The 55,395-nt window shown below is 73.2% G+C and carries 48 protein-coding genes, 1 tRNA gene and 3 pseudogenes (2 of these 52 running past the window's edge); 27 read left to right on the top strand and 25 right to left on the bottom strand.

The annotated features are described in order from the left end of the window. A protein-coding gene (locus ACGFML_RS30925) for a methylated-DNA--[protein]-cysteine S-methyltransferase (RefSeq protein ID WP_393548925.1) crosses the window boundary here: on the bottom strand, positions 1 to 316 show its 5' portion. Its footprint begins 191 nt before the window's first position; only the first 316 of its 507 coding nucleotides appear in the window; the start codon lies at positions 314 to 316; the stop codon falls past the left edge of the window. Between the two features lie 136 nt (positions 317 to 452). Then, positions 453 to 1,961, bottom strand: coding sequence for an AlkA N-terminal domain-containing protein (locus ACGFML_RS30920; RefSeq protein WP_393548924.1), 1,509 nt, complete (start codon positions 1,959 to 1,961; stop codon positions 453 to 455). A 92-nt stretch (positions 1,962 to 2,053) separates the two neighbouring features. Between ACGFML_RS30920 and ACGFML_RS30915 the strand changes: the two genes are divergently transcribed. Continuing rightward, the gene (locus tag ACGFML_RS30915) at positions 2,054 to 2,941 is read left to right on the top strand and encodes a class I SAM-dependent methyltransferase (protein WP_393548923.1); all 888 of its coding nucleotides are present in this window, start codon (positions 2,054 to 2,056) and stop codon (positions 2,939 to 2,941) included. 9 nt (positions 2,942 to 2,950) lie between these two features. Here the strand turns inward: ACGFML_RS30915 and ACGFML_RS30910 are convergent, their stop codons facing one another. Further along, positions 2,951 to 3,433: a DUF6314 family protein gene (locus ACGFML_RS30910; protein ID WP_393548922.1), complete on the bottom strand. Its 483-nt coding sequence runs from the start codon at positions 3,431 to 3,433 to the stop codon at positions 2,951 to 2,953. Positions 3,434 to 3,564: 131 nt separating this feature from the next. Here ACGFML_RS30910 and ACGFML_RS30905 point away from each other — a divergent pair, with 131 nt between their 5' ends. From ACGFML_RS30905 to ACGFML_RS30875, 7 genes and pseudogenes are all read left to right on the top strand, one after another. Further along, on the top strand, positions 3,565 to 5,034 hold the full coding sequence (locus ACGFML_RS30905; RefSeq protein ID WP_393548921.1) for an aldehyde dehydrogenase family protein: 1,470 nt from the start codon (positions 3,565 to 3,567) through the stop codon (positions 5,032 to 5,034). Further along, complete coding sequence (locus ACGFML_RS30900) at positions 5,031 to 6,608, top strand: APC family permease (protein WP_393548920.1); 1,578 nt, start codon at positions 5,031 to 5,033, stop codon at positions 6,606 to 6,608. The genes ACGFML_RS30905 and ACGFML_RS30900 overlap by 4 nt, the downstream gene beginning before the upstream one ends. Before the next feature lie 136 nt (positions 6,609 to 6,744). Then, complete coding sequence (locus ACGFML_RS30895; protein WP_393548919.1) at positions 6,745 to 7,242, top strand: winged helix-turn-helix transcriptional regulator; 498 nt, start codon at positions 6,745 to 6,747, stop codon at positions 7,240 to 7,242. Between the two features lie 206 nt (positions 7,243 to 7,448). Beyond that, positions 7,449 to 7,973 (top strand): SRPBCC family protein, encoded by a 525-nt coding sequence (locus ACGFML_RS30890; protein WP_393548918.1) that lies wholly within the window; start codon positions 7,449 to 7,451, stop codon positions 7,971 to 7,973. Then, positions 7,973 to 9,016: an LLM class flavin-dependent oxidoreductase gene (locus ACGFML_RS30885; RefSeq protein WP_393548917.1), complete on the top strand. Its 1,044-nt coding sequence runs from the start codon at positions 7,973 to 7,975 to the stop codon at positions 9,014 to 9,016. Before ACGFML_RS30890 ends, ACGFML_RS30885 begins: the two co-directional genes overlap by 1 nt. Before the next feature lie 181 nt (positions 9,017 to 9,197). Further along, positions 9,198 to 9,395: pseudogene (locus ACGFML_RS30880) on the top strand (hypothetical protein); the annotation flags it as partial. Between the two features lie 107 nt (positions 9,396 to 9,502). Next, positions 9,503 to 9,778: a hypothetical protein gene (locus ACGFML_RS30875; RefSeq protein ID WP_393548916.1), complete on the top strand. Its 276-nt coding sequence runs from the start codon at positions 9,503 to 9,505 to the stop codon at positions 9,776 to 9,778. A 287-nt stretch (positions 9,779 to 10,065) separates the two neighbouring features. Here ACGFML_RS30875 and ACGFML_RS30870 read toward each other — a convergent pair. Further along, positions 10,066 to 10,150, bottom strand: a tRNA-Leu gene (locus ACGFML_RS30870). Positions 10,151 to 10,255: 105 nt separating this feature from the next. Between ACGFML_RS30870 and ACGFML_RS30865 the strand changes: the two genes are divergently transcribed. Next, the gene (locus ACGFML_RS30865) at positions 10,256 to 11,581 is read left to right on the top strand and encodes a DUF2254 domain-containing protein (RefSeq protein WP_393548915.1); all 1,326 of its coding nucleotides are present in this window, start codon (positions 10,256 to 10,258) and stop codon (positions 11,579 to 11,581) included. 19 nt (positions 11,582 to 11,600) lie between these two features. Here the strand turns inward: ACGFML_RS30865 and ACGFML_RS30860 are convergent, their stop codons facing one another. Both ACGFML_RS30860 and ACGFML_RS30855 read right to left on the bottom strand, forming a co-directional pair. Continuing rightward, on the bottom strand, positions 11,601 to 13,151 hold the full coding sequence (locus ACGFML_RS30860; protein WP_393548914.1) for an aldehyde dehydrogenase family protein: 1,551 nt from the start codon (positions 13,149 to 13,151) through the stop codon (positions 11,601 to 11,603). Between the two features lie 296 nt (positions 13,152 to 13,447). Then, positions 13,448 to 13,816, bottom strand: coding sequence for a chorismate mutase (locus ACGFML_RS30855; protein ID WP_393548913.1), 369 nt, complete (start codon positions 13,814 to 13,816; stop codon positions 13,448 to 13,450). Positions 13,817 to 14,181: 365 nt separating this feature from the next. On the opposite strand from ACGFML_RS30855, the gene ACGFML_RS30850 reads away from it, so the two are divergent. Next, positions 14,182 to 15,450 carry an FAD-dependent monooxygenase gene (locus ACGFML_RS30850; RefSeq protein ID WP_393548912.1) on the top strand — a complete coding sequence of 423 codons (1,269 nt, stop codon included), beginning with the start codon at positions 14,182 to 14,184 and terminating at the stop codon, positions 15,448 to 15,450. A 163-nt stretch (positions 15,451 to 15,613) separates the two neighbouring features. Further along, positions 15,614 to 16,498 carry a formate dehydrogenase accessory sulfurtransferase FdhD gene (gene fdhD, locus ACGFML_RS30845; protein WP_393548911.1) on the top strand — a complete coding sequence of 295 codons (885 nt, stop codon included), beginning with the start codon at positions 15,614 to 15,616 and terminating at the stop codon, positions 16,496 to 16,498. A gap of 21 nt (positions 16,499 to 16,519) precedes the next feature. On the opposite strand, the gene ACGFML_RS30840 is transcribed toward fdhD, so the two are convergent. Then, positions 16,520 to 16,981 carry a MarR family winged helix-turn-helix transcriptional regulator gene (locus tag ACGFML_RS30840; RefSeq protein ID WP_393548910.1) on the bottom strand — a complete coding sequence of 154 codons (462 nt, stop codon included), beginning with the start codon at positions 16,979 to 16,981 and terminating at the stop codon, positions 16,520 to 16,522. 146 nt (positions 16,982 to 17,127) lie between these two features. Between ACGFML_RS30840 and ACGFML_RS30835 the strand changes: the two genes are divergently transcribed. Continuing rightward, the gene (locus tag ACGFML_RS30835; protein ID WP_393548909.1) at positions 17,128 to 18,069 is read left to right on the top strand and encodes a zinc-binding alcohol dehydrogenase family protein; all 942 of its coding nucleotides are present in this window, start codon (positions 17,128 to 17,130) and stop codon (positions 18,067 to 18,069) included. Between the two features lie 339 nt (positions 18,070 to 18,408). Further along, the gene (locus ACGFML_RS30830) at positions 18,409 to 20,397 is read left to right on the top strand and encodes an exo-alpha-sialidase (RefSeq protein ID WP_393548908.1); all 1,989 of its coding nucleotides are present in this window, start codon (positions 18,409 to 18,411) and stop codon (positions 20,395 to 20,397) included. 91 nt (positions 20,398 to 20,488) lie between these two features. Here ACGFML_RS30830 and ACGFML_RS30825 read toward each other — a convergent pair whose 3' ends face one another. Continuing rightward, positions 20,489 to 21,586: a bile acid:sodium symporter family protein gene (locus ACGFML_RS30825; protein WP_393548907.1), complete on the bottom strand. Its 1,098-nt coding sequence runs from the start codon at positions 21,584 to 21,586 to the stop codon at positions 20,489 to 20,491. Between the two features lie 224 nt (positions 21,587 to 21,810). Here ACGFML_RS30825 and ACGFML_RS30820 point away from each other — a divergent pair, with 224 nt between their 5' ends. The 4 genes from ACGFML_RS30820 to ACGFML_RS30805 all read left to right on the top strand — a co-directional run bounded on the left by ACGFML_RS30820 (position 21,811) and on the right by ACGFML_RS30805 (position 26,850). After that, positions 21,811 to 22,674, top strand: a complete 864-nt coding sequence (locus ACGFML_RS30820) for a LysR substrate-binding domain-containing protein (protein ID WP_393548906.1) — start codon at positions 21,811 to 21,813, stop codon at positions 22,672 to 22,674. Positions 22,675 to 22,929: 255 nt separating this feature from the next. After that, positions 22,930 to 24,756 (top strand): AMP-dependent synthetase/ligase, encoded by a 1,827-nt coding sequence (locus ACGFML_RS30815; RefSeq protein WP_393548905.1) that lies wholly within the window; start codon positions 22,930 to 22,932, stop codon positions 24,754 to 24,756. Positions 24,757 to 24,928: 172 nt separating this feature from the next. Further along, positions 24,929 to 25,762, top strand: a complete 834-nt coding sequence (locus tag ACGFML_RS30810; RefSeq protein ID WP_393548904.1) for an aldo/keto reductase — start codon at positions 24,929 to 24,931, stop codon at positions 25,760 to 25,762. A gap of 296 nt (positions 25,763 to 26,058) precedes the next feature. Next, positions 26,059 to 26,850: a VOC family protein gene (locus tag ACGFML_RS30805; RefSeq protein WP_393549001.1), complete on the top strand. Its 792-nt coding sequence runs from the start codon at positions 26,059 to 26,061 to the stop codon at positions 26,848 to 26,850. A gap of 102 nt (positions 26,851 to 26,952) precedes the next feature. Here the strand turns inward: ACGFML_RS30805 and ACGFML_RS30800 are convergent, their stop codons facing one another. Next, positions 26,953 to 27,888 (bottom strand): class I SAM-dependent methyltransferase, encoded by a 936-nt coding sequence (locus tag ACGFML_RS30800; protein WP_393548903.1) that lies wholly within the window; start codon positions 27,886 to 27,888, stop codon positions 26,953 to 26,955. Between the two features lie 102 nt (positions 27,889 to 27,990). Here ACGFML_RS30800 and ACGFML_RS30795 point away from each other — a divergent pair, with 102 nt between their 5' ends. Continuing rightward, the gene (locus ACGFML_RS30795) at positions 27,991 to 29,130 is read left to right on the top strand and encodes a DUF1266 domain-containing protein (RefSeq protein ID WP_393548902.1); all 1,140 of its coding nucleotides are present in this window, start codon (positions 27,991 to 27,993) and stop codon (positions 29,128 to 29,130) included. A gap of 335 nt (positions 29,131 to 29,465) precedes the next feature. Beyond that, entirely contained in the window at positions 29,466 to 30,389 is a 924-nt protein-coding gene (locus tag ACGFML_RS30790; RefSeq protein ID WP_393548901.1) for a YihY/virulence factor BrkB family protein, read from the top strand. Positions 30,390 to 30,404: 15 nt separating this feature from the next. Here the strand turns inward: ACGFML_RS30790 and ACGFML_RS30785 are convergent, their stop codons facing one another. Next, positions 30,405 to 30,716 (bottom strand): 4a-hydroxytetrahydrobiopterin dehydratase, encoded by a 312-nt coding sequence (locus ACGFML_RS30785; protein WP_393548900.1) that lies wholly within the window; start codon positions 30,714 to 30,716, stop codon positions 30,405 to 30,407. Between the two features lie 179 nt (positions 30,717 to 30,895). Here ACGFML_RS30785 and ACGFML_RS30780 point away from each other — a divergent pair, with 179 nt between their 5' ends. Together ACGFML_RS30780 and ACGFML_RS30775 are read left to right on the top strand one after the other, a co-directional pair. After that, complete coding sequence (locus ACGFML_RS30780) at positions 30,896 to 31,708, top strand: helix-turn-helix domain-containing protein (RefSeq protein WP_393548899.1); 813 nt, start codon at positions 30,896 to 30,898, stop codon at positions 31,706 to 31,708. A gap of 302 nt (positions 31,709 to 32,010) precedes the next feature. Then, a complete protein-coding gene (locus ACGFML_RS30775; protein WP_393548898.1) occupies positions 32,011 to 33,102 on the top strand; it encodes a fatty acid desaturase family protein in 1,092 nt (363 codons plus the stop codon). Positions 33,103 to 33,191: 89 nt separating this feature from the next. Here the strand turns inward: ACGFML_RS30775 and ACGFML_RS30770 are convergent, their stop codons facing one another. The 7 genes from ACGFML_RS30770 to ACGFML_RS30740 form a co-directional block, all read right to left on the bottom strand. Then, complete coding sequence (locus ACGFML_RS30770) at positions 33,192 to 34,571, bottom strand: amino acid permease (protein ID WP_393548897.1); 1,380 nt, start codon at positions 34,569 to 34,571, stop codon at positions 33,192 to 33,194. 416 nt (positions 34,572 to 34,987) lie between these two features. Continuing rightward, entirely contained in the window at positions 34,988 to 35,215 is a 228-nt protein-coding gene (locus tag ACGFML_RS30765) for a hypothetical protein (protein WP_393548896.1), read from the bottom strand. 265 nt (positions 35,216 to 35,480) lie between these two features. Then, positions 35,481 to 36,572, bottom strand: coding sequence for an MBL fold metallo-hydrolase (locus tag ACGFML_RS30760; protein WP_393548895.1), 1,092 nt, complete (start codon positions 36,570 to 36,572; stop codon positions 35,481 to 35,483). A 72-nt stretch (positions 36,573 to 36,644) separates the two neighbouring features. Continuing rightward, positions 36,645 to 37,847 (bottom strand): aminotransferase class I/II-fold pyridoxal phosphate-dependent enzyme, encoded by a 1,203-nt coding sequence (locus ACGFML_RS30755; RefSeq protein WP_393548894.1) that lies wholly within the window; start codon positions 37,845 to 37,847, stop codon positions 36,645 to 36,647. Positions 37,848 to 38,096: 249 nt separating this feature from the next. Next, positions 38,097 to 39,161, bottom strand: coding sequence for a type III polyketide synthase (locus ACGFML_RS30750; RefSeq protein WP_393548893.1), 1,065 nt, complete (start codon positions 39,159 to 39,161; stop codon positions 38,097 to 38,099). 267 nt (positions 39,162 to 39,428) lie between these two features. Beyond that, positions 39,429 to 40,634, bottom strand: a complete 1,206-nt coding sequence (locus tag ACGFML_RS30745; protein ID WP_393548892.1) for a cytochrome P450 — start codon at positions 40,632 to 40,634, stop codon at positions 39,429 to 39,431. 328 nt (positions 40,635 to 40,962) lie between these two features. Then, positions 40,963 to 41,415, bottom strand: a complete 453-nt coding sequence (locus ACGFML_RS30740; protein WP_393548891.1) for a GNAT family N-acetyltransferase — start codon at positions 41,413 to 41,415, stop codon at positions 40,963 to 40,965. 80 nt (positions 41,416 to 41,495) lie between these two features. Between ACGFML_RS30740 and ACGFML_RS30735 the strand changes: the two genes are divergently transcribed. The 3 genes from ACGFML_RS30735 to ACGFML_RS30725 all read left to right on the top strand — a co-directional run bounded on the left by ACGFML_RS30735 (position 41,496) and on the right by ACGFML_RS30725 (position 44,310). Further along, the gene (locus ACGFML_RS30735) at positions 41,496 to 42,980 is read left to right on the top strand and encodes a bifunctional phosphatase PAP2/diacylglycerol kinase family protein (protein WP_393548890.1); all 1,485 of its coding nucleotides are present in this window, start codon (positions 41,496 to 41,498) and stop codon (positions 42,978 to 42,980) included. A gap of 106 nt (positions 42,981 to 43,086) precedes the next feature. Beyond that, positions 43,087 to 43,902, top strand: coding sequence for a class I SAM-dependent methyltransferase (locus ACGFML_RS30730; RefSeq protein ID WP_393548889.1), 816 nt, complete (start codon positions 43,087 to 43,089; stop codon positions 43,900 to 43,902). Between the two features lie 42 nt (positions 43,903 to 43,944). Then, positions 43,945 to 44,310 carry a VOC family protein gene (locus ACGFML_RS30725; protein ID WP_393548888.1) on the top strand — a complete coding sequence of 122 codons (366 nt, stop codon included), beginning with the start codon at positions 43,945 to 43,947 and terminating at the stop codon, positions 44,308 to 44,310. 99 nt (positions 44,311 to 44,409) lie between these two features. Here ACGFML_RS30725 and ACGFML_RS30720 read toward each other — a convergent pair whose 3' ends face one another. Next, entirely contained in the window at positions 44,410 to 45,336 is a 927-nt protein-coding gene (locus tag ACGFML_RS30720) for an NADP-dependent oxidoreductase (protein WP_393548887.1), read from the bottom strand. A gap of 103 nt (positions 45,337 to 45,439) precedes the next feature. Next, on the bottom strand, positions 45,440 to 46,126 hold the full coding sequence (locus ACGFML_RS30715) for a TetR/AcrR family transcriptional regulator (protein WP_393548886.1): 687 nt from the start codon (positions 46,124 to 46,126) through the stop codon (positions 45,440 to 45,442). A 64-nt stretch (positions 46,127 to 46,190) separates the two neighbouring features. Between ACGFML_RS30715 and ACGFML_RS30710 the strand changes: the two genes are divergently transcribed. After that, positions 46,191 to 47,522, top strand: coding sequence for an aldehyde dehydrogenase family protein (locus tag ACGFML_RS30710; RefSeq protein ID WP_393548885.1), 1,332 nt, complete (start codon positions 46,191 to 46,193; stop codon positions 47,520 to 47,522). Positions 47,523 to 47,590: 68 nt separating this feature from the next. On the opposite strand, the gene ACGFML_RS30705 is transcribed toward ACGFML_RS30710, so the two are convergent. The 5 genes and pseudogenes from ACGFML_RS30705 to ACGFML_RS30685 form a co-directional block, all read right to left on the bottom strand. Beyond that, on the bottom strand, positions 47,591 to 49,642 hold the full coding sequence (locus ACGFML_RS30705; protein WP_393548884.1) for a DUF5107 domain-containing protein: 2,052 nt from the start codon (positions 49,640 to 49,642) through the stop codon (positions 47,591 to 47,593). A 107-nt stretch (positions 49,643 to 49,749) separates the two neighbouring features. After that, positions 49,750 to 50,559 carry an arginase family protein gene (locus ACGFML_RS30700; RefSeq protein ID WP_393549000.1) on the bottom strand — a complete coding sequence of 270 codons (810 nt, stop codon included), beginning with the start codon at positions 50,557 to 50,559 and terminating at the stop codon, positions 49,750 to 49,752. A 78-nt stretch (positions 50,560 to 50,637) separates the two neighbouring features. Beyond that, a complete protein-coding gene (locus ACGFML_RS30695) occupies positions 50,638 to 51,015 on the bottom strand; it encodes a glyoxalase superfamily protein (protein WP_393548999.1) in 378 nt (125 codons plus the stop codon). Between the two features lie 33 nt (positions 51,016 to 51,048). Continuing rightward, positions 51,049 to 51,573, bottom strand: a pseudogene (locus ACGFML_RS30690) (GNAT family N-acetyltransferase); the annotation flags it as partial. Positions 51,574 to 51,619: 46 nt separating this feature from the next. Next, a complete protein-coding gene (locus ACGFML_RS30685) occupies positions 51,620 to 53,068 on the bottom strand; it encodes a CoA transferase (RefSeq protein WP_393548883.1) in 1,449 nt (482 codons plus the stop codon). 306 nt (positions 53,069 to 53,374) lie between these two features. On the opposite strand from ACGFML_RS30685, the pseudogene ACGFML_RS30680 reads away from it, so the two are divergent. Both ACGFML_RS30680 and ACGFML_RS30675 read left to right on the top strand, forming a co-directional pair. After that, a pseudogene (locus tag ACGFML_RS30680) lies at positions 53,375 to 53,635 on the top strand (cytochrome P450); the annotation flags it as partial. Positions 53,636 to 53,688: 53 nt separating this feature from the next. Continuing rightward, a complete protein-coding gene (locus ACGFML_RS30675) occupies positions 53,689 to 53,883 on the top strand; it encodes a ferredoxin (RefSeq protein ID WP_393548998.1) in 195 nt (64 codons plus the stop codon). A gap of 87 nt (positions 53,884 to 53,970) precedes the next feature. Here ACGFML_RS30675 and ACGFML_RS30670 read toward each other — a convergent pair whose 3' ends face one another. Beyond that, a protein-coding gene (locus ACGFML_RS30670) for a CocE/NonD family hydrolase (protein ID WP_393548882.1) crosses the window boundary here: on the bottom strand, positions 53,971 to 55,395 show its 3' portion. 402 nt of this gene lie beyond the right edge of the window; the window shows 1,425 of its 1,827 coding nt (coding positions 403–1,827); its start codon lies off the right edge, out of view; the stop codon is at positions 53,971 to 53,973.

Genomic DNA, 55,395 nt, shown 5'->3' with positions numbered 1-55,395 from the left:
TCTCGCCGTAGCTGAAGGTCTTGCCGTACGGGATGCCGTCCAGGGCGGTCCAGACCCGGCGCTGGAAGTCGGAGCCGCTGGTGACGTATTCGAGGTCGAACCGGGTGCGCTTGCCCGCGAAGTACGCCGTGAGCTGGGCGACGATCTCCGCGAAGGCCGCCGCGTCCTCGGTCCAGCCCTCCTGGACGGCGGCGCCGCCCTTCTGGCCGGGCAGGGACAGCGAGGCGAGTGCCGTGCCGCCGGTGGCGGTGTCGGAGTGCTCGCCGACCAGCAGCAGTTGGCCCAGCGGGCTGTCGATGGTGGTGTAGACCGTCATCGGTCCGTTCCTCTCTCGTTCGGTCCGGTCGGTGTCGACCAGGTCCTGTCGGTGTCGATCGGGTTCGCGTCGACAACCCCATCCTGCTGCGTCACCGAGTGCATTGCTGGCGGAATTCGGACGTCGCATTTCCGCTTCAGGCGGTCGCCGGGGAGGGCTTGGCCGCGGCGTTCCAGAAGTGGTGCATCGCGTAGGACCGCCAGGGCCGCCAGGCGTCGGAATCGGCCATCGTCACACCGGAGTTGCGCATGCCGGCGAGCACCGCGACATCGCCCTCCAGGAGCACGTCCGGGTCGCCCAGGGCGCGCATCCGGATGTAGCCGGCCGTCCAGGGCCCGATGCCGCGCAGATTCAGCAGCTCCTTCTCGGCCTGGTCGCGGTCGGCTCCGGCATCCAGCGGCACGGTGCCGGCGGCCAGCGCGGCGGCCAGCGTCCGCAGCGTGGCCCGGCGGGAGTCCGGCATGCCGAGCGCCGCCAGGGACGCCTCGGCGAGGTCTCCGATGGCGGGGAAGAGGTGGGTGAGGCCGCCGCTGGGCTCGGCGAGCGGTTCGCCGTACGCGGCGACCGCGGCGTTGCCGAGCTTGCGGCCCGCGGGAACCGACACCTGCTGGCCGAGCACGGCACGCACGGCGAGCTCGTGGCCGTCGCAGGTGCCCGGGGAGCGCAGTCCGCTGCGGCGCGCCACGAGGGTGGCGAGCAGCGGGTCCTGGCCGAGGTGGTCGGCGATGGCGTACGGGTCGGCGTCCAGGTCCAGCAGGCGGCGCATCCGCTGGGTGGCGGTGGTCAGATCGCGCAGTTCGCTCAGGTGCAGCCGGCAGTCCAGCCAGCCGCCGCCGGTCCCGGGCAGCGATGCGCCGCTGCCCGGACGTTCGTCGACCTCGGCGATGCCGGAGCCGTTGGGCAGCCGCAGGGTGCGGCGGTACGTGCGGCTGCCGCGCTCGCCCAGGACCTCCTCGATGCCGGTCAGCGCGCGCCGTTCGAGGTAGTCGAAGACCTCGGCCGCGGCGTACGGCCCGCGGAAGGCGAGGCGCAGCGGTATGCCGCCGGCGCCGGCCTGCTGCGCCACCGGCCCGAACCGGGCGGTCTTGCCGGGCCGGGCGGCGCGCAGCTCGGTGGGCGTGAGGGCGTAGATCTCCCGGATGGTGTCGTTGAACTGCCGCACGCTGGCGAACCCGGCCGCGAAGGCGATCTCGGCGACCGGCAGCGGGGTGGTCTGGAGCAGTATCCGCGCGGTGTGCGAGCGTTGGGCGCGGGCCAGCGCCACCGGGCCCGCGCCCAGCTCGGCGTTCAGCTGGCGCTGCACCTGGCGGGCGCTGTAGCCCAACCGCTGGGCGAGCCCGGCGACGCCCTCGCGATCGACGACGCCGTCGCCGATCAGCCGCATCGCACGACCGACCATGTCGGCCCGGACGTTCCACGCGGCGGAGCCGGGGACCGCGTCCGGGCGGCAGCGGCGGCAGGCCCGGAAGCCGGATCCCTGGGCCGCCGCGGCGGTCGGGAAGAAGCGGACGTTCTTCTGCTTGGGGGTGGTGGCCGGGCAGCTGGGCCGGCAGTAGATCCCGGTCGTGGCGACGGCGAAGAAGAAGTCTCCGTCGAACCGCGCGTCGCGGCTGCACACCGCCTCGTACTTGCTGCCATCGCTCATCACCCTTCCACTGTGCGGTAGGCCGTCAAGCCGCGCTGGCGGAAATCGGACGGTGCGTTCGGGTCGTGTTCGCCGGTGGGTAGGAGGCGTGGATGACCACAGAGAAGAGCGGGCCGGCGCACGGGGCGACGACGACGGCGGAAGGGGTGCCACCGACCGTGGCGGAGATGGTGCGGGCCAACCGGGCGAACTGGGACGCCCGCACCCCCGTCCATGTGGCCAGTGAGTTCTACGGCCTGGACGGTTCCCGGACCGCGGACGACTGGTTCGCACCGTTCGAATGGACGGATCTCGGCGATCTGGCGGGGCGCGACGTGCTGCATCTGCAGTGCCACCTGGGCACCGAGACGGCCGCCTTCGCCGAGCGCGGCGCGGCGCACACGGTGGGGTTGGACTTCTCCGCGGCGTCCGTGGCCGCGGCGCGACGCCTTGCGCGCCAGGCGGGCCGGGACGTGGAATTCGTCGAGTCCGACGTCCGACACGCCGTACGGGCGCTCGACGGCCGCCGCTTCGACGTGATCTACACGGGCAAGGGAGCGCTGTGCTATCTGCCGGACCTGACGGCATGGGCCGAGACCGTCGCCTCCCTGCTGCGGCCCGGCGGCACCTTCTACCTCGTGGAGTTCCATCCGCTGCTGAACGCCCTGGGCCCGACCCCGGGTCCGGACGGCGAGGAGCTCCTGCTGCGCCACGACTACCTGGCGGGCCGCGGGCCGCTCCGGAGCGACACCCCGCACACCTACACCGACGGCCCGCCCGTAGAGGGCGCGACCACCAGTTACGAGTGGCGGCACGGCCTCGGTGAAGTCATCTCGGCCGTCGTGGCGGCCGGTCTGCGGATCGAGTCGGTGCGGGAGACCGAGCTGCTCCCCTGGCAGCGGTTCGCGGCCATGGTGCCGGCCGAGAACGGCTGGTGGCGGCTGCCGGACCCGGAGCCGCGGGTGCCGCTGCTGTTCGCCGTGCGGGCGGTCAAGGAGTGAGGCGCGAGCTCACCGGGCGGCCCGGCGCCGGTAGACCGACCGCAGCAGTTGGTCCTTCGCCGGGCCGCCGACCCGCCATGCCAGGTGCCATTCGTCGGCCGCGACGACGGTGAAGGTGCCCTCGTAGCGGTCCGCGGCACAGGGGTGGACGGCGATCCAGCGGCCGGAGCGCAGATCCAGGGCGTGGAAGGGGCGGCCGTCGGCGAAGTGGACCTCGGCGGTGCCGTCCGGCAGCGGCCGCAGGCGCAGCGTCCGGCTCGCCGGGTGCACCGTCTCGCCCCAGGTCAGCTCGCCCTCCTCGTGGTGCAGCAGCCCGTCCCCGGCCGCATCGGGCCCGAAGTGTGCGATGCCGCGGAAGCTGCCCAGGGCGCCGGACCGCAGATCGGCCACGGACCGCTCGATGCGCCAGCCGCCGGCCAGATAGGCCGCGGCGTCGGGGACCGGGTACGGGACGGCGCCGGCGCGGCGGGGCTGGGGCTCCTGGTCGGGCATGGCCCGATTGTCCCCCGCCCGGGTACGGTCCCACGCCCGCGGCCCCTCGCACCGTGCGGACCCGGAGCGCCCGTCCTACGCTCGGTGCTGAGATCGTCACCGCGGGATCGTCACCGACCGGAGGCAGGACCATGCCGGAGCTGTTCATCGGAGGTCAGTGGACCGCAGCGGCCGACGGGCAGGTGCGGGAGATCCGCTGTCCGGCGGACGGCAAGCTGGTCGCCACCGTCGACGAGGGCGGGCCCAAGGACGCCGCCGCGGCCGTCGCGGCCGCCCGGACGGCCTTCGACGACGGGCCCTGGCCGAGGACTCCGGCCGCCGAGCGGGGCCGGCTCGTCCTGCGCGTCGCCGAGCTGCTGGAACGCGACAAGGACGCCCTGGCCAGGGCGGAGTCCCTGGACACCGGGAAGCGGCTGGTCGAGAGCGCCTACGACATGGACGACATCGCCAACTGCTTCCGCTACTTCGGCAATCTGGGCGCGGCGGGCGGCACGGACCGGGTCGTGGACACCGGCGTGCCGGAGACGGACAGCAGCGTGCGCCATGAGCCGGTCGGCGTCTGCGCGCTGATCACCCCGTGGAACTATCCACTGCTGCAGACGGCCTGGAAGGTCGCTCCGGCCCTGGTCACCGGCAATACCTTCGTGCTGAAGCCGAGCGAACTGACCCCGCACACCGCCATGCACCTGATGCGGCTGCTGGCCGAGGCGGGGCTGCCGGCCGGCGTCGCCAACCTGGTGCTGGGCACCGGTCCGCTGGTGGGGGCGCCGCTGACCGAGGACCCGCGGGTGGACATGGTCTCGTTCACCGGCGGGCTGGTCACCGGGCGCCGCATCATGGCCGCCGCCGCACCCACCGTGAAGAAGATCGCGCTGGAGCTCGGTGGCAAGAACCCGAACATCGTCTTCGCGGACGCCGATTTCGACACCGCCGTCGACTACGCGCTGATGGCCGTCTTCCTGCACTCGGGCCAGGTCTGCTCGGCGGGCGCCCGACTGCTCGTCCAGGACTCGCTGCACGACGCGTTCGTCGACGAGTTGGTCTCCCGCGCGCAGCGGATCCGGCTCGGCGGACCGTTCGACGAGGCGGCCCGGTCCGGCCCACTGATTTCCGCGGCGCATCGCGCGAAGGTCGAGGCATATGTGGCGGCGGGGCTGGAGGAGGGGGCCGTCCTGCTCTGCGGCGGCTCGGCACCGGACGATCCGGCGCTGGTGGACGGCTTCTACTACCTGCCGACGGTGCTGGACGAATGCACCCCGGACATGACCGTCGTCCGCGACGAGTCGTTCGGCCCGGTGCTGACCGTGGAGCGGTTCCGCGACGAGGACGAGGCGGTCTCGCTCGCCAACGACACCGTGTACGGCCTGGCCGGGGCGGTCTGGACGCAGGACGGCGAGCGCGCCCACCGGGTGGCGGCCCGGATGCGCGCCGGCACCGTCTGGATCAACGACTTCCATCCGTACGTACCGCAGGCGGAGTGGGGCGGGATGAAACAGTCCGGAGTGGGGCGCGAGCTGGGGCCGGCGGGGCTGTCCGAGTACCAGGAGGCCAAACACATCTGGCGCAACACGGCGCCGCGACCGCAGAGGTGGTTCGAGTGAGCGGCCCGGGCGCGGAGCAGGGCGGCGAGCCGGTACGGCCCGGCACGCGGGACGACGGTTCGCACGACGACGATTCGCTCGCCGAGCTCGGATACAAACCCGAGCTGAAGCGCACCCTGGGCAACTTCCACACCTTTGCCGCGGGCATCAGCTACATCTCCATCCTCACCGGCACCTTCCAGCTGTTCTACTTCGGCATCAGCCACGGCGGGCCGGCGTACTGGTGGTCGTGGCCGATGGTCTTCCTCGGTCAGCTGATGGTGGCGCTCTGCTTCTGCGAGCTCGCCGCCCGCTACCCGGTGGCGGGGTCGATCTACAACTGGGCGAAGCAGCTCGGCGGTCCCCATGTCGGGTGGCTGGGCGGCTGGATGATGCTGACGGCCAGCATGGTCTCACTGGCCGCCGTCGCCCTGGCCTACCAGGTGACGCTGCCGCAGATCTCGTCGTGGTTCCAGTTCATCGGAGACGGCACCGGGAAGACCGACGCGGCGGCCAACGCCGTGCTGCTCGGCACCGTGCTGATCGCCTTCACCACCGTGGTCAACGCCTTCGGCGTCAAGCTGATGGCACGGATCAACTCCGCGGGGGTGGCGATCGAGCTGATCGCCGCGATCGTGCTGATCATCCTGCTGGCCGCGCACGTCACCCGCGGCCCCAGCGCCCTGACAGAGACGTTCGGTCTGGGCGCCGGCGAGGACTGGGGCTACTTCGGCGCGTTCCTGACCGCCTCGCTGGCCTCGGCGTATGTCATGTACGGCTTCGATACGGCCTCGTCGCTCGGCGAGGAGTCCAAGGATCCGGGCCGCAACGCACCCCGCGCCATCCTTCGCGCCCTGATCGCGTCCTTCCTCATCGGCGGGCTGATCCTGCTCTTCGCCCTGCTGGCCGTGCCCGATCTGCACTCCAAGGAGTTGTCGGTCGACGGCCTGCAGTTCGTCGTGCTGTCCACACTGGGTTCGACCGTGGGGCAGATCGTGCTGTGGTGTGTGGTCATCGCGATCACGGTGTGCGAGCTGGCGGTGCACACCGCCAGCATCCGGCTGGCGTACGCGATGGCCCGGGACAACAACCTGCCCGCCTCGTCGCTGCTCGCCAAGGTCAGTCCGCGCTTCCAGACGCCGGTGGCGCCGGCCGTCATCATCGGCCTGGTGGGGATCGGCATCCTGCTGATCAACATCAACCAGCCGCAGATCTTCTCGGTGATCACCAGTATCGCGATCATCATGATCTACCTGGCGTATCTGCTGGTCACCCTGCCGATGCTGATCCAGCGGCTGCGCGGCAGATGGCAGCCGGCCAAGGGAAAGTTCTCGCTGGGGAAGTTCGGCCTCCCGGTGAACATCCTCGCCGTCCTCTGGGGCGCCGCGATGTCCATCAACCTCGCCTGGCCGCGCGCCACGGTCTACAACGCGACCGGCCCGCAGCACTGGTATCTGCGCTGGGGCGCCTTCGTGTTCATCGGCGTCGTGGCGGTCGGCGGCTTCGCCTACTACTGGTTCGTCCAGCGCAAGCGCACCGGAGTCCTGGCCAGCCATGCCGTCCAGGCGCCGGACTCCACCACCCCGCGGCCCTGATCCGAAGACGGCGTCGTGCCCCACCGGCGAGGAGGGGTGTGCGACCCGATGCGCGGCGTCCCGGCCCCCTGACAGGCCGCTCACGACCCGGGTCTCACCCTGAGACCGTGCAGGTGGGCCGCCGTATGCTGACGGTATGAGGCGGACCTCCTTTGCGCACTGGCCCTGCTCGATCGCGCGCACGATGGACCTGCTGGGCGACTGGTGGACGCCACTGGTGCTGCGCGAGGCGTTCTACGGCATCCGGCGGTTCGACGGGTTCCAGGAGTCCTTGGGGATCGCCCGCAACACCCTCACCGACCGCCTGCGGCGCCTGGTGGACGAGGGCCTGCTGGAGAAGCGGCCGTACCAGAGCGAGCCGGTGCGCCACGACTACGTCCTCACGGACAAGGGGCGCGACTTCTACTCCGTCCTGCTCGCGATGAACAGCTGGGGCGACCGCTGGCTGAGCGGCGAGGCAGGTCCCCCGGTGGTCTTCCACCACGACTCCTGCGGACGGCAGAGCCGCGCCGAGGTGGTCTGCGGCCACTGCGGCGGCCCGATGACGCCCGACAACACCCACCCCCGGATGGGCCCCGGCTATCCGCCGGGACTGGCCGAGCGCCCGGACGTGCGGGAGCGCTTCGCGGACTGAGCCGCCCCCGGGCACTGCCCTTGCCGCCCCGGACACCGTCTCCGTCCCGAATTCCGTTCCCCCGTCCCGGCCCCGTTGTGGCATCAGGCACCACCGTCGGCACCACCGTCGCTCCGGATACGGACACACCGTTGACAAGTGAGTCCATCTACGCAACTTTGGAGGTCAGAAGCGTTTTCCCACGGGGCGACAAGGAGACTGCGGACATGGAGTGGACGGGCGCGCGGTACGCGGACACCCCGACGGCGGAAGTGGAGACGCCTGTCTCCGCGCCACCGGAACGGGTCTGGGAGCTGGTGTCCGACATCGGCCTGATGCCCCGGACCAGTGCCGAACTGCAGTCGACGCACTGGCTGGACGGCGCGACCGCCCCCACCGTCGGAGCCCGCTTCACCGGCCGCAGCCGGCACGCGGCGCTCGGCGAGTGGACGACCACCTCGCACATCGTGGAATGCGAACGGCCGACGATGTTCGCCTGGGCGGTCGAGGACCCCCAACGCCCCAGTGCCACCTGGCGGTTCACTCTCACTCCGCACAACGGCGGCACCCTGCTGCGGCACTGGGTGCGGATCGGTCCCGGCCCCTCCGGCCTCTCGTACGCCATCGACCGGATGCCCGACAAGGAGCAGAAGATCGTCTTCGTGCGCCTGCAGGAGTTCGAGAGCGCCATGACCGCCACCCTCCAAGGGATCAAGAACCTGGCCGAGGGCACCGACGGGGCGGGGGCGTGATGCGGACCGCCACCACCGTCGAGGCATCCGCCGGGCCGTGGTCGGAGACCGTCGACTTCGTCACCGAGGCCGAGAAACTGGGGCTGGACATCTGCTGGGTGGCCGAGGCGTGGGGCTCCGAGGCCCCGTCACCGCTCGGCTATCTCGCCGCCCGGACCCGGCGCATCCTGCTCGGCTCCGGGATCATCCAGCTCGGCACCCGTACCCCGATGGCCATCGCGCGGGCGGCGATCACCCTCTCGCAGATCTCCGAGGGCCGTTTCCTGCTGGGCCTCGGCCCCTCGGGCCCCCAGGTGATCGAGGGGCTGCACGGCGTTCCCTTCGACCGTCCGCTGAGGCGTATGCGGGAGACCGTCGAGATCGTCCGCCAGGCCGCCACCGGAGAGAAGATCTCCTACTCGGGGCGGGAGTTCGCGCTGCCCCTCCCCGGCAGCGAGGCCAGACCCATGCGCCTGTCGATGCGCGCCGAGCACCCCATACCCGTCCACCTCGCCACGCTCTCCCCCAGAATGCTGCGCCTGACGGGCGAGATCGCCGACGGCTGGTTGGGCACCAGCTTCGTCCCCGAGGGTGCCCAGAGCGCCTACTTCGACCATCTGGACGCGGGCCTGGCCGCCGCCGGGCGCACTCGCGGCGACCTCGACGTCTGCCAGGGCGCCGAGGTCGCCTTCGCCGAGGACGAGGACGCGCTGCGCGCGATGACCGCCGGGCGGAAGAAGGAACTGGCCTTCAGCCTGGGCGGGATGGGCTCCGCCACCACCAACTACTACAACAGCGCCTACAGCCGCCAGGGCTGGGCGACGGCCGCTGCCGAGATCCGGCAGCGCTGGCAGTCCGGGGACCGAGAGGGCGCGGCGGGTCTGGTCACCGACGAAATGGTCCTGGGCACCACCCTCATCGGTACCGAGGACATGGTCCGGCACCGGCTGAGGGTCTGGCGGGACGCGGGAGTGGACACCGTGCGCCTCTATCCCGCGGGCGACACGCTGGACGCCCGGCTGACCACCCTGGGCCGGGCCCTCGACCTCGTACGCGAGCTCTGACGAAACCCGGCCGGGCCCTGCGGAGGCCCGCCGCGAGCGCTGCGCAGAACCCGCCCCCTACCCGTAGTACTTCAGAGCTACCCACGATGAGCACCCTCCGGCGGGACGCCGACCACCAGGTCCGCTCCATAAAGTCCGTACCGCATCCAGGAAGACATCCGGTACGGAAGGACCACCCGCCATGGCGTCCCGCCCGCGCAGCACTCGCCTGCGCCGCACCCTGCTCGCCGCGCTCGTCACCGCATCGGTGGCGGTCCCGGTCTCGGGTGCGGCCGGCCCGGCGGCCGTCCCGGCCCCCGCCCCGGCCACCCTCGGTCCGTTGCGGGCCGCGACCCCCGCCGCCCTCGACGCGCGCTACGCCGCCGAACGCACCGGCATCCCCCGACCCCGCCCCCGCACCTCCGCTGGTGGCACCCCGGAGGTCGGGCGGGCAGGCAGGCACCCGAGAACTCGGCACGCACCGGCCAGGAAAGGACGTCGTCGCCGATGATCGACGACCAGACCTGGCAAGAGGCAAAGCGACAACTCCCCTTCGGCGCACGCACGCAGGGATCCGTCGTTCGGCACGCCGGATACGGCCTCTTCGTGCGACTTCCCCAATTCCCCGATCTCTTCGCCGTGGTGGACGCAGGCTCCTACCTCCCCCACGGACACATGGTGTCCCGCGCGAATTGGCCGGGGAGGGGAGAAGTGATCGAAAGGCTCGTCGTGGACCACATCGAACATCATCATGCAATCAAACTCCGCGTGGAGCCCGGATAACACTCGACAAGGAAGGCCCCACCACTGCGGCCCGGATGTCCCGGCTCAGGCGCGCGGGCGTCCCCGCATGGCCGATGCACCCGCCGTTGAGCGGGAGAGAAGCTCGTAGCGAAGCGGATCGCACGCATGATCTCCGAGCTGAGCCCGACGACCGGCCGACTCCTCACCGCGCCCCCGGGCGCAAACGGCCGCTCTACGAAAGCTTGGGAATCGCTCTGCCCCTCGACACAAAAAAGAGGATCGTGACCGTGGAGTCACAACCCTCTGTTTCATGTGCATATGGAGAGTGTCCGAGGGGGGACTTGAACCCCCACGCCCGATAAAGGGCACTAGCACCTCAAGCTAGCGCGTCTGCCATTCCGCCACCCGGACCAGGTGTCATCTTCGCGGGGCGTTCCCCGCGGCGACATGGACAACAATACCAAGGTTTCGGAGTGCCTTTCACCTGCATATCCCGCCGGAACATAGCCTCGCTTTATGGGTAATGTCGGACAGCTTGCTCGGCTCTGGGGGCCGCGGAGGCCACGGGCGCGGTCGTCGGTGCGGGAGCACCTTCGGGACACGTTCTGGTTCGCGCCGACCGTGGGGCTGGTGGGCGCGGTGCTGCTCTGGCTGGGGGCCTTCGCGGTCGATGCGGAGATCGTGTCGCGGCTGCAGAGGGCCGGCGCGTTCGACGAGGTCGGGGAGCTGGTCTCGATCGCGGAGGACGCCAGGACGATCGTGACGACGATCAGCTCGGCGATGATGACCTTCATCGGTGTGGTCTTCAGTATTTCGCTGGTCGCGGTGCAGATGGCGAGCGGCCAGCTCACGCCGCGGGTGGTGCGGATCTTCGTCCGGAGCCGGATCAGCAAGGCCACCCTCAGCGTCTTCCTGGCCACGTTCCTGTTCTCGCTGCTGGTACTGACCTCGTACGAGAGCGAGACCGATGCGCGGCAGGTCACGTCGGTGCCGGTGGTACAGAGCCTGCTGACCATGGCCTTGGTGGCGCTGAGCCTGCTGCTGTTCATCGGCTACGTGTCGGCCACCTTGCGCCTGATGCAGGTGGGGCCGGTGGTCGACCGGATCACCCACGAGACCTTCCGGATGCTGGTGCGGCATGTGGCCGAGGGACCCGGCGGTGAACCGTTGCCGGCCGAGTCGGCGCGGATCGCGCATCAGGGGCGGGCGGGGGTGCTGCTCGACGTGCATGTGGCCCGGCTGGTGCGGGCCGCGCGACGGCAGGGGGTGGTGCTGCGGCTGATCCCGCGGATCGGGGACTTCGTCATGCCGGGGACGCCGGTGCTGGCGGTGCACGGTGGAGCGGCTCCGTCGCCGCGGGTGCTGCGTCACGCGGTGTCGGTGGGGGTGGAGCGGACGTTCCACCAGGATCTGGGGCTGGGGCTGCGGCAGCTGTCGGACATCGCGCTGCGGGCGCTGTCGCCGGCGGTGAACGATCCGACGACGGCGGTGCAGTGCCTGGACCGGATCGTGCAGATCCTGGCGGCGGTGGTGCACCGGCCGCTGGGCACGGTGCAGCACCGCGACCGGCGGGGAGCGGTGCGACTGTCGCAGGACGTGCCCGGATGGACGGATCTGGTCGATCTGGCACTGGCCGAGATCCGGGAGTCGTCGGTGCGCAGTCCGCAGGTGACGCGGCGGCTGCTGGCGGGGATCGAGGATCTGCTGCTGCTCGTGCCGGCGGAGCGGCGGGAGCCGCTGGAGCGGCACCGTACGCTCCTGCTCCAGGCGGTGGAGCATACGGTGCCGTCGGCGGCCGACCGGCGGTTCGCTTCCTTCCCCGACCGTCAGGGGATCGGGTAGGGACCCGCGGGTGGTGGCGTCACGGCATCAGGTGGTAGTCGGGGAAGTTGCCGGGCAGGCGCTCGGAGTCCGGCCCCTCGGTCACGGCCCGCACGAGGAGCTCGCCGCCCACGAAGGCACCGCTCCAGGAGTTGCCGAAGCCGCCGAAGAGCTCTTCGCGGTCGCCGCGGGAGCGGGGCTTGCCGTGGCCGACCTTGAACGCGCGGATCTGCGGGGCCAGCCGGGAGAAGGTCTCGGGGTCGTCGGTGGAGAGGGTGGCCACCAGGGCGCCGTTGCTGGCGTTCATGGCGGCGAGGAGTTCGGCCTCGGTGTCGACGAGCACGATGGTGTCGATGGGGCCGAAAGGTTCGGCGTGGTGCAGCGGGGACGCCGGGGGCGGGTCCAGGAGCGTGGTGGGCGGCAGATACGCGGAGGTGTCCTGGTCGGGCAGGAAGTGCCCGTCGGCGAGGGAACCGCGGTGGAGGGGGACGGCGCCGCGGGAGACGGCCTCCGTCGTCAGATCGTCCAGTTCCTTGGCCTTGGCGGCGTTGATGAGAGGCCCGAAGTCGAGTTCGGGCAGCGGGTCGGCGGGGTCGGCCACGGCCAGCGGGTGCCCGAAGCGGACGCTGCGTACGGCGGGGAGGTAGGCGGCGAGGAAGTCCGCGAAGGCGTCGCGCTGGACGACGAAGCGGGGATAGGCGGTACACCGCTGTTTGGCGTAGTCGAAGGTCTTGCGCAGGAGGGGCGTCAGGGCCGGCCAGTCGGTGTGGTGCCAGATGCCCCACGTGTTGAGGCCCTCTTGTTCGAGGATGTGGCGTTTACCGAGGTCCGTGACGGCGGTGGCGACGCGGGCGCCGGTGTCCCGGCCGCCGACGAAGGAGACGCAGCCGATCTCGGGTGACCGGACCAGGGCCGGGGAGAGCTCTCCGCCGCTGCCGCTGACGAGGGTGGCCGGGACGCCCTCGCGGACCGCGAGGGCGCAGGCGAGGGTGAGGCAGGCCAGCCCGCCGTCGGTGGGGGTCTTGGCGATCACCGCGTTGCCGGCCAGCGCCTGGACGAGCATCGCGTGGATCAGAACCGACATGGGGTAGTTCCAGCTGGCGATATTGCTGACCGGGCCGGGCAGCGGCGACCGGCCCACGAGCATCGGGTCGATCTCGGAGACGTACCAGCGGACGCCGTCGATGGCGCGGTCGACGTCGGCCTGGGCGAGCTTCCACGGTTTGCCGATCTCCCACACGAGGAGAAGGGCCAGGAGTTCGCGATGCTCGGTCAGAGCGTCGAGGGTGGCGGTGATTTTGGCCTTGCGCTCGGTCAACGGGAGGTGGCGCCAGGCGCGGTGCTGGTCGAGGGAGGCGCGCACGGCGTGCCGCGCGGCGTCCGCGTCCAGGCGGGGCGGGCCGGTGATGGGCGTGCCGTCGATCGGGCTGCCGGCGGGCTGCGGGGTGCCGTCCGCGTGCCAGGTGGCGGCCCAGAGGTTGAGGACACGGTCGTCGCGGAACGCCTCGGGGGCGGCGGCCAGGCTGCGTTGCCAGGCGTCCTGCCAGGACGTTCCGGGCTTGAGGGTGAGAGGCGCGGGGGTGGATGCCATCGGGTGTCTCCGCTCTCGGTGCACGGCCGGAGGGACAGGGTGGTGGCGCTCGGGCGGCTTCCGGAGAAGCCGTGTTACTGGACGGTAGTGGTGCACCGCCGTGCGGTGGGACGATCCGGCGTCAGGTATGGCGAGTGTCACTCGGAGCGGGCCTCGCGACCACCGGGAATCCGCCAGGCCCCGGGCCCGGGCGGGGCTCCGGGACGGCATTGCAGGGGTGGTGCCGTAGGTGCCCGACCGCCGCCGTGGTGGCCGACCGGTGGCCGGAAACCCCCCTCACGCCCCAAGCGCCTGGCTCAGCCCGCCGGCGGGGCGGCCTGTGTGCCCAGCGTCCCGTCGGCGATGGCGCGGTGGTGCCGGACGACCTCTTCGATGATGAAGTTCAGGAACTTCTCCGCGAACGCCGGGTCCAGCCGGGCGTCCTCGGCCAGCTTGCGCAGCCGCTCGATCTGGGCGGCCTCCCGTGCCGGGTCGGCGGGCGGCAGGCTGTGCCGGGCCTTGAGCTCACCCACCTGCTGGGTGCACTTGAAGCGCTCGGCGAGCAGGTGCACCAGTGCGGCGTCGAGGTTGTCGATGCTGCTGCGCAGATAGAGCAGGCGCTCCCGGGCCGCCTGGTCGGCGACCGCGGCCACCTCGCCCGCGGAAGGTGCTGTCCCCTCGCTCATGTGCGTCTCGCCATTCGTGGTCGGTGCGTCGTTGCTGATCGGGTGCACATTACCCGGGCGGGGGTGTCGGAGCGGGGCTGGTCTCGCGGATCGGACCAGGGGCGGGGGCCGGGTTGCGGCGCCGTACGACCGGCGCGCCCCGGCAGTGCCGGCACTGATGGCGCGGACGGCGCGTGCGCTCGGCGTGCGCCCGCATCGGGGCCGCCCGGGGAAGGCGTCGCGCTCGGCCGGCGCCGTCTGGCGCCCGGACGCCGTACCTCTCGGACCGAGCCGCCGTGTGCGTCAACTGCTGTGAGAATGCATCCGGTTGCACCGGGCCGACCGACCATCGGCCCGGCCGGACAGCGGACAGGGGAAGTGGCCGTATGAGGGACAGCAGGGGTACGGACGGAATCCGGGTGGCGGGAGCCGAGATCGCCGTCGTCGGCGGGAGCGTCGCGGGCTGCGCCACGGCGCTCGCCGCACATCGCGCCGGCGCCGGCCGGATCGTCGTGCACGAGCGCGCCGCGGGACACCTCGCCGACCGCGGGGTCGGCCTCGCCGTACACAACGCACGGTATGCCGAACTGGCGGCAGCGGGCTATCTGGACGCCGGGATGCCCTGGGTTCAACTGGCCGCCCGGCGCTGGTACGTCCGCGACGGCGCGGCGCCGCTGGGCCGCCTCATCGGCGTCCAGCCGTTCCCGTTCCGCTCGTACTGCTGGGGACCGCTCTGGCGGGAGCTGCGGCAGCGGCTGCCGGAGGCGGTGGTGTTCCACACGGGGGTGACGGTACGTCAGGTGATTGCCGAGGCGGACGGTGTGCGGCTGCGGGCCGACGGCGACGGCGCGTCCGAGGCCGAACGGTTCGACCTGGTGATCGGCGCCGACGGCTACCGGTCGGTGGTCCGCGACGCCGCGTTCCCCGACGTCCGACCCCAATACGCGGGCTATCTCGCCTGGCGCGGCGCCGTACCGGCCGAACGGCTGGAATCGCTCGCCCTCCCGGGCCTGCCGTCGGAGCCGTGGGCGGCGGAGGACTGCGTCTACGGCGTCTTCCCCGGTGGCCACGTCATCATCTACCGCATCCCGGACGGCAACGGCGGCCACCGCGCCAACTGGGTCCTCTACACCGCCCCGCCCGCGGGTCTCGACCTGCGGCTGGAGACTCCCACCAGCCTGCCGCCCGGCACCCTGACCGACGCGCTGCACGACCATCTCGCCCATGTCACCGACACGTTGCTGCCTCCGTACTGGGGCGCGCTGATGCGGCTGACGACGCCGCAGGAGCTCTTCGTCCAGCCGATGTACGACTTCACGGCGCCGCGCTACACCGCCGGACGCCTGCTGCTGGCCGGTGACGCGGCGACCGTCGCCCGGCCGCACACCGGCGCCGGAGCGGTCAAGGCGTTGCAGGACGCCGCCGCTCTGGAGGACGCGCTGCGGGCGCTGCCGCAGCGGCCGGATGCGCTGGCGACCTACGGCGCGGAGCGCGGTGCGACCGGCCGGACGATGGTGGAGCTGGGGCGGCGGCTGGGCCGGGCGTTGGTCCAGGAGACGCCGGAGTGGGGGACGGTGGACCAGGCGGGGCTGGATGCGGCCTGGGCGGCGGCCGACGGCTCGGGGGCGTTCGGCGGGCGTGAGCTGAAGGGCTGAGCGCCATGCGCCGGTGGCCGCGGCCCGGCCGCGCGCGGGCCGCGGTGCCGGCCGCGGGCGCTGCCGCCGGTACGGGACAATGAGAGCGTCACGGGCCGCCTCGGCGGCCGACACCTACGGCACCGGGACCGAGCACCACCGGTGAGGACGGGACTGATCGGACATGGGACGGGTTACCGAGCGACGCCGCGTCATCCGGATTCGCGACGGTGCGGTCAGCGCCCGCCCGGACACCCTCGTCGCCGAGGAGCCGCTGGAGATACGCCTGGGCGGCAAGCCGCTGGCGATCACCATGCGCACGCCCGGTGACGATTTCGCGCTGGCCGCGGGCTTCCTCGTCAGCGAGGGAGTGCTGGCGGCGGCCGACGATCTGGCGAACATCGTGTACTGCGCGGGGGCGACGGACGGCGGCCCGTCGGACGGAACAGCGGACGCGGACGGGATGAACACGTACAACGTCGTGGATGTGCGGCTGGCCCCGGGCGTCCCCGTCCCGGACATCACGCTGGAGCGCAACGTCTACACGACGTCCTCGTGCGGGCTGTGCGGCAAGGCCAGCCTGGACGCGGTCCGCACCCAGGCCCGCTGGTCCCTGGACACCTCGCCCGGCACCCCCTTCCGGGTCGATCCGGCGACCCTCGCGGCGCTCCCCGACCGGCTCCGCGCCGCGCAGCGGGTCTTCGACCGGACCGGTGGCCTGCACGCGGCCGCGCTGTTCACCACGGACGGGGAGCTGGTCGACGTCCGAGAGGACGTAGGACGTCATAACGCCGTCGACAAGGTCGTCGGACGCGCACTCCAGCAGGGGCGGTTGCCGCTGTCGTCCTGCGTGCTGATGGTCTCCGGCCGGGCGTCCTTCGAGCTGGCGCAGAAGGCCGTGATGGCGGGCATCCCGGTGCTCGCGGCGGTCTCCGCGCCGTCCTCGCTCGCCGTCGACCTGGCCACCGAGACCGGGCTGACCCTGGTCGGGTTCCTGCGCGGCAGCTCCATGAACGTCTACGCGGGCGAGCACCGCCTCGCCCTGGACGCCGCCGCCGGCGGGCGCTGAGGCCGCACCCGCACCCGCCGCCTACGGGGCGACCCCCGGCTGTTCCGGCAGCGCGATCCTGGTCAGCAGGGCGATCAGCTGCTCGCGTTCCGCGGGAGTCAGGGCCGCGGTCAGCTCCGCGTTGGCCTCGTCGCCGAGCCGCTGGGTGCGGCGCAGCCGACGCTCACCCTCGGCCGAGATCTCGACGGCGTTCTTGCGCCGGTCCCTGGGATCGGGGGTGCGGGTGACCAGGCCGTCCCGCTGGAGGTCGCCGACGATCGCGACCATGTCCTTGGGGTCGATGGCCAGGGTCCGGCCGAGCTCGGCCTGGGACACCGGGCCGAGCTCGGCGACCGCGGACAGCACGGCGTGATGCATCATCCGCATGCCCTCGGCGGCGAGGGCATCGGCGACCAGACGGTGGCCGCGGGCGGCGGCGCGGCCCAGCAACCAGCTGGGGAGCGCGCGGATGCGGGAGGGGGCGTACAGGGGGTGGTCGGACATGGGACCACCGTATCGAGAAATCCATGGGTCTCACCAACGAAAACCGTTGGCCTACCCCATGGTTTTCGTTTACCGTTGGGCCCACCAATGAATATCGGTCGGTGCGCAGCCCTGCGCAACGGCCGCCCCCAGGGAGGTGCCGGCCCATGCGCCGCGTCCGATTCCACGCCTACGGCGGCCCCGAAGTCCTGCGGCTCGAAGAGGCCGAGAGCCCGGCGCCGGGCCCCGGCGAACTCCTGGTGCGCACCGAGGCGATCGGCGTCACGCTGCCCTGTGTGCGCCGGGTGCGCGGGGACGGCAAGGGCGCCGGCGATCCGCTGCCCGGCACGCCGGGCGGCGAGGTGGCGGGGGAGGTCGTCGCCCTCGGTCCGGATGTCACCGGCTTCGCGGTCGGCGACCGCGTCACCTCGCTCACCCTCACCGGGTCGTACACCGAACTCGCCCTCGCCCCCACCTTCCTGGCCTCCCGCATCCCGGACGGGGCGGGCGCCGTGCAGGCGGTCGCCCTGGTGCGCAGCGGGCAGGTCGCACTGGCCGCGCTCAGCACCGCCGCACCGGCCGGTACCGAATCCGTGCTGATCACCGGGGCGGCCGGCGCCACCGGACATCTCGCCGTGCAACTGGCCAAGCTCCAGGGGGTGCGGCGGGTGGTGGCCGCCGTCGGTTCGGCGGCCAAGGCCGAGTTCCTGTACGGGCTCGGGGCCGACGAGGTGGTCACGTACGACCAGGAGTCCTGGGGTGAGCCCGTCGACATCGTGCTGGACGGCGTCGGCGGCGAGCTGCTGCCGCGCGCCCTCGCGGCGCTCGCCGAGGGCGGCCGGCTGGTCTTCTTCAGCTCCGGTGGCGGCACGGTCCCGGCGTATGAGCTGCTGGCGGGCTCGAAGAGCGTCATCGGGCTGACCATGCGGCGTTTCTCCACCGTGCACCGGGACCGGTACGAGCGGCACGGGGCACAGCTGTGGGAACTGGCCGGGGCGGGGCGGCTGCGGGCCGCGGTCCACGCCGAACTGCCGCTGGCCGAGGCCGCGCAGGCGCACGAGATCATCGAGGCGCGGACCAACCTCGGCAAGGTGGTGCTGCGGCCGTGAGGAGCCGCGGACGGGGCGGATCCGACGGGTTCGCCGGAGGCGGCGTAGGCGCACAGGAGAAGCAGCCGCCCCGGGAGCCCGCGGCACCTCCGCGGCGCGCGGCCCGACCGGCACTCCCCGCCCGGCCGACACATCCCGCCCCGCCGGCGCTCCCCGCCCGCACGGCCCACCCGCCGCATCGCCTGCGGGCCGGGCGAGTGAAATCCGGGCCCCGCGCGGCGAACTGACGCAGGCTCCTTGTCGCCGTCCGCACGCGGCAGTAGCTTCCGTCGCGGATGCACATAGGACGTTGGATGTCCTGATGACCCGACGCCGAACCCCGAAAGGGCAGGCCGGACCATGACGTCAGTTCTCCGCGCACACCCGAGCCCTCGCAGCAGACCACTGCGGCGCCGAGCCGCAGCCGGTCTCGCCGCGCTCACCGCCGCAGTCCTCGCCCTCCTCCCGACCGCCCCCGCACAGGCCGCGCCCGACGCGGCGCCCGCGACCGCCACGTCGGCCGCCGCGGCCCCCACCCCCGCCCCCGCGGGCGGCTTCGACCAGCAGGTCCTCTTCAAAGCCGCCCAGGGACAGGGCTATTCCTGCTTCCGGATACCGGCGATCGTGCGGTCCACGCACGGCACTCTCCTCGCCTTCGCCGAGGGCCGGGTGCACGACTGCGGCGACTCGGGCGACATCGACCTGGTCGTCAAGCGCTCCACCGACGGCGGCCGCACCTGGGGCCCGCTACAGGTCATCAACCACGGTGACGGCGACACCCACGGCAACCCGGCTCCCCTCGTCGACCGCCGCACCGGCCGCATCGTCATCGCCGAGACCTACAACAAGGGCCGCAACGACGGCCTCAGCTGCGACGTCCCCTGCGACCGCACTCCCCACCTGCAGTACAGCGACGACGACGGCGCCACCTGGTCCGCCCCCCGGGACCTGACCCCCACCATCCGCCCGCCCGAGTGGAACTCCTGGTACGCCACCGGCCCCGTGCACGGCATCCAGCTCACCCGGGGCCGGCACGCGGGCCGCCTGGTCTTCGGCATCAACGCGGAGAGCTACGCGCAGAACCGGGTCACCGCCAACCACGCGGCGCTGGTGCACAGCGACGACGGCGGCCGCACCTGGCGGGTCGGCGCGCTGGACACCTGGCCCACCGCCGGCGACGGAACCTTTCGGCAGAAGCCCTCGGAGATGACGCTCCTGGAACGCGGCGACGGCTCCGTCTATGTCAACGGCCGCGAGCAGGACGGTACGGACCTGGGGCACCGCACCGCCGCCGTCAGCCGCGACGGCGGCGGCACCTTCGCCGCCCCCTTCCGCACGATCCCCGACCTCTACTCCCCCATGGTGCAGGCCTCGGCGCTGCGCCTGCCGCGCTCGCAGGCCGCAGGCGGCCGCTCCCGCACCCTCTTCGCCGCGCCCGCCGACCCCGACCGGCGTCGGAGCATGACGATCCGCTCCTCCTGGGACGAGGGCCGCACCTGGGAAGGCGTCGACCGGGGCGCCCAGGTCACCACCGACTGGTCCGGCTACTCCGACATGGCCGCCCTCTCCCCCGACGTCACCGGACTGCTCTACGAGGGCGGCAAGGCCGACGCCCGTGACGAGATCCGCTTCGCCCGCTTCACCGAGGAATGGCTCGGCCCGCGCCGCGCGCCCGACCCCACCACCCGCGACGACGCCCGCGGCGCCCGCCCGGCACTCGTCCTGGGCGGCGCCCGGCCCACCGACGGCGTGTTCGGCGATGCGCTCGCCTTCGACGGCGGGGACGACGCCGTGCGGCTGCCGTACCGCCCTTCCCTCCCGCTGGGCACCGACGACTTCACCTGCAGTCTCTTCTTCCGCTACGAGGCCACCACCGGCGAACAGCCGATGCTCTGGATGGGCGGTGTGGGCAGCAGGTCGCCGCAGGTGGTGGTGAGCGGCGACCCCGCGAAGAACCGGATCACCGCCCATCTGACCGCCGCCGACGGCGCCCGCCCGACCGTCACCGCGCAGGTCGCCTCCGAGGGCGCGTACAACGACGGCCGTTGGCACCATCTCGCCCTGCGCCGCACCCACGGCCGGCTGCTCCTCACCGTGGACCTCGTCCGGACCACCAGCGTCCCGGACGTCCCGGGCTCGGTCAGCCGGGGCTCGGTCTTCGGCGTGCACCTGGGCCAACGGCTGGACAGCCGGGCCCAGTTCACCGGCGCCTTGGACGACGTCCGGGTCTACCGCCGGGCGCTGACCGACGAGGAACTGTCCGGTCTGCGCACCTCCGGCGCGTCCGCCGCGGGGCCGCTGGTGCTGCGGCTGGCGCTGGACCGGGTGCACGGGGGTGCGCGGAACTGAGCGCGAGCCCTCCGCCCGGCCCGGTGGCGGCCCCCACCGGGCCGGGCAGCCGGCCGGGCCGGGTACGACACGGCCCGGGGCACGTCGGCGGTCACCGCCGCGCGCCACCGACCGCGGCATCGTCCTGCTCGGTGCCGGTCTCCGCACTGCGCGGTGCATGGCGGCCGTCCGCCGCCGGCGTCGGATCCGCCGCGTCCGCCGGGCGGGTCGGCTCCGTGGCGGCCCGTGCCGCGTACCGCTTCGCCAGCACCGCGCACACCATCAACTGCATCTGGTGGAACAGCATCAGCGGCAGCACCGCCGGCCCGGCCTGCGCGCCGAAGAGCGCGCTCGCCATCGGCAGCCCGGCCGCCAGGCTCTTCTTCGACCCGGCGAAGGTGATCGCGATCCGGTCCGCGCGGACGAACCCGAGTTTCCTGGAGCCGTAAGAGGTGACGGTCAGCATCACCGCCAGCAGGACCGCCTCCACGCCCAGCAGGCACAGCAGGCTCCGTGGGGAGACCTGGTGCCAGATGCCCTCGACCATGCCGGCGCTGAAGGCGGTGTAGACGACGAGCAGTATCGAGCCGCGGTCCACACGGCCCAGGGCCCTCTTGTGCCGGATCAGGAAGCCGCCGACCCAGCGGCGCAGCACCTGCCCGGCGGCGAACGGGAGCAGCAGCCGGCAGACGACGGAGAGCAGCGAGCCGGCCGAGAAGCCGCCGCCGCCGTCCAGGACGAGGCCCGCCAGCAGCGGGGTGACGACGATGCCGACGATGCTGGAGAAGGATCCGGCGCAGATCGCCGCGGCCACATTTCCGCGGGCGATGGAGGTGAAGGCGATGGAGGACTGGACCGTGGAGGGCACCAGGCACAGAAACAGCAGCCCGGTGCAGAGGGTCGGCGAAAGCCCCGGCGGGGCCAGTGCGCGGGCGCCCAGGCCGAGCACCGGGAAGACCACGAAGGTGCAGGCGAGCACGGTGAGATGGAGCCGCCAGTGGCGCAGTCCGGTCATCGCCTCGCGGGTGGACAGGCGCGCGCCGTAGAGGAAGAACAGCAGGGCGACGGCTGCGGTGGAGGCGCCGTCGGCGACCGCGGCGGCCGGTCCGCGTGCGGGCAGCAGCGCCGCCAGGCCGACCGTTCCCACCAGCGCCAGGAGGTATCCGTCCACGGGCAGCCAGGAGGGCGGGGTGAGCAGGGGGCGGCGCATGGTCTCTCTTCGGTCGTTCGGTGATCGCGGGGCGGACCGGCCGTGGCCGGGGCACCGCCCGGTCCAGGGTGCCGTGGGCGACGGCGATCGGGAACCCCGCTTACTGTGGTGACTGTTATCGCAGATCGTGATGGCGCGAGGGCAGCGAGGGCCGCTGTTGTCGCGAGTGGCCGGGGTGCCGCCGAGCGGTACCGACGCGGGGAGCACGACACGGAGGCCCGGGCATGTTCGAACCCACACAGCTGCGCACCTTCCTCACGGTGGCGCAGACGCTGAGCTTCACCCAGGCCGGGCACCGGATGGGGCTGCGGCAGTCGACCGTGAGCCAGCATGTGCGGAAGCTGGAGGAGGCCGCGGGGCGGCGGCTGTTCGTCCGGGACACGCACGCGGTGGAGCTGACCGAGGACGGGGAGGCGATGCTCGGCTTCGCGCGCACGATCCTGGAGGCGAACGAGCGGGCCGCGAGCTTCTTCACCGGGACGCGGCTGCGCGGCCGGCTGCGGTTCGGCGCCTCGGAGGACTTCGTGCTGACGCGGATGCCGGAGGTGCTCGAAGGGTTCCGGCGGGAGCACCCCGAGGTCGATCTGGAGCTGACGGTCGAGCTGTCCGAAACGCTGCACCGGCGGCTGGCGGCCGGCCGGCTCGATCTCGTACTGGCCAAGCGCGGCCCGGAGGCGTCGCGCGGGCAGCTGGTGTGGCGCGACCGTCTGGTGTGGGTGGGCACCGAACGGCTGCGGCTCGATGCCCGACGGCCCCTTCCGCTGGTCGTCTACCCGTCGCCCGCGGTGACCCGGGCCCGCGCGCTTCAGGCCCTGGAGCACCAGGGGCGGGAGTGGCGTATCGCGTGCACCAGCGGAAGCCTGAACGGACTGATCGCCGCAACCCGGGCCGGACTGGGAGTTATGGCACACACCATGGGCATGATCCCGCCAGGTCTGGTGCGGATCCCGCCGCGCGCCGGGCTGCCGGAACTCGGCGCGGTGGACTTCGTCCTGCTGTACGGGCGGGACTCGCGCGCGGCGCGCGGTCCGGCGGAGGCGTTGGCCGACGCGATCCTGGCGGGCGGCGATCGGCTGCATCTGTCTTAGGGGGTCCCGCCTGGTCCGCGGGCTCCGGGGCGCGGGGCGGCCCATGCAGAGATTTGGTGCAGAAACGGTCCCGGCACCGTGATAGTCCGGAGACGAACCTGCCGGATCATGTCCCCTCTTCTCCGAAGTAGCCCGATTTCCCACCTTGGCTATTTCCCGTACACGCACGTCCGCGCCGTGGTACCGCCCTCCCGGACACCGCCGCCTTGGGGTACGGTCTCGGCCCTGTGAGGAGCACCACGAAGGGCTGGGTCATTGCGCGAGTTCACCGTCCCCCCTTTGGCAACCGCACCGCAGGTCGGCGGGCTGGCGGATTCCGTCTACGACAACGCCGACGCTGATCCCGGCCGGATCGCGCTGACCCGCAAGGACGGCGAGGGGCACTGGCAGGACGTCCCCGCGGGGCAATTCCGGGACGAGGTCATGGCGCTGGCCAAGGGGCTGCTGGCACAGGGCGTCCGATTCGGCGACCGGGTCGGCATCATGTCCCGTACCCGCTACGAGTGGACCCTGTTCGACTTCGCGCTGTGGTCCGTCGGCGCCCAGTCCGTCCCGCTGTACCCGACGTCGTCGGCCGAGCAGGTCTTCTGGATGCTGCACAACGCCGGCGTCTCGGCCTGCCTGGTCGAGCACGAGGACCACGCGATGACCATCGGTTCGGTCATCGACCGGCTGCCGCAGCTGCGCAAGCTCTGGCAGCTGGACGGCGATCCGGTGGCCGAGCTGACCGCGGCCGGCGCGCACATCGAGGACGACGTCGTGCACCGCCACCGGATGGCGGTCACCCCGGACGCCATCGCGACGATCATCTACACCTCGGGCACCACGGGTCGGCCCAAGGGCTGCGTGATCACCCACGCCAACTTCATGGCGGAGTCCGACAACATGGTGATGAGCCATGAGCGGGTCTTCAAGTCCAAGGCGGGCGAAGAGGCGTCCACGCTGCTCTTCCTTCCCCTCGCCCACGTCTTCGGGCGGATGGTGCAGGTCGCGGCCGTCCGCGGCCAGGTCAAGCTGGCCCACCAGCCCGAACTCGCGGCCCGCGCGCTCCTGCCCGACCTCCAGAGCTTCCGGCCGACCTTCATCCTCGCGGTGCCGTACATCTTCGAGAAGGTCTTCGCCGCGGCCCGCCGCAAGGCCGAGGCGGACGGCAAGGTGGCGGCCTTCGACAAGGCCGTCGACATCGCGGTCCGGTATGCGGAGGCGGTCGAGCACAAGGCGTTCGGCACCGGATCGGGGCCCGGCGCCGCGCTGCGGATGCAGCACCAGATCTTCGACAAGCTCGTCTACAGCAAGGTCCGGGACGCGATGGGCGGCCGGGTGCGGCACGCGATGTCGGGCGGCTCGGCGATGGAGCGCCGGCTCGGGCTGTTCTTCGCGGGCGCCGGAGTGATCATCTACGAGGGCTACGGCCTGACGGAGAGCACCGCGGCCGCCACCGCGAACCCACCCGAGCGGACCCGCTTCGGCACCGTCGGCACACCCGTCCCCGGCACCACCGTGCACATCGCGGAGGACAGCGAGGTCTGGCTGTACGGCGGGCAGATCTTCCAGGGCTACCACAACGACGCGAAGGCCACCGATGCCGTGCTGCACGACGGCTGGTTCTCCACCGGCGACCTGGGGGCCATCGACGAGGACGGCTATCTGACGATCACCGGCCGCAAGAAGGAGCTCCTGGTCACCTCCGGCGGCAAGACCGTCGCACCAGTGCCGCTGGAGGAGCGGGTACGAGCCCATCCGCTGGTCGCACAGTGCATCGTGGTCGGCAACAACCGGCCGTTCATCGCCGCCCTGGTGACACTGGACCCGGAGGCGGTCGCCCACTGGCTGACCATGCGCGGCAAGCCGGAGATGCCGGCGGGCGACCTGGTGCGCGACCCGGACCTGGAGACCGAGATCCGGCGCGCCGTGGTGGCCGCCAACACGCTGGTCTCGCAGGCCGAGTCGATCCGTACGTTCCGGATACTGGCCAACCAGTTCAGCGAGCAGCACGGGCTGCTCACGCCCTCCCTGAAGCTCAAGCGCAAGGCCATCGAGACCGCCTACTCGGCCGAGGTGGACGCGCTCTACCGGGCGTAAGGGGCCGGTCCGGCCCGGTCGGGCGGGTCGGGCAGGTCGGACCCGCCCGACCGCGGGAAATTCGCGGCGCATCTCCCGCGACGGGAATGTCCGGAGGCGGATGATCGTTGACGCACGAGAAGCGCATAGACGCACGACCATGCAGTCGACCGATGTAAGGATCGAATCCCCCGTGAGCAAGGTTCCGTCCATCACGCTCAACAACGGCATCGCGATGCCCCAGCTCGGCTTCGGCGTCTGGCAGATCCCGGACGACGAGGCGGCCGCCGCAGTCGGCCACGCCCTGGACGCGGGCTACCGCAGCATCGACACCGCCGCGATCTACGGCAACGAAGAGGGCACCGGCAAGGCCCTCGCCGCCTCCGGCATCCCCCGTGAGGACCTGTTCGTCACGACGAAGCTGTGGAACAGCGACCAGGGCTACGACTCCACCCTGCGTGCCTTCGACGCCTCGCTGGCCAAGCTCGGCCTGGAGTACGTCGACCTGTATCTGATCCACTGGCCGCTGCCCGCCGCGGACACGTACGTCGACACGTACCGGGCGTTCGAGAAGATCGCCGCGGACGGCCGCGCCAAGGCCATCGGCGTCTCGAACTTCCTGCCCGCCCACCTGGAGCGGCTGCAGGGCGAGACCTCGATCGTCCCGGCGGTCAACCAGATCGAGCTGCACCCGCAGTTCCAGCAGGCCGAGTCGCGTGCCGCGCACGCCCGGCACCAGATCGCGACCGAAGCCTGGTCGCCGCTGGGCCAGGGCAAGGGCCTCCTCGAGGACGCCACGATCGCCGGGCTCGCCGAGAAGCACGGCAGGACCCCCGCCCAGGTGGTCCTGCGCTGGCACCTCCAGCTCGGCAACGTCGCCATCCCCAAGTCCGCGACCCCGTCCCGGATCCGGGAGAACATCGACGTCTTCGGCTTCGAGCTGGACGACGCCGATCTGAACGCCGTCGCCGGCCTCGACACGGGCAACCGCCTCGGCCCGGACCCGGCCACCTTCGACGTGGCCTGAGCTACCTCGAACATCCCGGCCCGGCGACGTACGGAGCCGTGCGGCAGGCCCTCGGACGACAGGTCCGGGGGCCTACGGCCGTGGCTCACCCCCCGTGGTGCCGACCGGCCCGTCCGGTTGCTCCGGGGCCTCGTGGTCGTACGTCGCGTGGCCGGATCCGGCTGCCGAGTGGCGGGCCCGGCGGGTGGCGGGAAATCTGGAGGGAGCGGGCGGTCCCTGCGCCCACCGGCAGGGGCACGCAGCGCACTCCCTCATGTCATCAGGGCATGAGCGGCGCCCCCACCGAGGAGGCAACGATGCCCGAAGTCACCGCCCCTTACGCGCCCGGGACGCCCTGCTGGGTCGATCTCGCAGCCCCCGACCAGCAGGCAGCCATCGATTTCTACTCCGGCCTCTTCGGCTGGACCGGCGAGATCGGGCCACCGGAGACCGGCGGCTACGCCGTGTGTCAGCTGCACGGCAAACCGGTGGCCGGCATCATGGCCGCCGTCCCGATGGGCGGCCAGCCCGCGCCGCCGACGGTGTGGACGACCTATCTCGCCTCCGCCGACGCGGACGCCACCGAGCAGGCGGTGAATTCTGCGGGCGGCACGGTGCTGATGCCCGTCATGGACGTGATGACCCTCGGCCGGATGTGCATCGCGGCCGACCCCGCCGGAGCGGGTTTCGGCGTCTGGCAGGCCCGCGACTTCCCCGGCGCCGGCATCGTCAACGAGAACGGCGCGGTGATCTGGAACGAGCTGAACACCACCGACCGGGAGGTCGCGGCCCCCTTCTACGACACCGCCCTCGGTATCCGGGCCGAGCCCATGGAAGGCGCCGAGGGCTACTTCGCCCTCGCCGTGCAGGGACGGCCGGTGGGCGGACTCCAGTCGATGCCCGCGGGCGCTCCCCCCGGCACCCCCTCCCACTGGCTGACGTACTTCGCGGTGCCCGACACCGACGCGACGGTCGCCACGTTGCAGGAGGCCGGCGGTTCGACGCTCAAGGCGCCCTTCGACATGGTGGCCGGGCGGATGGCCGTCGTCCAGGACCCGCAGGGCGCACCCTTCGCCGTGATCAACCCGAAGCCGATGAACGGGAGTTGAGACCCTGCGCCGAGGAGGCGCGCACGGCGGTGCGGGGGCGGGCGGCCCGCTGGCGCGGCCCGGGCGGCCGCACGCCCGCCCCCGGCCGCGCGGTCGTTCCGGTTACTGCGCGCGGGCCGTGTGGACCGTCTGGACGGACAGCAGGAAGGCGTCCGGGCGGCGGGCCAGACCGGCCGCGTCGTGCGGGTCGGTGAGACGGGTGAGGGTGGTCAGGTCCTCCGGGTCCAGCTGGTCGCCGTACCCCTCGATGATGCGGACGAGGGTGGCGACGACGTAGTCGCGGGCGGCGTCGGGCAGCGGGGCCGGCAGGTCCAGGAGAAAGCTGCGGGTGCACGGGGTGCACAGGCCGGCGTCGGCGAGGAAGGCGGGCCAGTCCTCGATGTCCTGCGCGGTGTCCGGGAGCGCCGCGCGCATCCGCGTGAACCACTCCTCGCCGACCGCGTCGAGGCGGGACTGCAGCCCCGGGCGGCCGATGCCGAGGTCGCGCGGCAGGAAGCGGGGGGTCAGACCGCCCTCGGCGATGGCGAGCAGACCGCCGGGGCGAAGATGCCCGGCGAGGGTGGCCACCGCGCCCCGCTGGTCACCGATGTGGTGCAGGGCCCGGCTGGACCAGATGACGTCGGCGCCGCCGAGGGCGTCCAGCCCGTCGTGGACCTCGGCGACGTGGGTGTGGAAGCGGTCGCCCAGGCCCAGGCGGGCGGCACGCTCGCGGGCCCGGTCCAGGAGTGCCTCGGCCGGGTCCACCGCCACCACCTCGGCCTCCGGGAAGGCGAGCGCGAGGACGCAGCCGGCGACGCCCGGGCCGCTGCCGATGTCGAACACCCGGCGCACCGCGTCCGGATCGGGACCGTCGGCGGCGGTGAGCAGCTCGCGCAGCCACACTGCCGCCTGCTCGTAGACCGGCGTGTGCACCTCGGCGCCGCGCTCGAGGTGCGGGCCCAGCACCTCCCAGTCCACCTGGGTGGCGTCCTGATCGTGCCCGGCGTGGTGGCCGTGACCGGCGTGGTGGCGGTTGCCGGCGGGATGTGGATTGCTCATACGGTCGAGCCTCCGATACGGATCGATTCCGGGCAACCTTCCTTGCCGGTTCGGCAAACCCCGGTTCCCGTCGGACCACCGGCTCACCGTAGGGTCTGGCACGTGGCTACTCCGGGATGGATGCCGCCGACCGAGACGGAGCGGCGGCTGTGCGAAGCGACGGCGCGTGGTGACGGGGACGGACAGGTCGCGGCGGTCGCCGGCGAGGATCTGTATCTGGCGGCGCCACAGCAGGGTCAGGACCCACTGCCCGTCTACGACGATCCCGCGACGGGCGGTAAGTGCATTCCCGTCCTGACGCGCGGCATGCTGCCGCCGTGGCAGCCACAGCAGATTTTCGACCGGGTCTCGATCGAGGACCTGGCCCAGGACTGGCCCCATGACAAATGGCGGCTGGCCGTCAATCCCGGCACGCCGTCCGCCGCGTACTTGGCCGCGACACCCGGCCACCGCGCCCACTGGATGCGGATCCGCGCGCAGGTCGGCGTACGGCCCGGCGGGCTGCTGACCACGCACTACGGCGGCCCGCTGCACGGTCCGCTCGCGCAGGGGCTGGCCTGCGGCGCCCCCCTCGCGGTGCACCACAGCGTCCCGTGGAACGAACTCGGCACCGCCTTCCTCGACCCCGAGACGGACGCCAGGACGCTGCGCGAGCAGTGGTCGGTGACCGACCCGGCGAGCTGGCAGCAGCGCCTGGACCAGCTGCTCGGTGCCCGGTTCGCACCGGCCGACACCGAGGCGGCGCTGCGCGCGCGGGCCGGGACGCGGCCGTCGCCGGACGCCGACGGCGCCCCGGAGACGGCGGCTGACGGCACCCTCGGGGCGGCGGCGCAGGAGGCGGCGGGTTCCTCGGCGGGCGGCGGCACGACGGCCGCACCCGATCTGCCCGAGCTCGTCGCCCGCTACGAGCAACGCTTCCGCACGGACGGGCTGCTGCCGCCCGACGGCCGCGTGGTGTCGCTGGTCGCGATGGATCTCGCGCACGCCGTGAACCTCGTCCGCTGGGGCCTGAGCGCCCGGTTGTGCGCGCCGCCGCAGGCCGAACAGGCCGTGCTGCGGGCCGCCGAAGGAGCGCGGGAGGCGTACGGCTCGTGGGCGGAGTTCGCCGCGGGGTACGCGCTGGGCCGCATGCTGGCGTACGACAACGGCTGGTTCGGGCCGCAGTACGCCGAGACCCTGCACATCCACCGCGTCCTCACCCAGGACCCGGCCTCGCCGTGGCGGGGCCTGGCCTTCGCCTGACGCCGCCCCGGGCACGGACGGCGCGGGGCGGACCCCGGCCCGGTGGCCCGGCCCGGGCGGGGCAGATGGTGGAACGACGGGATCGGCGGTCGTGCGGGTCGCGGCCCCGGAGCCGGGAGATGATGCAGGGCCGGGACAACGGGCACATGTCCCGGCCAACGGGGCACGGAGTGAGGAAACGGGCCGGCGGCCCGACCCGGCCGGCGCACCCCGAGGGTGGATCGACTGAGAGGACGGACACGAGATGGGCGGCATCGGTATGCGCCACGGGCACACCGGCCGGTCCCGGCCGCACGGGGAGCGGCGGCCGGGGCACGTGACACCGGGAGACCGCCATGGGCGCTGACGCCGCTCCGCACGCGACCTCCGCGCCGCCCGCCGCCCCGCCGGACCACACCAGGCTGCCGACGTGGGCCCAGTGCCGCACCGCGCTGCGCCGCACGCCGGTCGCGGTGTGGCACGACGACGTGACGGACTGGGCGGCCAGCCTCACCTACTACTCGGTGCTGGCGCTGCTCCCGTCGATCATCGTCACCGTGTCCCTGATCGGCCTCGCCGACCCCGAGGCCACCGAGCAGCTCATCCAGCAGATCAGTTCCCTCGCCCCGGCCGGCTCCGGCACGGCCGTGCGCCATGCACTGATCGTCATGGCCCATCAGCACACCGCCGCCTGGGTCGTGGTGGGCGGCGCGCTGGTCAGTGCGCTGTGGTCGTCGTGCAGCTATCTGGCGGTGTTCCGCCGGGCACTGCACGCGATGCACCGTACGAAGGACGACCGGCCACCGTGGCGCAAGGCGCCGCGGATCCTGGCGACCGCGCTGCTGCTGATGGCGCTCCTGATCAGCAGCGCGGTGGTGCTGCTGGTGAGCGGGCCCATCGCGCGCGCCCTCGGCCGGGGGCTCGGGCTGGGCGAAGCGGGCGAAGCCAGCTGGAACCTCCTGAAGTGGCCCCTGCTGCTCCTGCTGGCCGCCGTCCTCGCGATGGTGCTGTTCCGTTCCGGGCCGCCGACCTCGCGCGGCGTGCGGCGCGCGGCGCCCGGCGGCATGGTGGCGGTCCTGCTGTGGCTGGTGTCCTCCGCGGGCTTCTCGGCCTATGTGTCGTACGTGGGGACCTTCAACCGCCTCTACGGCTCGCTCGCGGGCCCGCTGGTCTTCCTCATCTGGCTGTGGTTCTCGCATCTGTCGCTGCTGTCCGGTGCCCAGTTCAACGCGGAGCTGGTCCGCGCGGGCCGCGTGGTGAAGGTGCCGGAGCAGACCTGACGCCCACCGCGGGGGTCAGCGCGCCCCATGGGCGGGGGCGAGCTCCTCGATGCGGCGCGCGAGGTCGAAGTCGAGGCCGGTGATCCGGCCGCCGACACTGTGGGTGTTCACGGCGACGGACAGCCGGTTGTAGCCCAGGGTCAGATCGGCGTGATGGCCCAGTTCCTCCTGGATCTGCGCGATATGGATGACCGTCACGGCGGCCGGGAGGTGACCGTGGAAGGCGTAGCTGCGGCGGAGCAGCCCGCCCTCGGCGGACCAGCCGGGCAGCTCCGCCAGACGGTCCTGGATCTCCTTGTCGTCGAGCGGTTCCACCTGAGCGCTCATGGCGCTCTCCTCTCCTCACCGGATGCCGGACGATCCCAGCGTGGCACGCCTGGGCACCTTCGCGCCCCCGCACGCGCCCCCGCACGCGGCCCGGCCTCGGCCCGGCCCACCGCCGCGGGGCAGTGCGGGTACGGGCCGCCCGCCCGCCGCCCCGCAGCCGGTCGGCTACCGTCCCTTCCATGACGACTGCCGCGACGCTCGGGCCCCAGGCCACGGGTGTGGGGACGCTGCTGCGCGAATGGCGCGACCGGCGCAGGATCAGCCAGCTGGAACTGGCCCTGCGCGCCGACTCCTCCGCCCGGCACATCAGCTTCATCGAGACCGGCCGCTCCCGCCCCAGCCAGGAGATGGTGCTGCGGCTCGCCGAACACCTCGACGTCCCCGTACGGGAGCGCAACGCCCTCTTGGTCGCCGCAGGTTACGCGCCGACATTCGCGGAGACGCCGTTGGACGACCCCGCGATGGCCGCCCTGCGCACTGCCCTGGAACGGCTGCTGACCGGCTACGAACCGTTCCCCGCGCTGGTGGTGGACGGGACGTACACCGTGCAGGCGGCCAACCGCGGCATCGCTCTGCTGTTGGAGGGGGTCGACGAGTCCCTGCTGCGGCCGCCGCTCAACGCCATGCGGATCACCCTGCATCCGCGGGGCCTGGCGCCCCGTATCCGCAATTTCCTGGAGTGGCGCGGCCATCTCCTCACCCAGATGGAACGGCAGTTGGCGCTGCTTCGCTCCGCGCCGCTGAAGGCGCTCTACGACGAGGTACGGCAGTATCCGCTGCCCGAGGGCGGGCGGGAGGTGGCGGCCACCGGCGAACATCCGCCCTTCGCGCTGCCGATGGTCATCGAGCACGGCGGCACGGTGCTGTCCTTCATCTCCACCATCGCCACCTTCAACACCCCGATGGACGTGACGGTCTCCGAACTGGCGGTGGAGACCCTCCTGCCCGCCGACCCGGAGACGCTCGCGCAGCTGCGGAAGCGGGAGTGGTGAGCGTGCGGACGGGCCGGGAGCCGTGACCTGGCCGGTGGCCTCGGTCAGGGGATCGGTGCAGGTCGCCCGGTCGGTGAAGGCGGCGACCGCCTGGTCCGGTGCGGCCCGCCGGGGCGGGGGGCGATGACCCCGCGGGTCAGGGCAGCACGGGGCGGCAGGTGCCGGGAGCCGGCCCGTGGGGTCCCGGGAACCCCCCGGTGGGACACCCGGACAGCCCCCGGTGGGAGCCCCCCGGTGGCCCCCGGAGCGACCGGGGGGTGATCGGCTGTCGGCGCTCCCTCCCCGCCGGAAGACTCGGCCGTATGACAACGAGCCTCCGGCCCCCTGTCCCACCCACCCCCTCGGGCCCGCCGCCCGTCGCCCCGGGCACACCGCCCGGCAGCGATTTCGCCCGGCTGTCGCGCCGCGTCATGCAGGCCGGGCTGTTCCGGCGCCGGCCCTGGTACTACGCCGCCCGGCTCTCCCTGGTGACCGCGGCGTTCGCCGGGAGCTGGGCGGCCTTTCTTGCGGTCGGTGACAGCTGGTGGCAGCTGGCGGTGGCCGGTGTGCTGGCCGTGGTCTTCGGGCAGATCGCGCTGGTCACCCATGACGTGGCCCATCTACAGGTGTTCCGCAGGCGCCGCGCCGGGGAGATCGCCGGCCGGCTGTTCGGCAACCTCGGCGTCGGGATGTCGTACGGCTGGTGGATGAACAAGCACACCCGGCACCACGCCAACCCCAACCACGAGGAGCTCGACCCGGACGTGGCGCCCGACATCCTGGTGTGGTCCCAGGACCAGGCACGGGCCGCCGTTGGTCTGCCGCGCTTCCTGGGCCGCCATCAGGCGTGGCTGTTCTTCCCGTTGCTCACCCTGGAGGGGTTCAACCTCCATGTGTCGAGCGTGCGAGCGCTCCGGTCGTCGTCGATGAGGCGCCGGGGCACGGAGGCCGGGCTGCTGGCCGCGCATGCGGCGATGTATCTCGGTGCGCTCTTCCTGGTGCTGCCGCCCGGTAAGGCGCTGACATTCCTCTTCGTCCACCAAGCCGTGTTCGGCGTCTATCTGGGCTGCACCTTCGCGCCCAACCACAAGGGCATGCCGACGCTGACCGGCGCCGAACGCCCGGACTTTCTGCGGCGGCAGGTGCTGACCTCGCGCAACGTGCGCGGTGGACGCGTCACCGACGTGCTGCTCGGCGGCCTCAACCACCAGATCGAGCACCATCTCTTCCCGCACATGCCGACGCCGCAGCTGCGCCGCGCCCGGCCGATCGTGCGGGAGTACTGCGCCGAGATCGGCGTCCCGTACCACGAGACGGGATTCCTCACCTCGTACCGGGAGGCACTGCGTCATCTGCACCGTGTCGGCGCGCCGCTGCGCGCGACGGGGGCAGGACGGCGGCCCCGGTCGGCGTGACGACGTCCGCACGCCTTTGCCGACGGTGGCAACGGCGTGCGGACGGGGGGCCGCGAGGGCCGGTTCGCCTCGCGGCTCCCGGACGGCGGCTAGCGTGCCGCCGCGGAGGCCCGGTCCGGGGTGTGCGCCGTCGCTTCCGCCGCGGCGGGGTCGGTGTCCGGCTCCGCCTCCACCGTGTTCTCCCGCCCGGCCCTGCGCGCCGCCATCACCGCGTAGACCAGGATCCCCGCGAAGAGGAACAGCACGCCTTGGTAGATCGCCGCATAGCCGGCCCCTGCCACCAGCCAGAACGTGAACCCGAACGCCACCAGGGCGAGGGTCAGGTCGCGGGCGAAGCGGGCCGGCCGGACCTGGTCGCGGCGGCCGGTCAGCAGGAAGTAGATCTGGGCGCCGGCGGCGAGGAGGTAGGGGACGGTCGCGGAGAACGTGGTGATCAGGACCAGGATCTCGAAGACGCCGCCGGCGCCGGTCAGGTAGTTGATCACGGTCAGGGCGCTGGCCAGCAGCACGGCCGCGAGGACGCCGAAGGTCGGGACGCCCCGCCGCTTGGTCAGGAAGGGCGCGGGGAAGAGGCCGTCCTTGGCGGCGGCGTACGGGGACTGGGCGCTCATCAACGTCCAGCCGTTGAGGGCGCCGATGATGGAGATCACGGCCGCGCCGGCGACGACCGTCCCGCCCCAGTGGCCGCCGAACATCGCGTTCACCGCGTCCGAGAACGGCGCCGTGGAGTGCACCAGCTTGTCGTGCGCGACGGTGCCGAAGACGGCGACGGTCCCCAGGAGGTAGACGACGGCGGCGCCGACGGTTCCCAGGACGGTGGCCCGGCCCACGTTGCGCTCCGGGTCGCGGACCTCGCCCGCGCTCATCGCCGCGGACTCCACGCCCACATAGCTGTAGAGGAGGATCGCGGCCGCCGCTGACAGGCCGCCGACCGTGCTGCCGCCCCCCTCGTGGAACGCGCCGAGGTTGTCCGGGTCGAAGAAGAACAGGCCGACGACGGCGATGAACAGCAGCGGGACGAACTTGAGGACGGTGGAGACGAGCTGCACGGCGCCCACATAGCGGGTGCCGGCGAAGTTGGCCAGGGCCGGCAGCCACAGCGCGCCGAGGGCGACGGCCAGGTCGGTGCCGGCGGACGCATGGCCGGGGAAGAGGACGTGGACGTAGCCGACGGCGGCGACCGCGAGCGCCGCGTTGCTGACCCAGGTCATGGTCCAGTACGACCAGGCGGACAGGAACCCGGCGAAGTCGCCGAACGCCTCGCGCGCGTAGACGTAGGGGCCCCCGGTGTCCGGGTGACGTCGGGCGAGCCGGCCGAAGACCAGGGCCAGGGCGACCGCGCCGAGGGTGAGGACGCCGAACGCGAGCAGGCTGACGGTGCCGAACGGGGCGACCGAGGCCGGCAGCAGGAAGATGCCGCCGCCGATGATGTTGCCCATCACCAGAGCGGTGGCGGTGATCAGGTTCATCCGAAACGGACGCCTTGATGGGATGTGCAGGTCAGAGGCGGTGGGTGTGGCCTCTGCGGCGGGATCGCGGTGCATGGTGTGGGCGCGTCTCTCATCGTGCTGGCTCGCCGGGGTACCGGCGGAGCCCATGGTCACCGGCCGCGCGCACGACTCAAAATCGCTGTGATTCGTCCTGTCCGACCCGCCTGCCGAGCGAAAATCTTCGGCCGTGCCGCCTGACCGCAGGACGGTGGGCGGACGGTGGAGATGCGCCGCCGGCCGGGAACGCCGCCACCCTCCCCACGTGTGGGGCGAAGTGGCCGCCGTCCGGATGCCCTTGAGTGTGCTGTCGGGTGTGCTGTCGGGTCCCGGCCGGCGGGGAGCATGCTCGGCCGCGCGATCCGGCGGCCGGGCGGGCGGTTCGGCGCGGCGCCGGATCAGCGCTTGCCGTCCTCCGCCCGGGGGCGGTCGGCCGCGGGCGGGGATGCCGCGGATCCCCCGGCCGTGCGCCGTGGTTCCGGCTCCCCCGGCCCGAGCGGCTCCCCCGACCCGAGCGGCTCCCCCGACCCGAGGGGCTGCTGCGGCCCGTCGGCGCCCTCGCGCAGCCACCGGCGCAGTACGTGGTGCACCCGCTCGGCGCCGGTCAGCACCTCGCCGTCCGGCATCGGCGCCGTCAGCTCGGCCGGCCGGCCACAGCAGGAAGGGACGGCCCTGTGCCCCGCCCAGCCCGCCGTGCGCCGCCTTACTCGGCGATGTGGGACGTGGCCGCGGCGGTCGGGCTCACCCTGGTGATCAGTGCGGCGCCGGCCCTGTGGCGGCGGCCCTGTGGCGGCGGGTCCGGCCGGGGGACGGCACGAAGGGGTGACCCGGCCGGGGCTCCCCGGCCGTCCGGTTCCCGGCCGTCCGGTTCCCGGCCGTCCGGGTCCGCGCTCAGCGCTCGGCGAGCACCCGGGACGCACCGACCGGCAGGTCCCACAGGTCCTCGCGGGGGCGGCCGGTGGCGGCCCAGGCGGCGCGGACCCGGTGCAGGGGCTCCAGGGGCCGTTCGGCGGAGAGCAGGAAGGTGGACCAGTGCATGGGCACCAGTGCCCGTGCGCCCAGGTCCTGGCAGGCCCGTACGGCCTCCTCCGGGTCGGTGTGCACCGGGCGCAGGATCCAGCGCGGGTCGTACGCGCCGATGGGCAGCAGCGCCAGGTCGATACCGGGGTGGCGGCGGCCGATCTCCTCGAACCAGTGGCCGTAGCCGGTGTCCCCCGCGAAGTGCAGCCGCCGTCCGTCGGGCGCGGTGAGCACCCAGCCGCCCCACAGGGTGCGGCAGGTGTCGGTCAGCGTCCGCTTGCTCCAGTGGTGGGCGGGGACGAAGTCGAAGCGCACGGTGCCGCCGGGGGCGGGCAGTTCGACGGCCTCCCACCAGTCGAGGTCGGTGACGCAGGTGAAGCCGCGGCGGCGCGCCCAGGGCGCAAGCCCCGCGGGGAGGAGCAGCGGGGTGTGGCGCGGCAGTCGCTTGAGGGTCGGGGCGTCCAGGTGGTCGTAGTGGTTGTGGCTGATGACCACGGCGTCGATGGGCGGCAGGTCCTCCCAGCGGACGCCCACGGGGGTGACCCGCGCGGGGGTGCCCAGGATCTTGCGGGACCAGACCGGGTCCGCCAGTACCGTCAGGCCGCCGATCCGGATCACCCAACTGGCGTGCCCGGCCCAGGTGAGGGCGACGGTCGCGGGGCCGGCGGCGGGCATCGGGCCGGGCGCGAAGGGGAGTTCCTGGATCTCGCACAGCGACTCGGTGACCGGTCGCAGCTTGCCCTCCCGGGCGATCCGGGCCAGGGCGCGGACGCCGGGGAGCGGCGCGGTGAGCCGGTCGGTGAAGTCCCGCGGCCAGGTGCGGGGCTCCCCCAGGGGGCGCGGCTCGGCCGGTGCCGGCGGGGCGGGCTGCGGGACGGCGGCGGGGCCGGGGGTGCGGGGCGGTGCGGGCGCGCCGGCTGCCGGGTGGGCGTCGGCGACCGCGCGCTCGGTCTGTTCGGTCATCGAGGGGCTCCATTCGGGGGGGCGCACCGGGGGACGGCATCGAGGACGGGAGGGGGCTGCCGGGCGGGCGGATCAACCGCCCGCCGGGGCGGCGAGCGCGGCCAGCGCCCGCGACAGAGCGGTCAACGACTCTGCTACGGAAGGAATTTGCAGGGGGTCCGGAGCCTCCAGGGCGCGCCCGTACTGCTCCGGGTCGGCGCCCAGTAGCGCCTCGGAGCCCAGCCGCACCCGCAGCGTCGCCGGGTCGTCCCCGAAGCGGTGTCCGCCGCGGGCCGACCAGGGCGCCAGCTCCCGTTCCAGCGCGGCGGATCCGGTGATGCCACGAGGCGCCAGGGCCCGGCGCAGCGGTTCGAGGTCGGCGTAGAGATGGCTGCCGGAGTGCGGCGGGCGGCAGACGGCGCCCGCCTCGGTGAGGGTGCGGTGGAGCGCGGTGGCCAGGGCTCCGTACAGCCGGGCGGCGGCGACGGTTCTGGTGCGTACCGGGCCGGGTTCGCCGAGGGCGTGGCCGACGGCGCAGGCGAGCGGCCCGGGCAGCGGGGTGCGCAGTGCGGTCAGGGCGTCCAGGGCGGCGGACCGCAGGGCGGCGCCGCGTGGGGTGTCCGGGAAACGGGCGAGCGCCGCGGGCCAGGAGGCCGGGGCGAGGGCGGCCCGCAGATCGGTCAGCACCACCACCTCGGCGGGCAGCATCTCGGCGGGGCTGAGGACGACGGTGTCGTGCGGATCGTGCAGCAGATCGCGGTGCGACTCGTCGCTGACGACCCACAGGCCCTCCCCCGCCGCCGCCTCGCACACCTCGTGCAGTTGCTCCGGCGCCGGGCAGGTGCCGGTCGGGTCGTCGGCGACGGACAGCACCAGAACGCGCGGGTCCTCGCCGCGCATCCGGGCCCGGCGGACGGTCTCCAGCAGCGCGAACGGGTCGGGCACCCCGCCCGATTCGGCCGGCACCGGCGCGAGGTGCACCGGCCGGCCGAGCAGCCGGGCGGGCGGTGCGTACCACTGGGAGCACGGTCGGGGCAGTACGACGGCTCCGCCGGCCGCGGCGTACAGGGCGAGCAGCAGGGCCGGTGCACCCGGGGCGGCGAGCGTGTGGTCGGGGCCGGTGACCAGGCCACGGCGTTCCCAGTAGCCGCAGGCGGCGGTGCGCAGCGGCCGGGAGCCACCGGGGGGCTCCGGTTCGCTGCGGCCGGCTGCCGCGGCGAGGTGCGCGGCGAGGTCCGGGAGCACCGGGAGGCCCACCGGCGGGTCCGGGGCCGGATCCGGGGCGGTCCGCTGCATCCGTACCTCCACACTCCGCGCGGGCGGCCGATCGTGGGCCCATCACATGATTGACGGCTCCGACCACCTTGGCAGATGGCGCGGGTGGCGACCGGGGGCGACACGTCAGCGCCGGGAGGCAGGGGTCCCGGTCCGGCCCGGGGGGGGGCGGGCCGGACCGGGACCGTACGGGGCGTCGGTTCGCTCGTGCGTACGAGTCGGTGCGCGCTCGGTCGGCTCACCCCGGTGGGGCCGGCCGGCGGCGGGGCCTCACTCCGCCTCGGCCGGGCCGGCGCTCCAGGTGCCCAGCGCCATCTCGGCCGTGATGCCGGGTCCGAAGCCCGCCAGTATTCCGCGCTGCCCCTCCAGGGCCGACGCCTCGTCGAACATCCGGGACAGGGCGTCCAGAACCACGGCGCTGGCGATGTTGCCGTACTCGGTGAGGGTCGCGCGGCTGAAGCGGAACGCCTCGGGAGGCACGTCGAGGAAGCGGCACAGGTCGTCCAGGATGCGCGGCCCGCCCGCGTGGATGATGTAGAAGTCCAGCTTGCTCGCGTTCCATTGCTCCTGCTCCGCGACGGCGCGCAGGGCGGGGGCGAGGGGTTCCATGGTGCCGGGCACGCGTTTGTCCAGCTGGAAGTGGTACCCGGTGGACCGCACCGCGTAGGAGATCCAGTCCTCGGTGTGCGGGATGAGGTAGGAGCCGTTGCGCTCCAGACGGACACCGACGCCGCCCTCCCCACGGACCACGGCGGCGGCGACCGCGTCGCCGAACAGGCCGTTGGACAGCAGATTTCCCACGTCGATGTCCGTGGGCTGGTAGCACAGCGAGCAGAACTCGCACGCGACGATGAGCACGTTGGCGTCGGGGTACGCCCGGCAGAAGTCGTGCGCCCGGTTGATCGCGGCGCCCCCGGCCGCACAGCCGAGTTGCGCTATCGGGATCTGCCGGGTCTCCGACCGGAAGCCCATGGTGTTGATGAGCCACGCGGTCAGCGCCGGCATCGTGAAGCCGGTGCAGGAGACATAGATGATCAGGTCGATCTGGTCCGCTTCCAGCTCCGCCTGGTCAAGTGCCCGGCGCACCACGGCGGGTACCCGGGCCTTGGATTCCTCCTCGTAAATGGCGCTCCGGGCGTCGAGCCCGGGATGCTCCAGCACCTTGTCGATCGGCTGGATCAAATGCCGTCTGACCACGCCCGTGTGCTCGATGAGCCGGAGCACCTTCTTCAGCTGCAGGTGGTCGTAGTGCAGCTGCCGTGCCAGTTCGAGGGTGTCGTCCTGGGTGATGATGTACTCCGGGACCGCGATTGCCGGTTTGCACAGAACCGCCATGGATTGCTCTCCTAGCAGACCGTGGTCCGCTCGGTGCAGTCCCTGCGATGGGGCCTGTGGCCGACGGGATCCGTCGCGGCAATGTGCATACGTTTCACGGCAGCAGAACCACTGACGGTTCCGGCGACCCGGGTCGGGCCCCTGAGAGGGACGCAGGCGGGCCAGCCGTCGAAGAAATGAATTCACCCCGTTGGAAGCGGGGCGATCTCAAGCAACCGTACGGCAGCCGGGTGAAGTTCGCATGCCGCTGCGCCGCCACCGGCCTCGTCACCAGGTGACCGGCAGGGCGAGCGGATAGCGCCAGATGGAGGTTTCGTTCCAGCGCACCTCCTCGGCCGGCTTCGCCAGTTTCAGGTCGGGGAAGCGGTCCAGGAGGCTGCCGAGCGCCACTTCGAGCTCGGTGACGGCGAGCGGGGCTCCCAGGCAGTGGTGTCCGCCCCAGCCGAAGGTCATGTGGGACGGCTTCTCGCGGTCCAGGTCCAGCTCGTCGGGCCGGTCGAACTTGCGGCTGTCCCGGTTGGCGGTCAGATAGGAGACGTGGACGATGTCGCCCGCCCGGATCGTCACCCCGCTCAACTCGACGTCCTCGGTGGCGACGCGTGGGATGCCGACGCCCTTGCGGAACGGGATGAACCGCAGCATCTCCTCGATCGCCTGCGGAAGCCTTTCGGGGTGGGCGCGCAGCGCGGCGAGCTCCTCGGGTCGCGTGAGCAGCGTGTAGGAGAGGTTGGCGATCTGATAGGTCGTGGTGTCCTGACCGGTGATGAGCAGGACCATGGCCATCACGGTCAGTTCCCGCGCGTCGAGGATCTCGTCGCCGTCCCGGGCGGTGGCCAGGGCACTGATCAGGTCGTCGCCCGGGTGCTCGCGGCGGTGCGCGGTCAGCGTCGCGAAGTACTCCCGCATCTCGGCCTTGGCCCGGACCGCGGCGTCGCGGTTGTCGAGGCTGGTGTTCATCATGGTGCGGGCGTATCCGCGCAGCCGCGCACGGTCCGCCTCGGGGATGTCGAGGACCTCGCAGATCGTCGTCAGGGGCAGCGGGGCCGCCAGATGCTCCATCACGTCGCCCGGGGCGCCGTACTCCGTCATCCGGTCCAGCAGTTCGTCCACGACGTGCTGGGTGCGGGCCCGCATGCGGTCCACGTGCCGCGGCGCGAACGCCTTGGAGACCAGGCTCCGCAGCCGGCTGCTGGCGGGCGGGTCCATCACGTTGATCGCCTCGTCCTGGACGATCGGCTCCGGCGTCATCCGGGGGAAGTCCCGCCCGATGACGGCGTGCCGGCTGAAGCGCCGGTCGGTGGTCACCGTGCGCACGTCCTCGTAGCGGGTGACGAGCCAGGCCTCGCCCTCCCCGTACGGCAGCCGGATGCGGGCCACCGGCTCCTCGTCCAGCAGGCGCTTGAGCGTCGGGTCGAACTCAAGGGCCTCGGCGTAGTCGAAAGGGCAGTTCCAGACGTTCGGGGAGGATGCCATGCTGAGCTCCCGAAGTGAGAGGGGCGAGCGGATCCGCCGGCTGCGCGGGCAGGTCCGGGCGCCGCGGCGGGTGCGTTCCGCGCCGCGGCCGGTCCGCGACGCGAGTGTCCAGCGATCGGCTCGAATGTCGTCGTTTGTCGCTCGCCAGCATGGCAGCCGGCAGGGTGCCGGGCAGCCCGGCGTCCGGCCCGCCCACGGCCCTCCGGCGGCGGCCGCCCCGCCCTGCCGCGGCGGCTGCGGCGGCGAGCGGGACGGCCGGCGTGTTGCGCCGAACGGGTGGCGGGCGCTCCGGCCGGGTGCCGTCGGCCGGTGCGGTTGCCGGCCGCGGTCAGCTGTGCTGTCCGGACGGGCCGGGCGCCGCGTAGTGGTGCACCTCCACCTCCTCGCCCGCGCCCCAGTCCTGCCGCTCGCTGCCCGTCCGGATCCAGCCCAGCCGCTCGTACAGGGCGATGGCGGACGTGTCGGAGCTCAGCACCTCCAGTACGGGGCGCAGCCCGCGGTCCGCGGCCTCCCCCGCCGCGGCCTGCAGCAGCAGCCGGCCGAGGCCCCGGCCGCGGGCCCCGGGGGCGACGTACAGGCGGCTGATCTCGGCGCCGCGCAGCGCCGCATGGCCGACGACGCGGCCGTCCAGCTCGGCGACCCAGGCAGCGGCCGGCGCCTCGGCCGCCAGCCAGGCGGCCGGGTCGACGGGCCAGTGGTGCGGGTAGCCGCTGCGGGTGTGCACCTCGGCGAGGACGGCCGCACAGGCGTCCAGGTCGGTGTCGAGACGTCTCCTGATCATCGGCGTATGCAAGCACGCCGCCCACCGCCGTTCGGCGGCGGGCCGGCCTGTTCCCGAGCGGCCTGGGTAAGAGCTGCCGCATGCGAAAGGTACTGAGCAACCTCGACCGGCTGGCCTTCGTCCGGGTCGCCTCGCACGAGTGGCCGGGCGCCCAGCGGGTGCTGCCCCGGCTGTCGCGTACCGCCAATCACGGGTTGCTGTGGTGCGGGATCGCGGCGGGCGCGGCCGTGCTGGGCGGCCGGCCCGGCAGGCGGGCCGCACTGCGGGGGGTCGCCTCGCTGGCGGCGGCCTCGGCGGCCGTGAACACGCTGGGCAAGGGGTCGGTGCGGCGCGAGCGCCCACTGCTGGACACGGTGCCGGTGATACGCCGGCTGCACCGCCAGCCCTTCACCTCCTCCTTCCCCTCCGGGCACGCGGCGTCGGCGGTGGCCTTCGCCACCGGGGTGGGATTCGAGAAGAAGTGGTGGGGGCTGGCCCTTGCGCCGGTCGCCGCGTCGGTGGCCTTCTCCCGCGTCTACACCGGGGTGCACTATCCCGGCGATGTGCTGGCCGGGGCCGCGCTGGGCGCCGGCGCCGCGTTCGCCGTGCGCGGTCTCGCGCCGACCCGCGCCCAGCTCGCGCCGCCCGCCCGGCCGCGCGCGGACGCCCCCGCGCTGCCCGGCGGGCGCGGCCTGGTGGTGGTCGCCAACCAGGGCTCGGGGCAGCGCTCGGGGCCGCTCCCCGACCGGGCCCAGGAGGTCCACGGGGTGCTGCCGCAGGCCGACGTGATGCTGTTCGGCGGGCCGGACGCGCGGCCGCTGGGAGAGGTCCTGGAGGAGGGCGCGGAGCTGGCCCGCAAGCAGGGCGGGGCGCTGGGCGTGCTCGGCGGCGACGGCACCATCAACGCGGCGGCGGCCGTCGCGGTACGGCACGGGTTGCCGTTGGCGGTGCTGCCCGGCGGCACCCACAACCACTTCGCCTACGACCTCGGGATCGAGACGTACGCGCAGGCGGCGCGCGCCGTGGAGAGCGGCGAGGCGGTCGCCGTGGACCTGGCGCGGTTCCGGGCCGAACCGCACCACGAAGGGCACCTCTTCCTCAACACCTTCTCCATCGGCGCCTATCCGGAGCTGGTGCGGATCCGGGAGAAGTGGGCCGGGCGGATCGGGGCCTGGCCCGCCGGCGTGCTCGCGGCCTGGGAAGTGCTGCGTACCGCCGTGCCGTTGACGATCGAGGTCAACGGCAGGCGGCGCCCGGTGTGGATGGTGTTCGTCGGCAACTGCCAGTACCGGGGCCTGGGGCTGGCACCGGTGCGGCGCCACGACCTGGCGGACGGGGTGCTCGATGTACGGGTGGTGCACGGCGGCCGGCTGGCCCGCACCCGGCTGCTCGCCGCGGCCCTGACCGGTACCCCGCGCTCCTCTCCCGTCCTCGGCGAGGCCCGACTGCGCACCCTGCGCATCGGCGGCGTCCCGAAGGGCACAGCACTCGCCTACGACGGTGAAGTCGCCCCGTCCCAGGGGTCGTTGACGCTGGAGAAGGAGAACGAGGCGCTGACGGTCTACCGCCTGCTGCCCGAATGGTGAGATGTAACTCTCATGATGCGAGACCACCGCGTAGCGTGTGACCAGCGCGCCGCAAGACGTCGCCGCAACGTCACCCGTATGCACCGGTCACGCGAAGGAGCCGACCATGCCGCAGGAATCCGCCGTCTACACCCACGGCCACCACGAGTCCGTACTGCGCTCCCACACCTGGCGCACCGCCGCCAACTCGGCCGGATACCTGCTGGATTCGCTGCTCCCGCACATGCAGATCCTGGACATCGGCTGCGGCCCGGGCACCATCACCGCCGACCTGGCCGCACTCGTGCCGGACGGGCAGGTGACGGGTCTGGAGTACGCACCCGACGTGCTGGACCGGGCGCGTGCCACGGCCGACGACCGCGGGCTGTCGAATGTCCGGTTCGCGGTCGGGGACGTCCACGCACTGGACTATCCGGACGACACCTTCTGCGTCGTGCACGCCCATCAGGTACTCCAGCACGTGGGCGATCCCGTCCAGGCGCTGCGTGAGATGCGCCGGGTCACCAAGCCGGGGGGAATCGTGGCCGTCCGCGATTCGGACTACTCGGCGATGACCTGGTACCCCGAGGTCGAGGGCATGTCGGACTGGCTGGAGCTGTATCTGCGGGTGGCCCGGGCCAACGGCGGCGAACCGGACGCCGGACGCCGACTGCACGCCTGGGCCCGCCGGGCCGGCTTCGCCCCCTCCGACGTCACCGCCACCGCCGGCACCTGGTGCTACCGCACCCCCGAGGAACGGTCCTGGTGGAGCCGGCTGTGGGCGGACCGTACGGTCTCCTCCTCCTACGCCCGGCGGGCGGTGGAGGGCGGGCACGCCACGGCGGAGGAGCTCGAGCGGATCGCCCGCGCCTGGCGCGAGTGGGGCGCCGAGGAGGACGGCTGGTTCGGCATCCTGCACGGCGAGATCCTGTGCCGGGTGTGACCACGGTGGGCACTGCGGGAACGCCCAACTAGGCTGGTCCGTATGGACATTCTGGGGACCTCACTGCGAGTGTGCGTCGGCGATCTCAATGCCGCGGTCGACGTCTACGAACGGCTGACCGGCGCCGAGGCCATCCGCTTCCAACGCGGCGGTGTGTCCGTCGCGGCCGTCGGGTGCTTCTTCCTGATGAGCGGCCCGGAGGCGGAGCTGTCGGTGCTGCGGAAGATCACTGCGACCCTCGCCGTGAAGGACGTGGACGCCGCCGTCGCCGACCTGACGGCGGTCGGCGCGGACATCATCGCGGGACCGCTGGCGACCCCGATCGGCCGCAACCTCGTGGCCCGGCATCCGGACGGCTCGATCTTCGAGTATGTCGACCGCAACCAGGAAGCCGGTCAGGGCGCTTAGGAGCCGGCCCCCGGTCCGCCGGGCCCGGGGCGGCGCCCTCGGGCCCGGCGGATCGGTTCGGCATCCGTGTCGCCGCCGGCGTGCCCGTCCGCGTCCGCGTCAGGAGGACACCTCCAGCACGATCTTGCCGCGGGACCGGCCCGACATGCTGCGCTGGAACGCCTCCGCCGTCTCGGCCAGCGGGAACGTCGCCTCGACCGGCACCACGAGCTTGCCGGCGTCCGCCAGCTCGCCGAGCGCGGTCAGGTCCGCGGCGTCCGGACGCACCCACACCATGTGGCCGCCCTTCGCCGCGACCTCGCCGTCGGCGATGGACACCAGCCGGCTGCGGTCCTTGAGCAACTGTTGTGAGACGTCCAGGACGCCGTTGCCGACGAAGTCCAGCGCCACGTCCACGCCTTCGGGCGCCAGCGCCCGCACCCGGCCCTCCAGTCCGTCACCGTACGTCACCGGTTCGGCTCCCAGGGAGCGCAGGAAGTCGTGGTTGCGCTCGCTCGCCGTGCCGATGACCCGGGCCCCCCGGGCCACCGCGATCTGCACGGCGAACGCGCCGACACCGCCGGCCGCGGCGTGCACCAGGACCGTCTCCCCCTGCTTCGTGCCGACCCGCTCCAGCGACTGATAGGCCGTCAGCCCGGCGAGCGGGAGCCCCGCGGCCTGCTGCCAGCTGAGCGAGGCGGGCTTGCGCGCCAGGGTGCGCACCGGCGCCGCGACCAGCTCGGCGAAGGTGCCGTGCTGCACCTCGTCCTTGCGGACATAGCCGATGACCTCGTCGCCCACCGCGTACTCGGGGGCGTCCGCACCGACCGCCTCGACCACGCCCGCCACATCCCAACCGGGGATCAGCGGGAAGTGGGCATTCATCATCGCGTCGAGATAGCCCCCGACGATCTTCCAGTCCACGGGATTGACGCCGGCCGCCCGGACCCGGATCAGGACCGAGTCGGGGCCGACCTTCGGGGTGGGCTGGTCGGTGTACTCCAGGGCCGAGGGCCCGCCGAAGCTGTTCACGGTGATTGCCTTCATGATCCGTGACAACGCGTCACGGCCGGGGTTCATTCCACGTCGCGCAGACAACGTCCGAACGGCCTACCGGTGGGCGCCGCGGCGGGCCCCGAGCCGAGCGCCGTCAGCCCGTCCCGGCGCCCAGCGCCCGCAGCAGGAACGGGAGGAGTTCGCGGGCCATCGCCTCGCCCGAGGACCCCGAGGACCTCGAGGAGGCGGCGACGGGGTGTGCCGCGTCCGGGGCGGGGTGCGCCGCGTTCGGGGTCAGGAAGAGGCGGCTGACCATCGAACCGACGACCAGGTCGGCCAGGACGTGCGCGTTCTCCAGCGGCGCGATGTCGCCGCGGTCGACGGCGCGGCGGACCACGGTGGCGGCCCGGTCGCGGACCGGCTGGACGATGGCCGTGTCCAGGACGCGGGCCAGCGCCTCGTTGTGCGCGGCCTCGCCGATCAGCACGTGCAGGAGCCGGCCGCCGGGGCCCTCCAGCGTCTCGGCCTTGTCCCGCAGCAGCGCGGTCAGGTCGCCCTCCAGGGCGCCGGTGTCCGGCTGCGGGCCCAGATCGCCGGCCCAGCGGACGGCGGTGCCCACCACCAGGTCCTCCTTGGAGCGCCAGCGGCGGTAGAGCGTCGCGGTGGACACCCCGGCCCGCTTGGCGACGGCCGCCGTGGTCAGGCCGCCGTAGCCGCTCTCCTGGAGGACCTGCACGGTGGCCTCCAGCAGCGCCCGGTCACGGCCGGCGTCGCGGGGGCGCCCGCGGGCGGGCTGCCGCCCGGCGGGGACGCTCTGGCTGCTCTCGGTGCGTTCGGCCACGGGGGGAGTCTATCGACCCACCAATACGAAACGAAATATTTTCGTTTCGTGTACGGTCGAGGACATGGCATCGCACACCCCCCTCCCCCACACCCCGGAGCCGGCCGCCGTCGTCGACCACCTCCGCCGCACCTTCGCCACCCACCGCACCGCCTCCCCCGCCTGGCGCCGCGGCCAGCTGGAGGCACTGCGCGCGCTGCTCACCGAACAGAGCGACGCGCTCGTGGCCGCGCTGGGCGCGGACCTGGGCAAGGGCCCCCAGGAGGCGTACCGCACCGAGATCGGCTTCACCCTCCACGAGATCGACCACACCCTCGCCCACCTCGACGAGTGGCTGATGCCCCGGCCCGCGCAGCTCCCCGACCGCCTGCTGCCCGCCACCGCCCACGTCGTCCGGGAGCCGCTCGGCGTCGTCCTGGTGATCGCCCCCTGGAACTACCCGCTCCAGTTGGCACTCGCGCCGCTGGTCGGCGCGCTGGCCGCGGGCAACTGCGCCGTCGTCAAGCCCAGCGAACTGGCTCCGCAGACCTCCGCCGCCCTCGCCCGGCTGCTGCCGCGCTATCTGGACGACGAGGCGGTCGCGGTCGTCGAGGGGGCCGTGCCGGAGACCACGGCCCTGCTGGAGCAGCGCTTCGACCACATCTTCTACACCGGCAACGGCGCCGTCGGCCGCATCGTGATGACGGCCGCCGCCCGGCACCTGACACCGGTCACGCTGGAGCTCGGCGGCAAGAGCCCGGTCGTCCTCGACGAGGGCACGGACCTGGCCGCCGCGGCCCGGCGGATCGTCACCGGCAAGTTCCTCAACGCCGGCCAGACCTGCGTCGCGCCCGACTACGTCCTGGCCGTCGGCGACACCGCGCAGGCCGTCGAACCGCACCTCGCCGAGGCGGTACACGCCACCTACGGAAGCGATCCGGCCACCGCCGAGGAATACGGACGGATCGTCAACACGCGCCACTTCGACCGGCTCACCGCCCTCCTGGACAGCGGGCGCACCGTCGTCGGCGGCCGGCACGACCGGGCCACCCGCTATGTGGCGCCCACCGTGCTCGCCGATGTCGCACCCGACGCGCCGGTGATGCGGGAGGAGATCTTCGGCCCCCTGCTGCCCATCGTCGCCGTCCCCGACCTGGACGCGGCCATCGCCTTCATCAACGAACGCGACAAGCCGCTGGCCCTCTACGCCTTCACCGAGTCCGCCCGCACCAAGGACCGGCTACTGGCCGAGACCTCCTCCGGCGCTCTCGCCTTCGGCATCCCGGTCGCCCATCTCACCGCCCCCGAGCTGCCGTTCGGCGGAGTCGGCGAGAGCGGGACGGGGCGGTACCACGGCGAGTACTCCCTCGACACCTTCAGCCACAGCAAGGCGGTACTGGACAAGCCGCTGGGGTGAGCGCCCGGCCCCGCCGGACGCCGCCCCGGCCCGTCGCACCGGGCCGCCCCTCCCCGCCGGCCCGCCCGTCACACCGGCCGCATCCGGAACTCGTACCGCTCCGGCAGCGGGTGCCGGTCGCGGGCCGCGGCGCGTACCTCGTCGGTGACCGGCCCGGGACCCGCGACGAGACGTTCGGCGATGGCGTACCAGGTGTCGCTGAGGGTCTCGTCGCCCTCCCGCAGGTCGGCGATCTCGAAGCCGGCGTCGAAGACCGCGCGGGCCGCGGCCGCCGCTCCCTGGGCGAGCAGGACCTGGGCGGTCAGCAGCCGGAACCGGCCGGCGGCCAGGTCCTCCTGGCGCAGCTGCGCCAGCAGTTCGCAGGCGTCGTCGGCCCGCCCCACGGCGATCAGCGCGGGGACCGCCTCCCGGGCGAGCGCCGGCAACACCGACCGCCAGATGCGTGCGGCCGTGTCCTCGGACGCCAGCGTCCGGGCGAACTGCGCCGCGCAGCCGAACGCCTCGGCGTACCGGTCGGCGGCCCGCACCCCATCGCCCGCCGCCGCCTCGGCGACGGCCAGGCAGTACAGCGGCAGGGCGTCCAGCGACAGCCGCCCGCCACCGGCCGCCAGGGCGCGCTCCCAGCTGCGCACGGCCTGGGCGCGGTCGCCGGCGTGCCACTGCGCGAGGCCGAGGTGGTAGTCGGTGGCCGGGCCGGGCAGCGCCGACTCCAGCAGATCGCGCCAGGCCGGGGCGACCAGCGCCGGGCCGGGGAGCGGGCCGTCGGGCGGCAGGTCGCCGGTCTCGAGCAGCGTCAGCCACGGCTGCTGCGCCGCCCCGAGGGTCGCCGCGTCGAACGGCGTGCCGGGCAACTCCAGTACCGCGCGGGCGACTTCGAGCGCCCCCCAGCCGGATCCGACGGCCAGCGTCTCCTTCGGCTCGTGGTCCGCGTACGGCCGCCAGGCGGCATGGGCGGCGTCGACGTCCGCCCGCGGCAGCGCCTGCGCCAGCCGCTCCGCGACCTCGGAGCGGGCCGCCGCCCAGTCGTCGCCGTGCACCGTCGCGGGATCCGCGGCCAGCGGCCCGTACGCCTCCAGCCACGTGAACTCGCCGCCCGCCTCCAGCGGGACGTGCTCCAGTTGTGTACGGGCCAGCCCGGCCTGGATCTCGGCATAGCCGCCGGTGCCCGGCTCGGTGAGCCACTCCTGCCAGCGCCGTCCGGCCCGTCCCGCACCCCACAGGAAGAGCTTGCGGCCGCGCAGCGTGTCGGTGGAGGTCTGCACCAGGCCGCGGCCGTCGCCGTCGAGCGAGGCGACCCAGCGGCGGGCGCCGTCGGGCACGTCGTAGAAGTAGTCCGCGGGGAACTCGCTGCGCAGCGGGTACGTCCGGTCGGCGCCGTCCGCGCGGGGCACCGGTACGCGCCGCAGGGACCGTTCGTAGCCGAAGTGCCAGGCCGCTTCGGCGGGGGCCAGCACCCGAGTGCCGTGGTCCTCAGGGACTGCGGTGTTGGACCACCAGTAGACCGGCACGGTGTGCTGGTGCGGATTGCGGATCCGCACGCCCACGTGGAGGAAGTCGGAGCCCTCGGGCAGCCACAGGTCCACCTGGAAGGGCAGGTCGCGCAGCCGCTCCCACTCCCACAGGCGGAGCATCTCCCCGCCGTCCGGTGCCGGGACGCGAGCGGCGTGCAGCGGGGCGCAGGACAGGGCGGTGTGGCCGGTGGCGCCGATGTTCCACTCGATGCCGCCGGAGAACCAGGCGCCGTTGAGCGCGAAGGCGGCGGGCTGCAACACCGGGTTGCGGTAGAGGAGTTCCCGACCGGACGCCTTGTGGAAGAGCGAGTGCACCCGGCCGCCGAGACCGGGCAGGACGGTGGCGCGCAGCCGGTCGTTCTCCAGGACGAGCGCGTCGAAGTCCGTGCTGCGGCGGTCGCGGCCGTAGCCGTCGCGCAGCCGCGCGGGCAGGATCGAGCGCAGCGGGCCGTAACCGATCTGGCGGGCGGTGTCGGCGGGGAGCCCGGCGCCCGGGGGGACGTCGATGCGGTGCACCTCACTCCCGGCACGCAGCGCCGGGAGCGGGTTGTCCGGGCCGACGGGGGCGGCGGGAAGGGTCAGGGTGGTGGGTCGCACACTCGTGGCCACGGCTGCCTCGCAGGGTTGGACCTGGCCGCCTCGGCTCCGGCGGCCTCCTGTTGACCATGGAACAGCGTCAGCGGCCGTCTGCACAGGGCTTCTTGCGGCAGCCGGGGTCAGGGTTGCGCAAAGACGTCCTCCAGCAGCCCGGCCGGCACGGCCGCTCCCTTCTTCTCGGGGTCGCGGTCCGGGTCGTAGATGGTGACGTCGACTCCGACGCAGCGGGGCGAGGCGGCCAACGGGGCCAGCAGGGCGCGGAGTTCGTCGGTGAACAGTCCGCCGGGATCGGGGCTGTCGACGGCCGGCATGACGGAGGGGTCGAGGACATCGGCGTCGAGGTGGATCCAGAAGCCGTCGAGCGACGACGCGTGGAAGCGGGTGAGCGTCTCGCGGGCCACCGCTCCGGGGCCGCGTCGCCGGATCTCGCCGACCGCGGTGTGGCTGATACCCAGCCCGGTCGGCTCCGGCAGGTCCTCGTCCGCGTCCCGGACACCCAGCAGGCTCAGGTCGTCGTCGCGGACGTACGGCCGCAGCCCGTCGATGTCCGTGAGGTCCGGCCGGCCCCGCCCGCTGATCAGCGCCACACCCTCGCCGGCCGTGGCGCCGACCGGGCCGGACACCGTCGCGTTGCCCGGGTGCCGGAAGTCGCCGTGGCCGTCGAGGTAGGCGACGCCGTAGCGGCCCAGTCGGCGCAGCGCGAGCACCGCGCCGAACAGGATGCTGCAGTCCCCGCCGAGCACCACGGGGAAGTCGCCGCCGCGGACGTGGCCTTCGACGCGGGCGGCGAGCTTGCGGGTGTATCCGGCGACGGCGGTGGCGTGGAACGCGCCGTCGCCCTCCCGCCACTCCCCCAGGTCGTAGCGCGGCGGCACCACCACGCCGCCCTCCAGCGCCCCGAGCCGCCGCAGCAGCCCCTGCTCCCGCAGTGCGCCGGCGAGCTTGTAGCAGCCGGGGACGGTGCCGGGCGCGGGCGGTGGGCCGGGGCGGCTCGGCCGCCGTGGGGTTCAGCCGCAGGGGCCGCCGGTGCTCTCCGCTCCGGGGACCGGCGGCTCATTGAAGCGCAGGCGGTTGCCGAAGGGGTCGGTCAGGGTCAGCGAGGTGCCGGTCTCGTCGTGCTCCAGCCCGGGGCGCAGATACGGGTAGTTCTTGCCCGCCAGTTCGGCGTGCAGTGCGCGGACGCCCGTCAGCTCCGTGTGGATCGTGGAGCCGGGTGTGGCGTCGCCGTGGTGCTCCGACAGGTGCAGGACCAGAGCACCGCGCGAGACCTGCATGTACAGCGGCATACCGGGCTCGAAGCGGTGCTCCCAGTCGACGGTGCAGCCGAGGTGGTCGACATAGAACTCGTGCGCCTTGGCGACGTCGAAGATCCGGAAGACCGGCACCGTGCGGCCCAGGACGGCCCGGCCGGCCTCTCCGGCGGTGAGCGCCCAGCGTTCGTGGTCGCACCAGGCGCCGTCGATGAACAGGAAGTCGGGGGAGTAGCCCTCCCGGCGGAATCCGGCGCGCTGTACCAGGGCGAGGGACGCGGTGTTGGCCGGCTGGATGTTGGCCTCCAGCCGGTGCAGCCCCAACTCCCCGAAGGCGTGGCCCAGTACGAGCCCCAATCCCTCGCTCATCAGGCCCCGCCCGGCGGCGTGCGCGAAGGCGCCGTAGCCGATGGCCCCGCTGCGGAAGGCGCCGTGGACGATGTTGTTGATCGTCAGATAGCCCACGATCCGGCCGGTGTCGTGCGCGCAGAACAAGAAGCCCTCGCGCACCGGTTCCTGGAGCCTGTGCAGGTAGCCGTCGTAGTCGGCGTCGGTGGCCGGCGGCGACAGCCAGGGGTGGTGCAGCCGGGTGCTCTCCCGGGCGAGTGCCGTGAACTCGTCCCGGTCGCCGGCGGTGAAGTGGCGGATGCCGACCCGCGGTCCGCGCGCGAGGTAGTGATCATCGGGCGTCATCGGGCGATCGTACGGAGCGGCTGCCGGGGCGGGCCAGCCCTACCGCTCACCCGTCCCCCTCCCCCGGTTGCCGCCAGACCGGCGCGTCCGCCCCGCACCGGCCCGGCGGCGTGGCCCAGGTGACCGGTCCGCCGTCGAACGAGACCGGCGGCAGGGCGTGGCGCAGCCGGCCCACCGGGCTGTCGGTGTCGCGAAGATGGCGCGCGGCGTCGTCCGGTGCGCCGCCCGCCACCGCCGGCGCACCGCCGGCCCGGCCTTCGGCGCCGTCCTCGCCCCATGGCCCGTGCACCAGCCACCGCGCGGTACGGGCCAGCGCCAGCGTCGCCAGGGCGGAGCCGCCCGTACGCGCCCGCCCGGTGAGGGCCCGCAGCACCGCCGCCGCCAGCAGATAGCCCGTTCCGTGGTCCAGTACCTGTGCGGGCAGTGCGCCCGGCGTGCCGTCCGGGCCGGCCTCGATCACGGCGATACCGGTGGCCACCTGCACCAGGCTGTCGAATCCCCGGCGGCCGCCCCAGGGCCCGTCCTCGCCCCAGGCGGAGAGCCGGGCCACGACCAGCCCGGGACGGCGCTCCACCAGGGCCTGGGGAGCGAGCCCGAAGCGGTCCAGCGCACCGGGGCGATAGCCCGTCACCACCACGTCCGCGCCGGCCAGCAGCTCCTCGAAGGTGGCCCGGCCGGACCGCGAGCCCAGGTCGAGGGCGGTGGAGCGCTTGCCGAAGCCGGTGTCGTTGTGGGCGTCCTGACTCTCCGGCAGCTGCGGGGCGTCGATGCGCAGGACGTCCGCGCCGAGCAGCGCGAGGGTACGGGTGGCGACCGGCCCGGCGATCACCCGGGTCAGGTCCAGCACCCGCAGACCGGCGGCGGGCAGTACCGGGTTGCCGGCGAGTGGCGGCAGAGGGCGGGGTGGCGTCCGGTCGCCGATGGCGTCCAGCGTCAGCAGGGGGTGCGCGGCCACCGCGGCGCCCTGCCGGTGGGCGGCCCACTGCTGGGCGGTACGGGCGACGACGGCCAGCCCGCCCGCCGAGTGGACGGTCTCCTCGATCTCCTCGGCCCGGCGGCCGGCGAGTTCGGCCCCGACCTGCGCCGCCCCGGCGTTCTCCGGCAGGCCCAGCGCGCTCAGCAACCGGGTGCGGTGGTGCGGATAGTTGGCGTGGGTGCGTACCCAGCCGTCGGCGGTGCGCCACATGCGGGAGAGCGGGGCGAACGTCGTGGGCGCCCGGCCGTCGATCCGCAGTCGCCGCTCGCTGACGAAGGCGGTCGCCACCGCCCCGTCGTCGACCCGCACGGTGGGCACCGTCCCGCCGTCGCGCTCGGCCGCCAGTTCCGCCGCGGCGAGGGCGCAGACGGCGACCGTGGAACGGGCCGGCGCCATGACCGGGAGTCGGGCGGGCAGCAGACCGGGCGGGCCGCTGTGCACGATGCGTCCGGTGAGCGCCGGGTCGCCGCCGAGAACCGACCAGGCCGCATCCGTACCGCTGTGCTGTGGTTCCACCATTTCGGCAGTGTGGCACCGAGTGCCATGTCACGGCGAGCGGACGGCACGCCGCGCCTCCCCGATTCGCGTCGGCCTCCCGGTCGGCGTTCCGCCGTCCCCCACTGCGCGACGCGGGGCCGCTCACCCGCGTCGCCCTCCACGACGGCCGCCAGGTCTGGGCGGTGACCGGTCACGCCGGGGCGCGGGCCCTGCTGACCGACCCCCGGCTCTCCTCCGACGGCAGAACCCGGCGTTCCCGATCCCGTTCGCGCGCCTCGAAAGGGCCCGGCGCGTCAGGAACCCGCCGATCGGCGTGGACGACCCCTCTCGCTGATCAACCGCGACGGCGCCGCCTGCCCGGCACCGGGCGATCTGGACCGGAGTCGCCCCGCTCGGCACCATGTGGCGTTCGGGTTCGGCATCCATCAGTGCCTCGGCCGGAACCTCGCCCGCGCGGAGAGGGAGATCGCGTTGCGCTCCCGCTTCACCAGGATCCCGGGTCTGCGCCTCGCCGCGCCCGCCGCCGAGATACCGTTCGAACCGCGTGACACCCTGCAGGGCATGATCGAACTGCCGGTGACCTGGTGACCGCCACCGGTGGCGGCGGACGGGCGACGGCGGACGAGGGGAAGGTATCCGGGATGCGGATCGACATCGACCGGGACATCTGTATCGGCGCCGGCCAGTGCGTCCTGACGGCGCCCAACGTCTTCACCCAGGACGACGACGGCTTCAGCCAGTTGCTGCCCGGCCGCGAGGACGGCGCGGGCGACCCACTCGTGCGGGAGGCCGCCCGCGCCTGCCCGGTGCAGGCCATCACCGTCACGGACGCCTGAGCCCGCACCGCCCTTGCCCGACCCGTCCGCCGCGGCACGGCCCGGGAGCAGCCGGGATCGACTGGGATCGACTGGGATCGACTGGGATCAGCCCAACGTGCCGTGTGTGACGGGCAGTTCCAGCACTCCGGTGTCCTCGGGGGCGTTGGTGACCGTCACCGGCTTCACCCCGCGATTGCCCGCGTAGGCCGTGTCGCTCGCGGCGATGACGAAACGCAGACGGTGACCCGGCTCGTAACGGTGCACGATGCCCGGGAGTTCCACGGTGAACGTCCGGGTCACGTCGGGCACCCGGGCCGGGGCCACCAACCGGTGCACCAGCGTTCTGGTGCCGTCCGGCGCGACGTCGTAGAGCTTCGCGAAGAGCACGAGCCTGTCGGCCGCGTCCGAGGAGTGCTGCACCCGCTCGGCCCTCGGCGAGACGACCTTCAGCGTCACCTTGGGCGCGCCCACCACATCCACCGGCCGGCCGGCCACCGGGGCGGACGTCCAGTCCAGATAGGTGCCCTTGATGTCGTACGGCGCGGGGTCGGGCAGGCCGAGCAGGCCGGCCAGCGAACTCTCCGAATGACTGGTGGGCACCCGCAGGTTGCGGTACTCCCGGCTGCCGCGCGCCACCTTCCGGCGGTCGTCGACCAGCTTGCCGTCCCCGGAGAGATACAGCTTCCGGCCGCTGCCCGCGGGGAAGGTGCGCGAGGTGGCGTAGGTGGGGCCCTCGGTCACCCAGTCCCGGTAGTACGCGAAGGCGGGGCCGGTGTCGGTGCCCGTCCGGTGGTGGAGGTAGCGGTCGAACCAGGCGAGGATCCGCTTGCCGACGTAACTGGTCTCCAGGTTGCCCTGGCCCAGGTCGAGTTCACCCTCGGCCGGGTCCTTCATACCGCCGCTGTGGCCCCACGCCTGCCAGATCATCTTCGCCGGAGTGCCCTGGGCGGCGAGGGTGCGGTAGGTGGCGGTGGCCTCGTTCAGATTGAACAGCGTGTCGGCCTGACCCTGCACCAGCAGGGTCGGCGCCTTGACCGACTTCAGATACGACACCGGGGAGACACTGCGGGCGTACGCCAGCATGGTGGCGGTCCGCTCCGCCGGATACGTCCGCGAATCCAGCAGCCGCTTGGTCTCACAGGCCGGCGCGACGAAGTGCAGGCAGCCCGCACCGCCCAGCCGCGACGGGTCCAGACTCGGGTTGATCAGCCCCTGCGCCTCCCCCATCAGGAAGAACCCGTTCGTCCACTGGTGCTTGTACGCTCCGGGCACCGGTCCGCTGACGCCCTGCGTACGGCCGGTGTTGTTGGGATCGAGGGAGTACGCGAGATCGTTCCAGGTGATCAGCGGGACAAGAGCGTCGACGCGGTGGTCGACGGCGGCGGTGGCCATCTGGATCGCCCCGCCGTAGGAGCCCCCGATCATGCCGACCCGTGGATCGCCCTTGCCGTCCCTGGTGACGTAGTCGACCGTGGTGCCGTCGTCGGCAGTTCGGGACCCCGCCAGGACGTCGACGAGCTCGCTCGCGGC

It is taken from the genome of Streptomyces sp. NPDC048650 (assembly GCF_043199095.1).
In the GTDB taxonomy this organism is placed as follows: Bacteria; Actinomycetota; Actinomycetes; order Streptomycetales; family Streptomycetaceae; genus Streptomyces.
Note: the sequence above shows the minus strand (reverse complement) of the source record. Positions and strands in the feature narration are given on the sequence as shown.

What these genes read in the sequence shown, in the direction of transcription:
- ACGFML_RS30920 (WP_393548924.1), bottom strand. Translation starts at nt 1,961, where the DNA reads ATGAGCGATGGCAGCAAGTACGAGGCGGTGTGCAGCCGCGACGCGCGG.
- ACGFML_RS30915 (WP_393548923.1), top strand. Translation starts at nt 2,054, where the DNA reads ATGACCACAGAGAAGAGCGGGCCGGCGCACGGGGCGACGACGACGGCG.
- ACGFML_RS30910 (WP_393548922.1), bottom strand. Translation starts at nt 3,433, where the DNA reads ATGCCCGACCAGGAGCCCCAGCCCCGCCGCGCCGGCGCCGTCCCGTAC.
- ACGFML_RS30905 (WP_393548921.1), top strand. Translation starts at nt 3,565, where the DNA reads ATGCCGGAGCTGTTCATCGGAGGTCAGTGGACCGCAGCGGCCGACGGG.
- ACGFML_RS30895 (WP_393548919.1), top strand. Translation starts at nt 6,745, where the DNA reads ATGAGGCGGACCTCCTTTGCGCACTGGCCCTGCTCGATCGCGCGCACG.
- ACGFML_RS30890 (WP_393548918.1), top strand. Translation starts at nt 7,449, where the DNA reads ATGGAGTGGACGGGCGCGCGGTACGCGGACACCCCGACGGCGGAAGTG.
- ACGFML_RS30885 (WP_393548917.1), top strand. Translation starts at nt 7,973, where the DNA reads ATGCGGACCGCCACCACCGTCGAGGCATCCGCCGGGCCGTGGTCGGAG.
- ACGFML_RS30875 (WP_393548916.1), top strand. Translation starts at nt 9,503, where the DNA reads ATGATCGACGACCAGACCTGGCAAGAGGCAAAGCGACAACTCCCCTTC.
- ACGFML_RS30865 (WP_393548915.1), top strand. Translation starts at nt 10,256, where the DNA reads ATGGGTAATGTCGGACAGCTTGCTCGGCTCTGGGGGCCGCGGAGGCCA.
- ACGFML_RS30860 (WP_393548914.1), bottom strand. Translation starts at nt 13,151, where the DNA reads ATGGCATCCACCCCCGCGCCTCTCACCCTCAAGCCCGGAACGTCCTGG.
- ACGFML_RS30855 (WP_393548913.1), bottom strand. Translation starts at nt 13,816, where the DNA reads ATGAGCGAGGGGACAGCACCTTCCGCGGGCGAGGTGGCCGCGGTCGCC.
- ACGFML_RS30850 (WP_393548912.1), top strand. Translation starts at nt 14,182, where the DNA reads ATGAGGGACAGCAGGGGTACGGACGGAATCCGGGTGGCGGGAGCCGAG.
- fdhD (WP_393548911.1), top strand. Translation starts at nt 15,614, where the DNA reads ATGGGACGGGTTACCGAGCGACGCCGCGTCATCCGGATTCGCGACGGT.
- ACGFML_RS30840 (WP_393548910.1), bottom strand. Translation starts at nt 16,981, where the DNA reads ATGTCCGACCACCCCCTGTACGCCCCCTCCCGCATCCGCGCGCTCCCC.
- ACGFML_RS30835 (WP_393548909.1), top strand. Translation starts at nt 17,128, where the DNA reads ATGCGCCGCGTCCGATTCCACGCCTACGGCGGCCCCGAAGTCCTGCGG.
- ACGFML_RS30830 (WP_393548908.1), top strand. Translation starts at nt 18,409, where the DNA reads ATGACGTCAGTTCTCCGCGCACACCCGAGCCCTCGCAGCAGACCACTG.
- ACGFML_RS30825 (WP_393548907.1), bottom strand. Translation starts at nt 21,586, where the DNA reads ATGCGCCGCCCCCTGCTCACCCCGCCCTCCTGGCTGCCCGTGGACGGA.
- ACGFML_RS30820 (WP_393548906.1), top strand. Translation starts at nt 21,811, where the DNA reads ATGTTCGAACCCACACAGCTGCGCACCTTCCTCACGGTGGCGCAGACG.
- ACGFML_RS30805 (WP_393549001.1), top strand. Translation starts at nt 26,059, where the DNA reads ATGCCCGAAGTCACCGCCCCTTACGCGCCCGGGACGCCCTGCTGGGTC.
- ACGFML_RS30800 (WP_393548903.1), bottom strand. Translation starts at nt 27,888, where the DNA reads ATGAGCAATCCACATCCCGCCGGCAACCGCCACCACGCCGGTCACGGC.
- ACGFML_RS30790 (WP_393548901.1), top strand. Translation starts at nt 29,466, where the DNA reads ATGGGCGCTGACGCCGCTCCGCACGCGACCTCCGCGCCGCCCGCCGCC.
- ACGFML_RS30785 (WP_393548900.1), bottom strand. Translation starts at nt 30,716, where the DNA reads ATGAGCGCTCAGGTGGAACCGCTCGACGACAAGGAGATCCAGGACCGT.
- ACGFML_RS30780 (WP_393548899.1), top strand. Translation starts at nt 30,896, where the DNA reads ATGACGACTGCCGCGACGCTCGGGCCCCAGGCCACGGGTGTGGGGACG.
- ACGFML_RS30775 (WP_393548898.1), top strand. Translation starts at nt 32,011, where the DNA reads ATGACAACGAGCCTCCGGCCCCCTGTCCCACCCACCCCCTCGGGCCCG.
- ACGFML_RS30770 (WP_393548897.1), bottom strand. Translation starts at nt 34,571, where the DNA reads ATGAACCTGATCACCGCCACCGCTCTGGTGATGGGCAACATCATCGGC.
- ACGFML_RS30765 (WP_393548896.1), bottom strand. Translation starts at nt 35,215, where the DNA reads ATGCCGGACGGCGAGGTGCTGACCGGCGCCGAGCGGGTGCACCACGTA.
- ACGFML_RS30760 (WP_393548895.1), bottom strand. Translation starts at nt 36,572, where the DNA reads ATGACCGAACAGACCGAGCGCGCGGTCGCCGACGCCCACCCGGCAGCC.
- ACGFML_RS30755 (WP_393548894.1), bottom strand. Translation starts at nt 37,847, where the DNA reads ATGCAGCGGACCGCCCCGGATCCGGCCCCGGACCCGCCGGTGGGCCTC.
- ACGFML_RS30750 (WP_393548893.1), bottom strand. Translation starts at nt 39,161, where the DNA reads ATGGCGGTTCTGTGCAAACCGGCAATCGCGGTCCCGGAGTACATCATC.
- ACGFML_RS30745 (WP_393548892.1), bottom strand. Translation starts at nt 40,634, where the DNA reads ATGGCATCCTCCCCGAACGTCTGGAACTGCCCTTTCGACTACGCCGAG.
- ACGFML_RS30740 (WP_393548891.1), bottom strand. Translation starts at nt 41,415, where the DNA reads ATGATCAGGAGACGTCTCGACACCGACCTGGACGCCTGTGCGGCCGTC.
- ACGFML_RS30735 (WP_393548890.1), top strand. Translation starts at nt 41,496, where the DNA reads ATGCGAAAGGTACTGAGCAACCTCGACCGGCTGGCCTTCGTCCGGGTC.
- ACGFML_RS30730 (WP_393548889.1), top strand. Translation starts at nt 43,087, where the DNA reads ATGCCGCAGGAATCCGCCGTCTACACCCACGGCCACCACGAGTCCGTA.
- ACGFML_RS30725 (WP_393548888.1), top strand. Translation starts at nt 43,945, where the DNA reads ATGGACATTCTGGGGACCTCACTGCGAGTGTGCGTCGGCGATCTCAAT.
- ACGFML_RS30720 (WP_393548887.1), bottom strand. Translation starts at nt 45,336, where the DNA reads ATGAAGGCAATCACCGTGAACAGCTTCGGCGGGCCCTCGGCCCTGGAG.
- ACGFML_RS30710 (WP_393548885.1), top strand. Translation starts at nt 46,191, where the DNA reads ATGGCATCGCACACCCCCCTCCCCCACACCCCGGAGCCGGCCGCCGTC.
- ACGFML_RS30685 (WP_393548883.1), bottom strand. Translation starts at nt 53,068, where the DNA reads ATGGTGGAACCACAGCACAGCGGTACGGATGCGGCCTGGTCGGTTCTC.
- ACGFML_RS30675 (WP_393548998.1), top strand. Translation starts at nt 53,689, where the DNA reads ATGCGGATCGACATCGACCGGGACATCTGTATCGGCGCCGGCCAGTGC.